The sequence below is a fragment of the Paracandidimonas lactea genome (assembly GCF_021653995.1).
GTDB lineage: Bacteria > Pseudomonadota > Gammaproteobacteria > Burkholderiales > Burkholderiaceae_B > Allopusillimonas > Allopusillimonas lactea.
The window spans coordinates 171,395-229,065 of the sequence record NZ_JAJJOZ010000005.1; the positions used below are offsets into that span (position 1 = coordinate 171,395).

The 57,671-nt window shown below is 60.6% G+C and carries 49 protein-coding genes and 2 tRNA genes (2 of these 51 running past the window's edge); 18 read left to right on the forward strand and 33 right to left on the reverse strand.

Going from position 1 to position 57,671, the window contains the following annotated elements; translation table 11 throughout:
- The 9 genes from LOL23_RS11020 to LOL23_RS11060 all read right to left on the reverse strand — a co-directional run.
- Nucleotides 1-90, reverse strand: the start of a protein-coding gene (locus LOL23_RS11020) for an arginyltransferase (RefSeq protein WP_160981391.1). The gene continues 687 nt to the left of window position 1, outside the view; 90 of the gene's 777 nt are visible here — the first part of the coding sequence; the start codon lies at nt 88-90; its stop codon lies beyond the left edge, outside the window.
- A gap of 36 nt (nt 91-126) precedes the next feature.
- Nucleotides 127-924, reverse strand: coding sequence for a leucyl/phenylalanyl-tRNA--protein transferase (gene aat, locus LOL23_RS11025; protein ID WP_160981389.1), 798 nt, complete (start codon nt 922-924; stop codon nt 127-129).
- 12 nt (nt 925-936) lie between these two features.
- Nucleotides 937-1,524 carry an NUDIX hydrolase gene (locus tag LOL23_RS11030; protein ID WP_160981387.1) on the reverse strand — a complete coding sequence of 196 codons (588 nt, stop codon included), beginning with the start codon at nt 1,522-1,524 and terminating at the stop codon, nt 937-939.
- A 31-nt stretch (nt 1,525-1,555) separates the two neighbouring features.
- A complete protein-coding gene (locus LOL23_RS11035) occupies nt 1,556-2,293 on the reverse strand; it encodes a DUF2946 family protein (RefSeq protein WP_160981385.1) in 738 nt (245 codons plus the stop codon).
- A 114-nt stretch (nt 2,294-2,407) separates the two neighbouring features.
- The gene (locus LOL23_RS11040) at nt 2,408-3,376 is read right to left on the reverse strand and encodes a Bug family tripartite tricarboxylate transporter substrate binding protein (protein WP_160981383.1); all 969 of its coding nucleotides are present in this window, start codon (nt 3,374-3,376) and stop codon (nt 2,408-2,410) included.
- Nucleotides 3,377-3,458: 82 nt separating this feature from the next.
- The gene (locus tag LOL23_RS11045) at nt 3,459-4,454 is read right to left on the reverse strand and encodes an NADPH:quinone oxidoreductase family protein (protein ID WP_237173589.1); all 996 of its coding nucleotides are present in this window, start codon (nt 4,452-4,454) and stop codon (nt 3,459-3,461) included.
- Nucleotides 4,451-5,203 carry a crotonase/enoyl-CoA hydratase family protein gene (locus LOL23_RS11050; RefSeq protein ID WP_237173590.1) on the reverse strand — a complete coding sequence of 251 codons (753 nt, stop codon included), beginning with the start codon at nt 5,201-5,203 and terminating at the stop codon, nt 4,451-4,453. Before LOL23_RS11050 ends, LOL23_RS11045 begins: the two co-directional genes overlap by 4 nt.
- On the reverse strand, nt 5,200-5,850 hold the full coding sequence (locus LOL23_RS11055) for a TetR-type transcription factor C-terminal domain-containing protein (RefSeq protein WP_237173591.1): 651 nt from the start codon (nt 5,848-5,850) through the stop codon (nt 5,200-5,202). Before LOL23_RS11055 ends, LOL23_RS11050 begins: the two co-directional genes overlap by 4 nt.
- A gap of 3 nt (nt 5,851-5,853) precedes the next feature.
- On the reverse strand, nt 5,854-7,020 hold the full coding sequence (locus tag LOL23_RS11060) for a CaiB/BaiF CoA transferase family protein (RefSeq protein ID WP_160981377.1): 1,167 nt from the start codon (nt 7,018-7,020) through the stop codon (nt 5,854-5,856).
- A gap of 121 nt (nt 7,021-7,141) precedes the next feature.
- On the opposite strand from LOL23_RS11060, the gene LOL23_RS11065 reads away from it, so the two are divergent.
- Nucleotides 7,142-8,326: a CaiB/BaiF CoA transferase family protein gene (locus LOL23_RS11065; RefSeq protein WP_160981375.1), complete on the forward strand. Its 1,185-nt coding sequence runs from the start codon at nt 7,142-7,144 to the stop codon at nt 8,324-8,326.
- A 31-nt stretch (nt 8,327-8,357) separates the two neighbouring features.
- Here the strand turns inward: LOL23_RS11065 and LOL23_RS11070 are convergent, their stop codons facing one another.
- The 3 genes from LOL23_RS11070 to LOL23_RS11080 all read right to left on the reverse strand — a co-directional run bounded on the left by LOL23_RS11070 (nt 8,358) and on the right by LOL23_RS11080 (nt 10,911).
- Nucleotides 8,358-9,038 (reverse strand): ABC transporter permease family protein, encoded by a 681-nt coding sequence (locus LOL23_RS11070; protein WP_160981373.1) that lies wholly within the window; start codon nt 9,036-9,038, stop codon nt 8,358-8,360.
- 103 nt (nt 9,039-9,141) lie between these two features.
- The gene (locus tag LOL23_RS11075; RefSeq protein WP_160981371.1) at nt 9,142-9,528 is read right to left on the reverse strand and encodes a DUF5368 domain-containing protein; all 387 of its coding nucleotides are present in this window, start codon (nt 9,526-9,528) and stop codon (nt 9,142-9,144) included.
- A gap of 12 nt (nt 9,529-9,540) precedes the next feature.
- Nucleotides 9,541-10,911, reverse strand: coding sequence for an NAD(P)/FAD-dependent oxidoreductase (locus LOL23_RS11080; RefSeq protein WP_237173592.1), 1,371 nt, complete (start codon nt 10,909-10,911; stop codon nt 9,541-9,543).
- Nucleotides 10,912-11,204: 293 nt separating this feature from the next.
- On the opposite strand from LOL23_RS11080, the gene LOL23_RS11085 reads away from it, so the two are divergent.
- Nucleotides 11,205-11,405 (forward strand): YgaP family membrane protein, encoded by a 201-nt coding sequence (locus tag LOL23_RS11085; RefSeq protein WP_160981367.1) that lies wholly within the window; start codon nt 11,205-11,207, stop codon nt 11,403-11,405.
- A 280-nt stretch (nt 11,406-11,685) separates the two neighbouring features.
- The gene (locus LOL23_RS11090; RefSeq protein WP_160981365.1) at nt 11,686-11,901 is read left to right on the forward strand and encodes a cold-shock protein; all 216 of its coding nucleotides are present in this window, start codon (nt 11,686-11,688) and stop codon (nt 11,899-11,901) included.
- Nucleotides 11,902-12,602: 701 nt separating this feature from the next.
- Here the strand turns inward: LOL23_RS11090 and LOL23_RS11095 are convergent.
- Nucleotides 12,603-12,676: transfer RNA gene (locus LOL23_RS11095), tRNA-Cys, on the reverse strand.
- Nucleotides 12,677-12,984: 308 nt separating this feature from the next.
- Nucleotides 12,985-13,863: a PhzF family phenazine biosynthesis protein gene (locus LOL23_RS11100; protein WP_160981363.1), complete on the reverse strand. Its 879-nt coding sequence runs from the start codon at nt 13,861-13,863 to the stop codon at nt 12,985-12,987.
- 270 nt (nt 13,864-14,133) lie between these two features.
- Here LOL23_RS11100 and LOL23_RS11105 point away from each other — a divergent pair, with 270 nt between their 5' ends.
- The 3 genes from LOL23_RS11105 to LOL23_RS11115 are packed head-to-tail and all read left to right on the forward strand — an operon-like array spanning nt 14,134 to nt 15,921.
- A complete protein-coding gene (locus LOL23_RS11105) occupies nt 14,134-14,511 on the forward strand; it encodes a COG4315 family predicted lipoprotein (RefSeq protein WP_160981361.1) in 378 nt (125 codons plus the stop codon).
- 26 nt (nt 14,512-14,537) lie between these two features.
- Nucleotides 14,538-15,080, forward strand: coding sequence for an RNA polymerase sigma factor (locus LOL23_RS11110; RefSeq protein WP_160981359.1), 543 nt, complete (start codon nt 14,538-14,540; stop codon nt 15,078-15,080).
- Between the two features lies 1 nt (nt 15,081).
- Complete coding sequence (locus tag LOL23_RS11115; protein ID WP_160981357.1) at nt 15,082-15,921, forward strand: anti-sigma factor family protein; 840 nt, start codon at nt 15,082-15,084, stop codon at nt 15,919-15,921.
- 22 nt (nt 15,922-15,943) lie between these two features.
- Here LOL23_RS11115 and LOL23_RS11120 read toward each other — a convergent pair whose 3' ends face one another.
- Both LOL23_RS11120 and LOL23_RS11125 read right to left on the reverse strand, forming a co-directional pair.
- The gene (locus LOL23_RS11120; protein ID WP_160981355.1) at nt 15,944-17,362 is read right to left on the reverse strand and encodes a M20 family metallopeptidase; all 1,419 of its coding nucleotides are present in this window, start codon (nt 17,360-17,362) and stop codon (nt 15,944-15,946) included.
- A gap of 2 nt (nt 17,363-17,364) precedes the next feature.
- Entirely contained in the window at nt 17,365-18,342 is a 978-nt protein-coding gene (locus LOL23_RS11125; RefSeq protein ID WP_160981353.1) for a Bug family tripartite tricarboxylate transporter substrate binding protein, read from the reverse strand.
- A gap of 264 nt (nt 18,343-18,606) precedes the next feature.
- Between LOL23_RS11125 and LOL23_RS11130 the strand changes: the two genes are divergently transcribed.
- From LOL23_RS11130 to LOL23_RS11140, 3 genes are read left to right on the forward strand one after another with little or no spacing between them, the layout of a single operon-like run.
- Nucleotides 18,607-19,569, forward strand: a complete 963-nt coding sequence (locus tag LOL23_RS11130) for a LysR family transcriptional regulator (RefSeq protein WP_237173593.1) — start codon at nt 18,607-18,609, stop codon at nt 19,567-19,569.
- A gap of 26 nt (nt 19,570-19,595) precedes the next feature.
- Nucleotides 19,596-20,756, forward strand: coding sequence for a magnesium transporter CorA family protein (locus LOL23_RS11135; protein WP_160981349.1), 1,161 nt, complete (start codon nt 19,596-19,598; stop codon nt 20,754-20,756).
- A gap of 58 nt (nt 20,757-20,814) precedes the next feature.
- Nucleotides 20,815-24,255 carry a hybrid sensor histidine kinase/response regulator gene (locus LOL23_RS11140; RefSeq protein WP_237173594.1) on the forward strand — a complete coding sequence of 1,147 codons (3,441 nt, stop codon included), beginning with the start codon at nt 20,815-20,817 and terminating at the stop codon, nt 24,253-24,255.
- A gap of 81 nt (nt 24,256-24,336) precedes the next feature.
- Here LOL23_RS11140 and LOL23_RS11145 read toward each other — a convergent pair whose 3' ends face one another.
- The 6 genes from LOL23_RS11145 to LOL23_RS11170 form a co-directional block, all read right to left on the reverse strand.
- Nucleotides 24,337-24,999 (reverse strand): response regulator transcription factor, encoded by a 663-nt coding sequence (locus LOL23_RS11145; protein WP_160981346.1) that lies wholly within the window; start codon nt 24,997-24,999, stop codon nt 24,337-24,339.
- A gap of 15 nt (nt 25,000-25,014) precedes the next feature.
- Entirely contained in the window at nt 25,015-26,976 is a 1,962-nt protein-coding gene (gene acs / locus LOL23_RS11150) for an acetate--CoA ligase (RefSeq protein WP_202411793.1), read from the reverse strand.
- 131 nt (nt 26,977-27,107) lie between these two features.
- Nucleotides 27,108-28,778, reverse strand: coding sequence for a cation acetate symporter (locus LOL23_RS11155; protein ID WP_160981344.1), 1,671 nt, complete (start codon nt 28,776-28,778; stop codon nt 27,108-27,110).
- Complete coding sequence (locus LOL23_RS11160; protein WP_160981342.1) at nt 28,775-29,095, reverse strand: DUF485 domain-containing protein; 321 nt, start codon at nt 29,093-29,095, stop codon at nt 28,775-28,777. The genes LOL23_RS11155 and LOL23_RS11160 overlap by 4 nt, the downstream gene beginning before the upstream one ends.
- Nucleotides 29,096-29,579: 484 nt before the next feature.
- Complete coding sequence (locus LOL23_RS11165) at nt 29,580-30,107, reverse strand: rhodanese family protein (RefSeq protein WP_160981340.1); 528 nt, start codon at nt 30,105-30,107, stop codon at nt 29,580-29,582.
- Nucleotides 30,108-30,387: 280 nt separating this feature from the next.
- On the reverse strand, nt 30,388-30,699 hold the full coding sequence (locus LOL23_RS11170; protein ID WP_160981338.1) for an ArsR/SmtB family transcription factor: 312 nt from the start codon (nt 30,697-30,699) through the stop codon (nt 30,388-30,390).
- Nucleotides 30,700-30,884: 185 nt separating this feature from the next.
- Here LOL23_RS11170 and asd point away from each other — a divergent pair, with 185 nt between their 5' ends.
- The gene (gene asd / locus LOL23_RS11175) at nt 30,885-31,745 is read left to right on the forward strand and encodes an archaetidylserine decarboxylase (RefSeq protein WP_160981336.1); all 861 of its coding nucleotides are present in this window, start codon (nt 30,885-30,887) and stop codon (nt 31,743-31,745) included.
- Nucleotides 31,746-31,808: 63 nt separating this feature from the next.
- On the opposite strand, the gene LOL23_RS11180 is transcribed toward asd, so the two are convergent.
- The 10 genes from LOL23_RS11180 to LOL23_RS11225 form a co-directional block, all read right to left on the reverse strand.
- The gene (locus LOL23_RS11180; RefSeq protein WP_255772750.1) at nt 31,809-32,879 is read right to left on the reverse strand and encodes a sigma-54 interaction domain-containing protein; all 1,071 of its coding nucleotides are present in this window, start codon (nt 32,877-32,879) and stop codon (nt 31,809-31,811) included.
- Nucleotides 32,837-33,349 (reverse strand): acetone carboxylase subunit gamma, encoded by a 513-nt coding sequence (locus LOL23_RS11185; protein ID WP_160981332.1) that lies wholly within the window; start codon nt 33,347-33,349, stop codon nt 32,837-32,839. The genes LOL23_RS11180 and LOL23_RS11185 overlap by 43 nt, the downstream gene beginning before the upstream one ends.
- 74 nt (nt 33,350-33,423) lie before the next feature.
- Entirely contained in the window at nt 33,424-35,751 is a 2,328-nt protein-coding gene (locus tag LOL23_RS11190) for a hydantoinase B/oxoprolinase family protein (RefSeq protein WP_160981330.1), read from the reverse strand.
- Nucleotides 35,752-35,936: 185 nt separating this feature from the next.
- Nucleotides 35,937-38,138: a hydantoinase/oxoprolinase family protein gene (locus tag LOL23_RS11195; RefSeq protein ID WP_160981328.1), complete on the reverse strand. Its 2,202-nt coding sequence runs from the start codon at nt 38,136-38,138 to the stop codon at nt 35,937-35,939.
- Between the two features lie 467 nt (nt 38,139-38,605).
- Nucleotides 38,606-40,429: an ABC transporter ATP-binding protein gene (locus LOL23_RS11200; protein WP_160981326.1), complete on the reverse strand. Its 1,824-nt coding sequence runs from the start codon at nt 40,427-40,429 to the stop codon at nt 38,606-38,608.
- A gap of 126 nt (nt 40,430-40,555) precedes the next feature.
- The gene (locus LOL23_RS11205; protein WP_237173596.1) at nt 40,556-41,569 is read right to left on the reverse strand and encodes an arsenic resistance protein; all 1,014 of its coding nucleotides are present in this window, start codon (nt 41,567-41,569) and stop codon (nt 40,556-40,558) included.
- A complete protein-coding gene (locus tag LOL23_RS11210) occupies nt 41,563-42,684 on the reverse strand; it encodes an NAD(P)/FAD-dependent oxidoreductase (protein ID WP_160981322.1) in 1,122 nt (373 codons plus the stop codon). The genes LOL23_RS11205 and LOL23_RS11210 overlap by 7 nt, the downstream gene beginning before the upstream one ends.
- Entirely contained in the window at nt 42,684-42,830 is a 147-nt protein-coding gene (gene ykgO, locus LOL23_RS11215; RefSeq protein WP_160981320.1) for a type B 50S ribosomal protein L36, read from the reverse strand. The genes LOL23_RS11210 and ykgO overlap by 1 nt, the downstream gene beginning before the upstream one ends.
- A gap of 458 nt (nt 42,831-43,288) precedes the next feature.
- A tRNA-Gly gene (locus tag LOL23_RS11220) sits at nt 43,289-43,364 on the reverse strand.
- A gap of 142 nt (nt 43,365-43,506) precedes the next feature.
- Nucleotides 43,507-44,241: a DUF4198 domain-containing protein gene (locus LOL23_RS11225; protein WP_160981318.1), complete on the reverse strand. Its 735-nt coding sequence runs from the start codon at nt 44,239-44,241 to the stop codon at nt 43,507-43,509.
- 208 nt (nt 44,242-44,449) lie between these two features.
- Here LOL23_RS11225 and LOL23_RS11230 point away from each other — a divergent pair, with 208 nt between their 5' ends.
- The 6 genes from LOL23_RS11230 (at nt 44,450) to LOL23_RS11255 (ending at nt 53,189) form a co-directional block, all read left to right on the forward strand.
- Nucleotides 44,450-46,195: a PHA/PHB synthase family protein gene (locus tag LOL23_RS11230; protein ID WP_237173597.1), complete on the forward strand. Its 1,746-nt coding sequence runs from the start codon at nt 44,450-44,452 to the stop codon at nt 46,193-46,195.
- 65 nt (nt 46,196-46,260) lie between these two features.
- Nucleotides 46,261-47,007: an acetoacetyl-CoA reductase gene (gene phbB, locus LOL23_RS11235; protein ID WP_160981314.1), complete on the forward strand. Its 747-nt coding sequence runs from the start codon at nt 46,261-46,263 to the stop codon at nt 47,005-47,007.
- A 245-nt stretch (nt 47,008-47,252) separates the two neighbouring features.
- Nucleotides 47,253-47,732 carry a VOC family protein gene (locus LOL23_RS11240; protein WP_160981312.1) on the forward strand — a complete coding sequence of 160 codons (480 nt, stop codon included), beginning with the start codon at nt 47,253-47,255 and terminating at the stop codon, nt 47,730-47,732.
- A 314-nt stretch (nt 47,733-48,046) separates the two neighbouring features.
- A complete protein-coding gene (gene dsrO / locus LOL23_RS11245) occupies nt 48,047-48,829 on the forward strand; it encodes a sulfate reduction electron transfer complex DsrMKJOP subunit DsrO (protein ID WP_160981310.1) in 783 nt (260 codons plus the stop codon).
- Between the two features lie 14 nt (nt 48,830-48,843).
- Nucleotides 48,844-49,893 carry an NrfD/PsrC family molybdoenzyme membrane anchor subunit gene (nrfD, locus tag LOL23_RS11250; RefSeq protein WP_160981308.1) on the forward strand — a complete coding sequence of 350 codons (1,050 nt, stop codon included), beginning with the start codon at nt 48,844-48,846 and terminating at the stop codon, nt 49,891-49,893.
- Nucleotides 49,894-50,009: 116 nt separating this feature from the next.
- Nucleotides 50,010-53,189, forward strand: coding sequence for a tetrathionate reductase subunit A (locus tag LOL23_RS11255; RefSeq protein WP_237173598.1), 3,180 nt, complete (start codon nt 50,010-50,012; stop codon nt 53,187-53,189).
- Nucleotides 53,190-53,266: 77 nt separating this feature from the next.
- Here the strand turns inward: LOL23_RS11255 and LOL23_RS11260 are convergent, their stop codons facing one another.
- On the reverse strand, nt 53,267-54,286 hold the full coding sequence (locus LOL23_RS11260) for an MBL fold metallo-hydrolase (protein WP_237173599.1): 1,020 nt from the start codon (nt 54,284-54,286) through the stop codon (nt 53,267-53,269).
- 356 nt (nt 54,287-54,642) lie between these two features.
- Between LOL23_RS11260 and LOL23_RS11265 the strand changes: the two genes are divergently transcribed.
- On the forward strand, nt 54,643-55,626 hold the full coding sequence (locus LOL23_RS11265) for a helix-turn-helix transcriptional regulator (protein ID WP_160981594.1): 984 nt from the start codon (nt 54,643-54,645) through the stop codon (nt 55,624-55,626).
- Between the two features lie 100 nt (nt 55,627-55,726).
- On the forward strand, nt 55,727-57,671 hold the 5' portion of the coding sequence (gene fauA, locus LOL23_RS11270; RefSeq protein ID WP_202411792.1) for a TonB-dependent alcaligin siderophore receptor FauA. It continues 254 nt past the right edge of the window; the window shows 1,945 of its 2,199 coding nt (coding positions 1-1,945); the start codon lies at nt 55,727-55,729; its stop codon lies off the right edge, out of view.

The window sequence follows — 57,671 nt, forward strand, 5'->3', positions numbered from 1 at the left end:
GCCGGGCAGATAGCTGCAGGGATAGATGGCTGTTGCGTAGAACTGCAGCGTGTGCAGGCCGGGTTCGGTCAGATGTGTCATGGCGGGCATGCGTGCGCAGATGCGTTCAGCCCATTATCCGGCCTTTCAGGCGGGCGGCGCAAGGGCGCCCGCGGTTGTCCCTTGCGCTTGCTCCACGGCTGGGGGCTTATGGGGTACCAGGGTGCCGTCGTGCAGCAACTGCCCCGCCGTCCAGTGCGGCGCGGGCAGGTCCACCGACGCCGCAAGGAGAGCCATAAACGCATCGCGCGACAGTGGACGGGCGCCCATCGTGGCCAGATGCCGGGTCTGTTGCTGGCAGTCTATGTGATGAATGTCGTTGGCCAGCAGAAAGCGCACAAGATAGGCTAGGGCCAGTTTGCTGGCATCGGTCGTACGTGCGAACATGGATTCGCCAAAGAAAAAACGCCCCATACAGATACCGTACAAGCCGCCGGCCAACTGGCCATCGATCCAGGTTTCCACGCTGTGCACCGCACCGGCTTCGGCCCAGACCAGGTACGCCTGCTTGACATAGGGTGAGATCCAGGTGCCGTGCTGGTCGCGCCGGTGGCCGGCACAGCCTGTCAGCACGTCCGGCAGGGCGGTGTCGGTCAGGATGCGGATGTGGGCATCTGGTTGGCGTTCGGTGCGGGCGATCTGGCGCAATCGCTTGGACAGGGAATGCGAGATGCGCAGGTTTTCACAGGCCAGCACCATGCGCGGGTCGGGGCTCCACCACAGCACCGGGTCATTTTCATTGAACCAGGGAAATATCCCGTGCCGATAAGCTTCGCGCAATCGTGCTACGGAGAGATCACCGCCTGCGGCAAGCAGCCCTTCAGGCAGGGCTTGGTGGACGGGTGGAAACGGAGTGTTGTCTTCGAGCCAGGTCAGGGTGCCCATGGCAGTGCCTTGTCACTTCGGGGGCGGATAGGGTATGTCGTAAAAATGAATGGGGAAGTTGCCAGTGCGCCGGTCGGCCACGTAGTGTTCGAGCGTGGTGACGATGGTCCGGAATGCGAGTTCGCCCCAGGGGATGTCATCGATGCTGAAAAAGGCCGCCTCAAGGCTTTCGGGGCCGGGGAAGAGCTCTTCGCTGAGCACGTTGGCCAGGTAGAAAAAGTGTACCTGCTCGGCGTGCGGCACATCAATTACGGTGTAGAGCGGGCCCAGCTCGATCTGGGCGCCGGCTTCTTCCTGGGTTTCGCGCATGGCGCCCTGGGCAGTGGTTTCGCCCAACTCCATAAAGCCGGCCGGTAGTGTCCATTTGTTGGCGCGTGGCTCGATTGCGCGGCGGCATAGCAGCACCTTATCGTTCCATACCGGCAGCACACCCACGACATTGCGCGGGTTTTGGTAATGCACCGCGCCGCAGTTCTCGCAGACATCGCGTTCGCGGTTGTCGTCTGGCGGAACGCGCCGGGTAAGCCGCGCCCCGCATTGGCTGCAGAACGTCTGCTTGCGGGGTGCCGGGAAATAGAAATTGGGTGCGTGCGATGTCATCCGCAGATTCTAACCAATGGCCCGAGGCATGTCAGGATGCCGGGGGGCGGGGATAGCGGACGAACCCGAGTTGCGCGGGCACATCGTCGGCCGGGCAGAAGTCCAGGGGCACCCGTACGGCGCCTTGCTTCGCGCCGCCTTGTGCGGTAAGCCCGGGCGCAGACGGGGGTACGTTGCGTGCTATGGCTGGGCATGCGGTGGGCTCGACGCCCGCGGCATCCTGCGACAGGATCATGATGCGTGTTGCGTGTGATGTGTCGCCGTCCAGCGTATCCAGCAGGGCTGCGCCGTCAGGCGTACGCAGCCGGTCGAGTACCGCTTCCAGGTCACGGCCTTCGATCAGCCCCGGGCCGGCGTCAGCGTCGGCATACAGGCGGCCATCGCTGGCCAGCAACCAGCGCCGGACCCGCCCCGCATCAAGGCCGTTCTGCGTACGCAGCGGCGGGGCGCCCCCGCTATTGCTGCCATGATTGCCGGCGGTGTGCAGGATGAAGGGAGCGGCGTCCAGCCGTACATAGACGCGTTGGGGGCCATTTTGGAAAAACCATTGTCCTTGGGCGTCACAGGCATAATTGCGGCTGATGAACTGCAGAATCGGCGGGCTGGTAATGGCCTCGCCCATCGGTATAGTGCCAGTGGCTGCGTCCGCGCGTAGCGCGTCGCCAAGTGGATGCAGGCGCCAGTGCCCGTGTTCATTCAGTGAGAGCCAGCCGTAAACGTCCGGCACATTTGGCCAGCGCGCCATGGCATCGAGTACGGTCTTGTCCATGATGTGTTGCCGCGCCGCCTTGTGGGGCGGCACGGCACGCAGTTGCATAGATACCAAGTATAGATGAGGTATCCGCAGGCGCGGCGCATAAGCGCGGGCGATCGGCGCGAAAGGTCAGAGTTGAGGGATATTGAACTGCTTGACCAGCCTGCGCTCCCGCTCGATTTCTTTCTTCTGGAACGCGTTCAGCTCCTGCCCGGTGCCGGTGAAGGTGCTGAAGTTGCGCTCAAGCAACCAAGCTTCGGTTTCTTTATCAGTGAAAATGGCGAGCAGTGCGTGTTCCAGCGTGCTGATGATCGGGGCGGGCGTGCCGGCAGGCGCGAATACTCCCCACCAGGCCACCTGGAAGAAGTCGGGATAGCCGAGTTCCTGTACTGTTGGCGTATCGGGTGCCGACGGCATGCGTTGGTCGGATGTGACGGCGAGCAGTTTTATCTTTCCTGCCTTTACCAGCGGCAGGCCCGCACTGTATTCGACGATGGCGAAATCGGTTTGGCCGCCGGCCAGATCGGAGATGGTAGGCGCGCTGCCCTTGTAATTGATGGCGTTGGCGTGCCCGCCAACGAGCGACATTAGCCACTCAGTGGCGATGTTGTAGGTTGCGCTGCCGCTCCCGTAGTTGAGCGTCGGCGGAGTCTGCTTGGCCGCCTCGAACAGCGCCTGGGCGCTGGAAAACTTGGATGTGGCAGGCACATAAACACCCATGGGCGAGAACGCCAGGCGGGCCACGGGCGCCAAGTCGGTTATTGGATCGTACGAGAGCTTCTTGTAGAGCGCGACGTTAGTGGTGACGGGGCCGTTGGCCGCCCAGAGCAGGGTATAGCCGTCGGGCTTGCTCCTGATGACGGCTTCTGCCGCAATGATTGCGTTGCCACCTGTCTTGTTTTCCACGATGACGGGCTGCCCGAGCTTGCTTTCCAGCTTGGCGGCGGCATAACGCGCAATAGTGTCCGTGCCCGAACCCGGAGGGTAGGGTACAACGAGCTTGAGCGGTTGTTTGGGATATGCCGCACTAGCTGATGGCATGCCGGCCAGCAGGCCGACGGAGGCTAGCAGTGTCGCACCTAAAATGCGTAGTTTCATGAGTTTGTCTCCTGTTCTCTTTGGTTTGATGCTCAGTGGGTTCTGAATCTTTTGAGGCTAGGGGTTCCGGCTGCTGTGCCGGTCAGGGCCGCAGCGCGATGCGGCCGATTACGTGGCGGCCGGCCAGCGCCGCCAAGGCCTCGCGAAAGTCCGCAAGCGGATAAACGGCGAATGTGCTGGGCTTGAGCCGGCCTTGCGCAGCCCAGCCCAGCAGTTCCGTGAAGGCTTCACGCACGCGCGCTTCGGTGCCCGGCAGCGGGCGCTGGCGGGCCCAGCCCATGTAGTACCCCCAATACAAACCGATCACGGTGATATTTTTGACCAGCACGATATTGGCGGGGATCTGGGGGATTTCGCCGCCTGCGAAGCCGATGGGGATAATGCGGCCGTCAGGGGCGATGCAGCGCAGCGATGTATTGAAGGTTGTGCCGCCGACCGGGTCGAAGATGACATCGGCGCCGCGTCCTCCGGTTGCTTCGAGCACAGCGGCGCGCCAATCTTGTGTACGGTAGTCGATGGCGATATCGGCGCCATGCTCGCTGGCGGCCTTGGCCTTGTCCGCGCCGCCAGCGGTAGCGATGACACGGGCGCCGAGAATCTTGCCAATCTCGATGGCCGCGAGGCCGCTGCCGCCAGCGGCGCCATGCACAAGCAGTGTTTCGCCGGGCTGGAGTGCGGCGCGCCAGATCAGGGCGGCGTACGCCGTGGCATAGATGGTGGGAAAATGCACCGCCGCATCAAAGTCAACCGCGTCGGGAAGCTTGAAGACAGTGCTTTCAGGTGCGACGACCTGTTCCGCGTAACCTCCGGTGCGTACGCCGGCAACGACGCGGTCTCCAGGGTTGACATGCCGTACCTGGGCACCGCACGCTAGTACAATGCCAGCCACTTCGGTACCCGGCGTGAAGGGCGGCTCCCAGCGGTTTTGGTGTTTGCCTTCGATCACCAGCAGGTTGGCAAAGCTGACGCCGCAGGATTTGACGTGTATGCATACGCCGTCGTCGCTGAGCGACGGCGTGCCAACCTCTCGCACGGCGGCGTGGTCAAGGCCGAATCCGGCGCAAACAACGGCTTTCATCGTATGCTCCCGTGCCGTCCGGCGCCCTGCGCAAAGCGTTGCGCGCCCGCCTGCGCCTCCCTTGCCTTGGCATCTTGAGCGAGGGCGGCTTCGCGGATGAGCGCCGCAGCCATTGGCATATCTTCCTGCTCGTAGGCCGACTGGCGATCCGACTGCATGGCGATAGGGGGAAAACCTGCGATGGTGTTGGCCAGTGCTTCCGCCTCGGCGCGTGCGCGGCCATCTGGAACGATCTGCGTGACAAGCCCATATGCCAGCGCTTCATCGGCGTTGACCGGGCGAGCCGCCAGCAGCATGTGCAGTGCGCGGCCCCGTCCGATGATGCGCGACAGGCGTACTGTTGTGCCGTCGCTCATGGGCACACCCCAGCGCCGGGACAATACGGCAAAAGAGGCGGACTGTTCGGCGATTCTGATATCGCACCATAAGGCAACGCCTAACCCACCCGCGCAGGCGTGGCCTGACACGGCGGCAATGACGGGTTTGGTCGCGGGGCGCGCCAGCGGCCCATCCGCACCTGCCCATGCTTCGTACTGCTCGCCAGTGGCCAACTCTTTCAAGTCGGCGCCTGCGCAGAATGCGCCTTCGGCGCCGCAAAGCACTGCCACGCGCGCGCTTTCGTCCTGTTCAAAATCGCGGAAGGCTTGGGCCAATAGCACGGTGGCTTCTTTGTCGAGCGCGTTCCTGACCTCTGGGCGGTTGATGATGATCGTGGTGACCGGCCCGTTTTTTTCAGTGATGATTTTCATGACTTGGGTGTTGTTCCAGGAAGAAGGGCGCTGACTGCAAACTCGGCGATGTCTTTTGCAATGGCTTCGCGATCCCGTCGGGTTTCGTGTTCGCGGGGGCGATACCAGCGAGAGGTCCAGTTCAGGGCGCCGAGCAGCGGCTTGACCGCGATGCGCGCGTTGCAGGGCCGGAACTCGCCCGCGGCGATGCCTTCCTCTAGCACGTGCAGATAGAGCTGCTCGTTGTCGTCCCGCATGGCCGTTATTTGCGCCATTTCCGCACGTTCGTTGTCGCTCATGCGGCCGCTGGTATGAAGCTGCGCGCCCAGCCCGGATACCCGCAGGTAATCGAGGTGTTCCATGATCAGCAGCGTGTGCGCGAACGCCATGGCATAGAGGCGTGTACGGGCGCTGCCTTCTCCCGTCGCAGCGGGTTCGATGGCTGCGCGGGTAAGCGCCATGGCGCGGCGCAGCACCTCATAGAACAGCACCGTCTTGTTGCGAAAGTGGTAATAGATGATGCCTTTGGTGGCCCCGTAGGCCTCGCTGATGTCGTCCAGCGACGTGGCGGCAAAGCCTTTGCGCATGAAGACTGACGCGGCGGAATCCAATATGCCCAGGCGCTTTTCTTCGCCCTCTGGGGTTCCTGACAGGCGTTTTCTGGCCACGTGTCAGTCTCCTTGGCCGTGGGAGACAGGGGACGATGCAGAAAATTCTTGGCGGATGGCTGCTGTGTGTTCGCCGATTCCGGGTACATGGCCAAGTTGGCGCGGATTGTCGCGGAACTGCGCCGGCGGCGCCACGATCCGTGCCTCACCGTGCACGGTCGAGACTGTGGCGCGGCGCAGGTGCGGGTGCTTGGACAGCCCACTGACGTCGTTCAAATGACTGAATGCGACGCCGGCGCGCATCATGCGCTCGCGCAGAACCTGTGCGCTGATGCCGGACAGTATGGTTGACAGCGTTTGGTCGAGTTTCTGCTTGTTCTGGACACGCAGGCCATTTGTGGCGTAGCGCGTGTCGGCCCCCAGCTCGGGGCGCTCCAGCACGTCGTTCGCAAACCTCAACCACTCACCGTCATTCTGGATGCCGATCAGCAGTGTGGCAGCCTGATCGGTCGCGCCGCCCACCTCGAACGCGCCATAAGGGGCGATGGTGGGGTGCGCCAGGCCGACACGCGGCCAGACGGTGCCCGCATAGTCATAATGCAGCAGTGGTACGGACATCCAGTCACTCATGGCGTCGAAGAGCGACACATGAATAGCGCTACCCTGGCCGGTGATGCCGCGCTGAATCAGCGCTTCAAGGATGGCCGCGTGCGCATACATGCCTGTACCGATATCGCAGGCCGAAACGCCGATTCGCCCCGGTGCCTCGGGGGTGCCGGTGACGGATGCGATGCCGGTTTCCGCCTGTACCAGCAGGTCGTAAGCGCGCATGGCGGCATAGGGGCCTTGTTCACCATAGCCGGTGATGTCGCAGGTAATGAGGCGGGGATGTTTTTCGCGCATCGCGCGCCAGCCGAAGCCCGCGCGTTCGGCCGCGCCCGGTCCCAGGTTTTGGATCAACACGTCGGCTTTGCCGATCAGGCGCTGCAGCAGCTCGGCATCATCGGGTTTGGTGTAATCCAGGACAATGGATTCCTTGCCGCGATTGAGCCAGACAAAGTAGGTGCTGTCGCCGTTTACCGCGGAATCGTAGCCGCGTGCAAAATCGCCCTGCGGCCGCTCTATCTTGATGACCCGTGCCCCGGCGTCTGCGAGGCGCGATGAGGCATAGGGGGCTGCGGCAGCTTGTTCGATTGCGACGACGAGTATGCCTTTCAGTGGCAATGTCATGTTTTTGTCCCCTGGAAAAGGCGCTGAACGCCTTTGACGTTGAGCGGTGATTTGGCATTTATTAATTAATAATACTACGTGGTATTATTTTGTCAACGAGCAAACGAATAGGAGGCGACGGGTGACGACAGGGGCATTGCAGGGGCTGCGCGTGGTGGATGTTTCCAACTTTGTTTTCGGGCCTGTGGCGACCCAGATGCTCGGTGACATGGGGGCGGACGTCATCAAGATCGAGCCGCCCGAAGGGGATCCGACCCGCGGCATAGGCGAGCGAAAATCGGGAAAAATGGGATCATTCTTTCTCAACCTGAACCGCAACAAGCGCAGCGTCGTGCTTGATCTCAAACAGCCCGATGCGCAGGCGGTACTTGATCGCCTGCTTGCGAGTGCCGATGTTTTTGTTCACAACATGCGATCCGGCGCCGCAGCCCGGCTGGGGCTGGACTATGCGCGCCTGGGGGCCAAGTATCCCAGGCTGGTACACGCATCGGCACAAGGTTTTGGCGCCGGGGGTCGGTACTTTGACCGGCCTGCCTACGACGATGTGATTCAAGGCTTATCGGGTATCGCCGGTTTGAACCAGCGCGCGCACGGCGTGCCTGCCTATGCGCCTATGTTGCTCACCGACAAGCTGTGCGGCGTCTTTCTTTATTCGGCTATCGTGACGGCGCTGTTGCATCGCGAGCGGTCGGGCAAGGGGCAGGAGGTGGTGGTACCTATGCTTGAATCCATGGTCGCCTTCAATATGCTCGAACACATGGCGGATGGTGTGTTCCCTGCACCCCCGGGCCAGGAGCCTGCGTTGGGGTATCCGCGTGCGTTCAGCCCAAACCATCGCCCTTTTGACACGCGCGACGGCGCAATATGCATTATTGCCAATACAGATGCGCAATGGCGCAGGCTGTTTGCGATGCTCAGTCTGGATGCGCTGGCGGACGATGCGCGGTTTGCCACCATCGGCAGCCGGATGACCAATCTGGATGCGCTCCATGCGCAGATGCAGCCACGCCTGATGACGGACACGACGGCCGCATGGCTCTCCAAGTGCGAACAGGCGGATATTCCCGCAGGGCCCATCAATGACCTGGAGGCTGTCTGGCACGACCCTCATCTCGCCGATTGTGGGTTTTTCAGGACGGTGGAGCATCGCACTGAAGGTGCGCTGCATATGCCGGATGTTGCGATGCGGCTGTCTGCATCTCCGGGCGGCATACGGCTGGCGCCGCCGCTACTGGGCGAGCATACCGCACAGGTGCTGCGCGAGCTGGGCTACTCCCAAGAAGACGCTGCGCGGTTCGCGTCGTAAACGCTGCGCAGGCCGGTTGTTGAAGAGGTGCTCAACGGCCGCGCGTGACACCAAAAGGAAGTGCGCGATTGCGCGCCTGTGTGCCGCCCAGGCGGCGTGCCAATGCATAGCCGAGTACCTGGCCTGTTTCGGCCAATACGAGCAAGGTTGCGGCAACCGTCAGCAGCACGAGCGGCCGAAATTCCTGATAGCCATGGTGAAAACCGAACCCTCCCAGCCCAGTGCCAGCCAATGCGCCTGCCAGGGCGGCGTAGCCGACCAGGCTGGCCAGTGTCAGCCCAAGGCCCACGGCAATGCCGGGTGCGGCTGTGCTGATGAGCGCGCGAGGGGTGCTAGGAATTTCGTTTGGCAGGCGCGCCCTGGCTTGGCGCAGTGCTGTCTCAGTCTGGCGGGCCATGAACGGCGCGGCGATCAGGACGAGCGGAAGCAGGGTCGCACTCAACGCCGTCACCGCATCAGCAAGCAGATGAGACAGTGGGATGGCTGTCGCCAGAATGATGATGGAAGGCGTTGCGCGCAATGCGTGCGCCACATAGGCGGCAAGCAGTATCACCCGCCAGGGCCGCTTCGCGGTTTCGTTGTGCCGGCTCGTCGCATACATTGCCCATCCCAAGGGAGCGCCCAGCAGCAAGCCGGCCAGCCCGGCGACAGACACCATCAGCAGCGTTTCACTGAAGGCGACGAAAAACAGTTCGGCAAAGAGGCGGGACATGGACTGCGCCTGGTTGTTGAAGTCCCGCAAATTGTAGAGAACAGCGCCGGATAGCCGAACTACCGATATTGCAGGTGGATATAGCCCGCTGTCATATCTCGCGTCATATCCGGCCTGGTATGGTGCGTGCCTGCGGCGCGCAACGCTGCCTCAGGCGAACCCACCAGCCGGCCAGTGTATAGAGAAGAACTGTTGATCCGATCAGCCCCACGCCAAAAACAGAGGCGATCAGCAGCCAGTCGATCGGCCCCCCTGCATCGGTAAAACCTGATGAAGACACGCGTGCCTTCAGAACGAGTGCAAGTATTCCGCCGATCACGCCCCCCGCCTGCGCGCGTACCAGCCTGCCCGACACAAACCGGCGCTCTGTCAACAGCAGTGCAACAAAGGCGGTCAGCCCCAGCACGATGATGGCGATCAGTATCCACAGCAATGGCCCCAACATCTCCTGGAATACCGCCAGAAGAATAAGCGGATCAAGTTCTTTCATGGTGGATCCTCGTTATGCGCGCCCGCGCAGCATGGCAAGATAGGTGGGCTTCAGCCCCATGGTTTTCATGACCCAGGTGACCCACAACTCCTCCAGCGGCGCAACAATGCCGGGAAACGAAGGGACCAGGTTGTTCTGGTAGTCGAACTCCACCAGCATGGCGCGCCCCAACCGGGTAATCAGGGGGCACGATGTGTAGCCGGTATAGACCAGGCTGGATTGTCGGCCCTGTATGTCGGCGATCAGATGATCTACCGCGACGGGCGCTTGCCACTTCACGCTGGCTGCTGTTTTGCCTTTGGGCACACCGGCAACATCCCCCACGCCGAATACATTGGGGTAGCGGAGGTGGCGCAGCGTGCCTTTGTCCACTTCCATCCAGCCTTGCTCCGCCCAAGCACCTTCGCGCCATGGCAATGGGCTGTTGCGCACAACTTTCGGCGCGCGCATCGGCGGGATTACGTGGATGAAGTCGTAGTCTTGTTCTTCCGCGCCGTCGGGCGTGCGGAAAGTGGCAATGCGCCTGCCGGGATCAATGGCCTGCAGCACGCGCTGATAGTTGACCTTGATATCCCGCGCCTGATAAAGCATGCGGACTTTCTCAGACACAATAGGCACGCTGAACAAGGCATTGTTGTGCGCGTTATAGACAACTTCCGCCTTGCTCCGCGCGCCTCGGCGGGTTAGATAGTCTTCTGTGATGAAGGTGTACTTCAGGGGCGCACCGGCGCATTTCATTTCGGTGTCCGGTCGCAGGAATACACCGCGGCCGCCTTTGCTGGCAAACGCCGACATGGCGCGCCATGTCGACGCAGCCGCTTCAGGGCCGTGGTAGATGCTGCCGATGCCGCCTTTTCCGATGAGGCTGGTGTCCATCCCTTGAATCTGGCTGTAGTCCAGCTCCATACCGGTGGCGACCACAAGATAATCGTAGGGAATGACTGTGCCGTTTTCCGTGACAACTTTGCTTGCCTCGGGATCGATTTCCGCGGCTTGCTCCTGAACCCACTCAACGCCTGAAGGGATATATTCGCGGGTCTGCGTTGCGACATAACTGACCGGTTTGATGCCAGCACCCACCAGGGTAAAGCCCGGTTGGTAAAGATGTGTTTTGCGGGCGTCCACCAGCGTGATTGCCGCGCCGTCCAGACGCTGCGCCAGTTGCGATGCGGTCGCCAGCCCCGCGGCACCGGCCCCGACGATCACGATGCGCGCCGGGGTCTTGATTTTGTCAACCGCGCCCCCGTGTGCCGGGCCGATCACCACTCCCAATGCGGTAGCGGCACCCAGCGTCAACAATGCCCGCCGGCGGCGATCGGGATGCTGTCCTGTCGGGCCGCCGGCATGTGCCGAGGCGTCCGTACGTTTTGATTCGGTCGTCATTTCGCCCTCCCGCCACTTTGAATATTACAAAAAGCTTCAATATTAGATTAATCTGAATTAATATAAACAAAGCTGATTTACATCAACGTTCGGTGCTAATGCCTGGCGTTTAATGCATGAACGTGGATAGCGCTTTGAGAACTGGACGTTGTTTGCGTTTTCTCCCACCTTTGTTGTTGTTCCGAGATTTCGGGGGAGGGGGCTGGCGTGGCCAGAGTAGCGGCCGCGGCGCTTGCGCGCGAGATATAACCTGTTTGCCGTCGAACCGGCACTTTATTCAAGTGGGAGTCGCTATGAAAACCAACATCGGTGGTATAGACCGCGCCTTGCGCATTATCGTTGGCCTAGTGCTGATCGGGCTGGCGGCCACCGGCACCGTCGGATGGTGGGGCTGGATCGGCGTCGTGCCCTTGTTTACGGGCTTCGCGGGTACGTGCCCGGCGTACAGTATTCTGGGTTTGAATACATGTCCGTTGAAAGCGCGCAAGCCCTGACAGACAACAACGCCGCCGAACGCACTCTGAAAGCCGCCCGATCGGGTGCGAAAGAATTGTCGTGTGTGGTTGAATTGTCGTATGTGGTTTTTTATAAAAAAATCAAATATTTACACAATTTAGATTGACCGCGCTCTTTATTAAGCCTACTCTAGTAACTGCAGGTAATTATTTAGGTAAGTTCATTTGGAACAGTTAGCACTTCAACGTGTGCCAATTTTTGCATTTTTACGCCTGGTGACCTGCTCGAGCACTTTGCTCACATCAACAGGAGTTAAAAATGAGTAGTCAAAAAGAGTTTGGCATCGTCAAATGGTTTAATAACGAAAAGGGTTTCGGGTTTATTTCGCCCGAATCTGGTGGTAAAGACGTTTTTGCGCATTACACCGAAATTATCGGCGACGGCCATAAAAGCCTGGAAGAAAACCAGCGCGTTTCGTTCGTTTCCGGCATGGGCGCCAAAGGCCCTCAAGCCAAGTCGATACAGGCTGTCTAAGGCTTAACGCCTGAAATAAAGCCCCCGTTTTGCGGTAGCACCTTGATAGGGTGTTTCCCAAAACGGGGGCTTTTTTGTTGGCTGCGGGCCCTGCAAACCTTATCAATAAGGAAGGTGCGGGAACCTCTGTTTTAGCAGTCGGACTATGTGCTTACGAACCTCCGCGTGTTTTCGATCACGGATATCTTCATCCGAGGGCGAAGGCGGGGCGGGCGGGTTGTCCATATTATTGGATGCGCACTGAAATCGCGGGGCTAAGCCGAGGTTGTGACGGCTTGATAGCATTAGAATCTCCGGAAGCTCTTGCAGGGCGCTGGTATCGGTTCTGCTAGATGGTATCGTCCCTGCCGATGAGAAGAGCTTTAAGCAGGTCTACTGCGCGAGGGGCATTAAGTATGCAGACGTGGCAATGGGCCACACTTCCACACAGTACTCGCTTTATCCCAATTATCCTAACGTTTAATTGAAAGCAAAGCGGGGTTTGGGTTCTCGTTTGGGCCGATATACTAAAACTGAAGCATTCGTCGGTGCTTGCGCTTATGGCATTCACAACGCGTACCGGCGGCACACGGCTTCAAGGCCAAGAACTCTGCCGAGAGTTCGTTGTGTAGGCAGACGAAAAAAGCCGCTTGATGGTGGGCCTGATCTGTGTTTTGCGAGGTGGGGAAATTTATTAAATTTCTGGAAACCCGCATGAATACTGGAGGCGCAACTCGGAATCGAACCGGGGTACACGGATTTGCAATCCGCTGCATAACCACTCTGCCATTGCGCCGCAGATGAGATAAGCCGATATGTACGCAGAGGTACACGAGCTTGTTGTGGTTGCGAGGGCATTGCCCTCAACAAAGAGCAAGATTCTACACTATTCCGCGTATCTATGCTGACAAACTTTGCAGCGGACGCAGCTTGCGCGGAGCGGCGAAGGCCCTGGCGGGCACGTGTGGTTGATCCGGGGCGAGGAGGGCGTGGGCCTGCTTGTGCGGCGGGTGCGGTCGAAGCAGCGGCAGCGGGATCGATTGGGTAAAAGTTCCGGAGCCCGCATGCGAAGGGAGTACGTGAGTATGTGTCGGGCACGGCTTGTCATGCTGTGTTGATATGGCCGTCTATGCAGGTGACTGCACTGCCGCCGACGCGTATGGTGCTGCCGTCGATATCGATCTCTATGTGCCCGTTGCGTTCCAGCGCGGCGCCCTGGGAGGCGATAATGGCGTTTCCGTAGTGGCGCAGGCCGGTGGTATGGATGAAGGCGCCCACGCAGCCGTTTCCGCTGCCACACACAGGGTCTTCGTTGACGCCCTGGCCAGGAGCGAATGACCTGACTTCGATATGGACGCGCGCGCCGGGTGGGTAGTCGCCGAAAAGGGTGACGCCGCTCGCGCCCACGGCCACGCAAAGAGCGTCGATGGCCCGGAAGTCGGGGCGGCAGGCCAGTACATCGGCGGCGGTATCCAGCCGGGCAACCAGCCAGCGCGGCCCGACATTGACAATGCGTGGCGCCGGCGTGCGCTGAACGGCATTTCCGAGTGCAGCATCGAGTTGGCTGATGTGTTCCAGGCCCAGCGATGTGAAGCTGGCCGCTGGCAGGTCGAAGGCGATGACGCGCCGCCCGCCATGACGGCGCCGGATGCTCAGCGCAACCAACCCGATGGCGCTTTGCTGAACCAGAATGCCGTCATGTTCGGTGACCAGGCCTGCCTCAAGCAGCGCATGTGCGGTGCCGATAGTGGGGTGCCCTGCAAAAGGCAGCTCGCCGCCGGGGCTAAAGATGCGAACGCCATAGTCGGCCTTCGGGTCGGCAGGCGGTATGACGAAGGTGGTCTCCGAAAGGTTGGTCCACCGCGCGATCTGCTGCATCCGAACTGAGTCGAGCCCGTCTGTGCCCAGGATCACGGCGACGGGGTTGCCACTGAACGGCATATGTGTGAAAACGTCCACTTGCTTGAAGGGTACGGTTGGCATGACATCACTCCTGGGGATGGATGCTCCAGAAACGGATGGCGACAGTATGTCACGAGGAACGACGGGGCTGGCACCGGTTAAACGGCGGTGATTACATCAGAATTCCCGCTGCCCGAAACCAGTCGCGTCCCGCCTCTCACGTTCGGGCATTCAGTATGCTGATCGGTGCAGTCGGGGTGTCAGGATGGTCATTAATGACGACCAGTTGGAATAAAACAGCGGGACAGTCCGTCTACCCTGATACTAACCACCCTCATGAGGAGATTTACCATGACAACTTCACGCGTTTTGATGTCCCTTCTGGCTGCGGCCGCCATGACGGCAGGCGCGGCCTACGCCCAGGCACCGGCACAGACTCACGACGGTGTGCTGGCCGACGCGAAAGGCATGACGCTGTACACCTTCGACAAAGACAAGGCGGGCAGCGGCACGAGTGCCTGCTATGATCAGTGCGCGACGAACTGGCCGCCTTTCAAGGCCGAGGCGGGCGCCGCGGTGCAGGGGGATTGGTCCACGATTATGCGCACGGATGGCACCAGCCAGTGGACATACAAGGGCATGCCGCTGTATCTGTTCAAGAACGACGCGAAACCAGGCGATAAAAAAGGCGACAACGTCAAGGATGTCTGGCACGTGGTCAAGCCCTGATTGCACATCACATCACGCGTTGAGCCATGTCTGACGAGATTGCCGCCCAGATCACCGCCTGCATCCCCAGCCTGCGCCGCTACGCGCGCGGGTTGACCGGCGATCGCGACCTGGCGGACGATCTCGTTCAGGACACGCTCGAGCGTGCTTGGAGCGGCTATAGCCGATGGCGCCGACGCGGGCCGCTGCGGGCCTGGATGTTCAGCATCATGCACAATCAGTTTATTGATCACGCGCGTGCCCGGCAGCGGCAAGTCGAGCTGGACACGGGTGGCGATCTGCCGGACGGTTGGGTACGGCCCACGCAGTCCGATGCGCTTGAATTGCGCGACCTCGACGCCTTGTTGATCAGGCTGGGGCCGGAGTTGCGTGCGGTGATTCTGCTGGTGGCGGTCGAGTCGTTCAGTTACAAGGAGGCGGCGCAGGTACTCGATGTACCGATTGGTACAGTAATGTCGCGCCTGTCGCGGGCGCGCCAGCGCCTGGCTGCGCTGATGGATGCCGAGCCCCAGGCGGGGGCTACCTTGGCAGCAGCAGCGCAAACCCACATGCTGCGTAGGGTCAAATGATATGAATGAGCGCTATTCCGGCTCTTATCCCGCTGACGAAGGCCCGGTTACCGAGGCCGACCTGCATGCCTATGTAGACGGCCAACTGGGTAGCGAACGCAGCGGCTTGGTAGAGGCTTACATTGCCACGCATGCGTCGGCGCGTACGCAGGTCGAAGCGTGGCGGCGGCAGAATCAACTGTTGCGCACAGCGCTGGACGACGTGCAGGACGAGCCCATCCCTCTGCGACTGTCGTTGGCGCGCAAGCCGGCACGCACATGGTGGCATGCACTGGCTGCCGGCTTGGTATGCACGGCAATTGGGGCGCTGGTTGCATGGCAGGCGCGCGGGGTCTGGGACGCTCAACAGGCAGTTGCCGTGGCCTCGGCGGTGGAGGGTGAACGGCTGGCCCAGCGCGCGGCTGTGGCGCACCAGGTGTTTGCCAGCGACATGGGCCGGCCGGTCGAAGTGAAGGCGGACCAGGAGCAGGCCATGGTGCGGTGGCTGTCCCGGCGCTTGGGTGAGCCGCTGCGCGTGCCTGTATTGGCCAGTGTGGGGTACACGCTGGTGGGCGGGCGGGTGCTGCCTGGCGAACAGGGCGCAGTGGCACAGCTCATGTATGGTGATAGCCAGGGCCAGCGCCTGACGCTCTACGTGACGCGTGAAGCGCGCGGCGGGCAAACGGCTTTCCGCTTTGCCCAGGAGGGGGCCGTGCGGGTGTTCTATTGGGTCGATGGGAAGCTCGGCTACGCGCTTTCAGGCGAAGTGGCGCGCGACGAGCTCTGGCGAGTGTGCGAAGAAGTGTACCGACAACTTGACATGGTGCAACTGCCGGCGCCGCCGGGGCCTGTGGCCGGCTGAAGCCGGCGGGCGAGGCGGTTGCTTAGGCCCGGCGCGGTTCGATGGTCGGCGGGATCGGGCATTTATAGGGCTGCCCGTTGCGTGCGTCTTGCAGTTCGGCCTTCGCGCGTGCAAGTGTCTCGGGCATGCCCATCAGCCTGTAGGCGGTGGCGGCCAGTGCTTTGGCGGCGTACAGCATGCCCTTGTGCGCAAAGCCCTGTTTCCCTTGCGACACCATCTGCCACGAATGGAAAGCTGTGCCGTAGGCATAACAGGCACCCCAGAACTGGGCCGTGGGCGCCACCCAGCTCACATCGCCCACATCGGTGGAGCCGAACATCACCCGGTCGTCGTCGCGCCTATACGACGCGACGCCCTGGAATAGCGGCTTGGGCTGGCGCAACACCTGCCCAAGATTGCTATTGGCCGACGCGATGTCGCTGTCGCTGATGACACCGAACAGGCCTTGGGCGGCCTGCTGCTCTGCTTCTGAATAGTGCGGCGCATCCAGCCCGCGCAGGGTTTCATCAAGTACGTCGTTGAGCGTGCGATTGGGCATATAGTTGGAACACGCCTTGTCGAAGATGATCTCGACCTTGCAGTCCGTCATCAGCGCCGCGCCTTGTGCCACGCGCTGTATGCGCGCATACAGGTCATCGACTTGCTCATTGCGCGGGGCGCGGATCAAATACAGCACCTCGGCGTCGGATTGCACTACGTTCGGCGACATGCCGCCGGTGTTGGTGACCGCATAGTGAAAGCGTGCGTCCGATGGCATGTGCTCGCGCAAGTAGTTGCAGCCGACGTTCATCAACTCGACGGCATCCAGGGCACTGCGGCCCAGGTGCGGAGCATTGGCGGCGTGGGCCGCAACACCCTTGAAGCGGAAGCTGGCTTGCAGGTTTGCCAGCGACGATTGCGTCCAGGTGCCGGTGTAGGACGCGGGGTGCCAGGTGAGAACCGCGTCGACATCGTCGAACAGGCCCGCCCGCGCCATATACGTTTTGCCTGAACCGCCCTCCTCAGCGGGGCAGCCATAGAAACGCACGCGCCCCGGCATACCTTGCGCCTGCAGCAGCGCTTTTACCGCCACCACCGCGGCATGCGCCGCAGTGCCTAGCAAGTGATGCCCGCAACCGTGGCCGTTGCCGTTTGGAATGTCGGTACTGGGGGTGCAGACCAGTGCACCGCTTTCCTGGCTCATGCCCGACAAGGCGTCATACTCGCCCAGGATACCGACCACCGGGCCGCCGTCGCCCGCTTCGGCGATAAAGGCAGTGGGCATGCCTGCTACGCCGCGCTGTACCCGAAAGCCTTCTGCCTCGAGCATGTCGGCGTGCATGGCGGCTGATTCGGTTTCCTGGAACCGCAATTCCGCCAGTTCCCATATCCGGTCGCTCAGGCTGGTGTAGCGCTCGCGCTGCGCGTCCAGCATCTGCGACAGTTCTTTGAGCTCATCCATGCCTACTCCGCCAGCGAGATGCCTGATTCTTTGATCGTTGCGCGAACGTTTGTCGAGGTATCGCTAATGCGGGTCGTAAATTGCTCAGGTGTGCTGGGCATAGGTGTCAAACCCATGTTTTCCATGGTTTTTTGCATTTCGGGCTTGGCCAGGGCGTCTTTCACCGCCTTGTTCAGGCGCGCAATGACCTCTGACGGCGTGCCTTGCGGCGCGACGAGGCCGAACCAGGTGATGGTGAGGCTGTTCAGATCTGGATAGCCGAGCTCTTTCATGGTCGGTACATTGGGTAGCTTGGGTAGACGCTCATGGGCGTAGACGGCCAGCGCTTTCAGTTTTCCAGCGGCTACCTGGCCGGCGGCCGAGGCGTATTGGTCGACGATCAGCGGTGTCTCGCCGCTGAGCGCCGCCGTAATGGCTGGGCCCATGCCACGATAGGGTACGTGCAGAATGTCAGTCTTGAACTTTGCATTGAAAGCGGCCAGGTTCAAGTGGCCCACGGAGCCAACGCCCGGCGAGCCCATGGAATATGCCTGCGGGTCTGCCTTGATGGCGGTGACCAGTTCGTCGAGCGTATTCGCTTTGACAGAGGGGTTGACCATCAACACAGCGGGTGATTCGGCCAGCAGCGAAATGGGCGCCAGTTTCGGCTCGTTGTTCTGACCGGGCTTGATCAGCGGGTTGACCACCAGTGTGCTTACGGTACCGACGCCAAGCGTATAGCCATCGGGCTTGGCGCGCTCCACCTGCTGCGTGCCAATCTGGCCACCGGCGCCTGCCGCGTTTTCCACGACAATCGTCTGGCCCAGTTCGGTGCGCAGCCCCTCGGCAACAGCGCGCGCGAGTAGATCGGTGGAACCGCCCGGCGCAAATGGCACAATCAGGCGAATAGGGTGGTCGGGATAGGCATCGGCAGCGTGGGCCGGTGTGCTGGCGACGGCGCATAGCGCAAACGCCGCGGCCAGGAAGGGGCGAGTGTTCATGTAGGCTCCTGGTGTAGGGTCTGAGAGTCAGGGACGAAGAGGGATACCCTTGCAAGGGCTGCCCGCACCTGGGTGGATGAGGGCGATGGGGTAATACTTGGTTGTTTATTATGAAGAATTTGACATTTATATTTCCAATAACTATATTGGCATTGGTATTCAAAATTCTTATATCTTGGCGGCACTGATGCGTTGCTCATCCCGTTCCCGCCGCGCGGCGAACAGGGCGCGGGCGCGAAGGCCGGCTGTCATCAGGAGAGGGGCATGGCGTCATCTCAGCATCATGTTCTGATGGCCCGCTTGCTTGCCAAGGGCCGGTTGCGGCACCTGCAGCTGATCGGCCTGGTGGCCGATATGGGCAGCATACAACATGCCGCAGCCCGCGTCGGCATGAGCCAACCCGCTGCCACTCACGCTATACGAGACATCGAAATGCTGATCGGGGCGCAGTTGTTCGAGCGCCACGCCCGCGGCATGCGTCTCACCCAGAAGGGCCAACTGGTTGCAGACTACGCCCGCAATATGCTGAGCTCGCTGTATTCGGTGACAGAGGGCTTGGCTTTGCTCAATGACGGCGCAGTTTCCCGTCTGCGGCTGGGGGCGATCCCCGCTGCTGCCAGCAGCCTGCTGGCTGTGCGCTTGCCAGATTTCATTGCGCGCAACCCCGGCATACACCTGAGTGTCGAGGAGGGGACACGGATGGCATTGCTGCCATCACTGATCAAGGGTGAGTTTGACATCCTCTTCTGCAGACCGCCTGATTCCCTGCCCCATGGCTTTTTATTTAAAGCCCTACTCAGCGATGAGTCGATCATTGTCAGTCGGCCGGGGCATCCGCTGTCGCGTGGGGAAGTGGACCATCGGCTCGAATCGCTCGCTGATTATCCCTGGATCCAGCCGCCCGACCATACCGCGGGCCGTGCGGTTTTCGACGCATTGTTCAGACGTCTGGGTGTGTCGCCGCGTGTTTATCCGTTCAGCGGCGCCAGCATGCCGCTTGCCGTCATGGTGGCCATCTTCGAAGCCGAGTCCGCGCTGTGCCTGATGCCGCGTAGCCTGGCTGGGGCGTTGATGCGCACAGGCCAGATCGGCGCGATTGCGCTGCCGGCTCAAGGTATGCTGCAGCCGCTGGGCGCGATTTACCCGTCCGACCGATTGGGCGCAGCGGGCAGGGCACTGCTTCATGCTTTGCAAAGCGGCGCTGAGCCCATACCTTTATCGCCATGATGCAATCCAAAACCAAGGAGCCTGGCATGAGCCGAACACGTGTTTTCCTGATCGAGGCCGACACTGCCTTGCGTGTGCTCGACGATATCCCCGCCCAGATCGGTGATGGCGCCTTTGTGTGGCTCGTATGTACACGAACGTATCTGGCAGAGAACGTTAATGCGCTGCAGGATCAGGTGCACGCGTTGACCGGCCGGCGCCTGCTGGATCTGCATATCTCGGATCTGTTGAACAACAACCTGCCATCGCACTTCGATTTCACGTCGAACTACGACCAACTTGTGTTTCGTGGATTGGCAGACGAAGAGCGGGAAAGCGGCCGATCATCGGAGACGGCTGTGCGGACGGCCGGCAAGCCTGCCAGACCAGGCCCTGCCGGCAAGGTGCCGTCCGCGAAGGTGCAGACGACACCTGTGGGTTTTGTGGTGTTCGACCAGTTGCTGTTGACAGTGCATACCGAAGATTTCAGCGTCATTGACGCTTATGAGGAACGCCTGAAAAGGCTGGAGGAAGAAGTGCCCTTGCGCGGCAACGGCAAAGGTGTGGCCTATGGGGCCGTGCGTCTGCCCGGTTCTCCGGCAGAGCTGATGCTGCATATGATCAGCATGATGGTAGACGGCTACCTGGATCTGCGTCGGGTAATGTCGCGCCGGCTGGATCATTGGCAGCAGAAGCTGCTGCGGCCTGACAGCCGGTTCGATGACTGGTCCGGCCTGCTCAAAGCGAGGCAGGCGCTGCATCATCTGTACGACTTGTGTGAAGACCAGCGCAATGCGTTGACGCAATGGATGGATATGCTGGCCGAGTGGCCGGTGGGGCAAAGCGAAGCGGCCCGCTATGCGCACGAGCTGCTGCTGGTGCGCAGCCGTGATATCCAGGAGCATATCGAGCGTGTGTCGCGCCATATCCGCGAACTGGAAAACAGTGCAGAAACGGCTGTGCAGATCCATTTCAATATCCAGAGCAACCGCACCAACGACGTGATGCGCACGCTCACGGCAATTACAGCAATATTTCTGCCGCTAAACCTCATCGCGGGCATTTTCGGCATGAATTTCGAGTTCATTCCTGGCTTGCGGACCGTATCGGGGTTCTGGTGGTCCTTGGGCATGATGGCGCTGATCGCTTTCGCGCTGCTGTTGTATTTCGCGCGCAAGCGCTATCTGACATCAAGCGATGGCGGATAGCGGACAATACACGGAAATCAGATAACGACGATTCGGCAAAGAACAAGGGGGAGCAACGATGCTGCCAGTGTGGCTGGTGGTGGTGTCTCTGGGTTATGCGGCATTATTGTTCGCCGTGGCCTGGGCGGGAGACAAATATCCACTTTATCCGCAGCGCACATGGCTGCGGCCGGCCGTCTACAGCCTGGCGCTGGCGGTGTACTGCTCGTCCTGGACATTCTACGGCGCTGTCGGCTCGGCGGCGCGCCAAGGCATCGGCTACCTGCCCATTTATCTGGGGCCGCTGCTGTTGCTTGTTTTTGGTTGGCGTATTCTCGAACGCCTTGCACTGGTCGCCCAGAGCCAGAATACTGTTTCCATCTCCGATTTCATCTCCGCGCGCTATGGCCGTTCGCAGCGGCTGGCGGCGCTGGTGTCAGTGATGGCGATCATTGCCGCCATCCCCTATCTTGCCCTGCAGTACAAGGCGGTGGCCATCAGCCTGGGCGTGCTGGGCGGTACCACGCAGGCGTCCAGCATCGTGGGCGACCCCGCCTTTTATGTTGCGGCGGTCATGGCGTTGTTTTCGATTCTGTTTGGCACCCGGCAGGTCGACGCCACCGAGCACCGGCCCGGTCTGATGCTGGCGGTGGCGTTCGAATCACTGGTCAAGCTACTGGCCTTGGTGGTGGTGGGGCTGTTTGCCGCGAGTTGGCTCGATGACCTTGGCGGCGGCGTCGTACGGGCTACGCAGGCGTTGATCGAAAACACTCCGCCGGTAGGGTTCGTGGGCCAGACGTTGCTGGCGTTCGCGGCCATGGTCTGTCTTCCGCGGCAGTTTCATGTAGCTGTCGTCGAGTGCGCCAATGTCAGCGACATCCGCCGCGCGCGCTGGCTGTTCGGCGGTTACCTGCTTATTGTCTGCGTGATGGTGCTGCCTATTGCCAGTGCAGGGGTTGCGCTGTTCGGCACGCATGGCGAGGTGGCGCCCGACAGCTTCGTGCTGGCGCTGCCGTTGATGCAGAACCAGACAGCGGTGGCCGTGATCGCCTATATCGGCGGTTTTTCTGCGGCGACCGGCATGGTCATCATTGCCAGCGTGGCACTGGCCACCATGGCAAGCAACGATCTCGTCATGCCGGTATTACTGCGCCGGCGGGGCGGCAAGGCGTTGCACGGTGACGTGGCCTCGACCGTACTGTGGATACGGCGAGGAGCGATCATTAGTCTTGCGGCATTGGCATATGGCTACAACCGGGCTATTTCGGGCGATGAGGCACTGGCGTCGTTCGGGTTGATGGCATTTGCCGCCATGGCACAGTTTGGCCCGGGCCTGATTGGCGGCCTGTATTGGCGTGGCGCGAGTAGGCAAGGCGTCGAAGCCGGCCTAATGATCGGCTTTGCAGTTTGGGTTTACACGTTGCTGCTGCCTACCTTTACCGAAGCCGGCTGGCTGGATCATACGTGGCTGGAGCACGGGCTGTTCGGGCTGTCGTGGCTCCGGCCGCGGCAGTTGTTCGGAGCGGAGGGCTGGGATCCCATCACACATGGCACGTTCTGGTCATTGTCTCTGAACACGGCGGCCATGATGCTGGTGTCGGCGCGTTGGCGCCCGAGCTTGGGCGAGCGCTTGCGCGCCGAACCGTTTCTCGAACCCTACGCCGCGAGGCGGAGCATGGAGGCAGGTCAATGGCGCGGCAGTGTGCGGGTAGCCGATCTGCTCGCACTGGCAAGCCGCGTCGTTGGTGAGCGCACCGCCCAGCAGGCATTTGAAGAGCGCGCTGCAGAGCAGGGCCATGCGTTGAGCGCCGATGCGCGCGCTGACACGGAATGGGTCAGGTTTACCGAACTGCTGCTGGCTGGGGCGGTGGGGGCGGCCTCAGCCCGCCTGCTGTTGGCGCGTGCGTTGGAAGGGTCTGGCATCGAGGTGGCGGCGGTTGCGGCTGTGCTCGATGAGGCGGGGCAAGCCTTGCGTTTCAATCGCGATATTCTATTGGCCACACTCGAGAACATTGACCAGGGTGTGAGTGTCGTGGATGCGCAAATGCGTCTGACCGCCTGGAACAGTCGCTATTGGAAGTTGTTCCAGTACCCGGTTGACATGCTCTATGTCGGCAGGCCGGTGGCCGACTTGATCCGCTTCAACGCTGAGCGTGGCGAACTCGGCCACGCGGGGCGGGTGGACGTAGAGCATGAAATCGACAAGCGCTTGAATTACATGCGTGCGGGCACGCCATATATTTCAGAGCGCACGCTGGGTACCGGGCAGGTCATTGCCCTGCGCGGCCATCCGTTGCCAGGCGGCGGCTACGTCACCAGCTACAGCGACGTCACGGAATACAAGCGTGTGGAGCAGGCGCTGCGCGATGTCAACGAAACGCTGGAGCAGCGTGTGGCCGATCGCACCCATGAGGCTGAGATGGCGCAGGCATCGCGCTCGCGCTTTCTCACTGCCATCAGCCACGATGTGCTGCAGCCTATCAATGCCGCCCGCCTGTTTGCGTCCGCGCTGCGCGAGTCCACCGACCCTACTGAGTATCCACATCTGGCCGAGCGCGTCGATACGTCGTTGCGTGCGGCAGAGGAACTGCTGGACGGCTTGCTGGATGTGTCGCGGCTGGACGGCGGCGCGCTGCAACCGTCGCTGACGGTATTTGACGCCGGCGTGCTGCTGCGCCAACTCGTTGAGCAATACATGCCCATGGCGCTGGGCCGAGGTCTGGTGCTGCGGCTGCATGCGCGTCCACTCTATGTGTATAGCGATCAGCGTCTGCTGGGGCGTGTGGTGCAGAACTTCTTGGCCAATGCGTTGCGTTACACCCGTTCCGGGCGTATTGTCCTGGCCGCGCGTGTCCGGGGCGACCACGTTGTGTTGCAGGTCTGGGATACGGGGCCTGGCATCCCGTCCAACCATCTGCGACAGATTTATGAGGAGTTTCAACGCTACGAGCAACCCTTCGATTGGGATGGCCGTGGCCTGGGCCTCGGGTTGTCGATTTGTCAGCGGATTTCTTCGCTGTTGGGGCATGCGTTGAGCGCGCGCTCGGTAGTGGGGCGAGGCAGCATGTTTGCGATCTCGGTGCCGCGCGCTGAGCCACCGGCCGTCATGGCAGCGCCGGCGCAGCGCGAACAGGCCGCGGGGCCCGCGCTGCAGGGCATGCGGGTACTGTGTGTGGATAACGACCCGGACATCCTGGCAGGTATGCGCACACTGTTATCGCGCTGGGGCGTCGAAACACTGTGCGCCGCCACGGTGGATGATGCGCTGGCCGCCATGCCCGCAGCACCGCACGTGCTGCTGGTCGATTATCACTTGCATGACCGGCTGGATGGCCTGGATGCGCTCGATGCGTTGCGCGAGCATTCACCGCGTGCGGCAGGTGCGCTATTGACCGCCGATGGCAGCGACAGCCTCAAGCAGGCTGCCCTTGCCCGCGGATATAGGGTGCTTACCAAGCCGCTGCGCCCCGCGTCGCTGCGGGCCTACTTGAGCGCTCACGCGCCGGCGCTGCCGTCTTGACGAGAGGGGAGGGCGGATGCCCCTGGTGGTGTGGATGGGGCCGGTGCGGCCGCGGCATTGCGGTGTGTCGGCCGCGGGCGTTCAGGCCTTGCGTAGCGGCGGTTCGTCTGGTACGCCCAGCCGCGAGGCGATCAGCACAGCCTGGGTGCGATTGGAGGCGCCCAACTTGCGCATGATTTGCGTCATATGGGCCTTGATAGTGGCTTCGGAAAGATTGAGGTCGTAGGCGATCTGCTTGTTGAGCTGGCCCGCGCAGACCATCTGGAGCACACGGAACTGCTGCGGTGTCAGCTCGCGCAGGCGGCCTGCCGCGGCCAGTTCGTCGGCATCCGCACCCGGGCATGATGCAGCGTCGATGCCCGAAGGCGTCCAGGTGTTGCCGTCCAGAATTTGCTGCAGTGCTTGGCCTAATACGCCAGCGTCGCACGATTTGGGGATGAAGCCCATGGCGCCGTGGTCCATGGCGCGACGCATGATGACCGGCTCTTCGTGTGCCGAGATGATAACGATGGGAAGCTCGGGATGGTGGGCTCGCAGATGTACAAGCGCACTGAACCCGCGCGCGCCGGGCATATCGAGATCGAGCAGCAGCAGATCGGCGCCGGGATGCGCTTCGACCAGGTCAGACAAACGGTGAAACGCGTCGGCTTCGTGGATCACGGCCTGCGCAAACGTGCGCGAGACCACCCCGCGCAGCGCTTCGCGAAACAGAGGGTGGTCGTCGGCAATCAGCAGTTCAGTCATCGGCCGCTGTAAGTCTCATGAAAACACGTGGCGTTCCTGCAGCAACTGCTCGACTACGGCCGGATCGGCCAATGTACTGATGTCGCCCAGTTGCTCGGGCTGGTTTTCGGCGATTTTACGCAAAATACGTCGCATGATCTTGCCTGACCGCGTCTTGGGCAGGGCCGGCGCCCACTGAAGGTGGTCGGGCGTGGCGATGGGCCCGATTTCTTTGCGGATATGCGCCAGTAGGTCCTTGCGCAAGTCTTCACTCGGCTGCACGCCGGCCACCAGGGTCACATACACATAAATACCCTGGCCCTTGAGGTCGTGCGCAAACCCGACAGCGGCGGCTTCGGCCACCTTGGGGTGCGACACCAGCGCGCTTTCGAGCTCTGCGGTGCCAATGCGGTGGCCGCTGACGTTGATCACATCGTCCACACGCCCGGTGATCCAGTAATAACCGTCCTCGTCGCGGCGGCAGCCGTCGCCCGTGAAGTAGGCGCCGGGGTAGGTGCGGAAGTAGGTGTCAATGAAGCGCGCATGATCTCCGTAAATGGTGCGCGCCTGCCCTGGCCAGGAGTCGGTGATAACTAGGTTGCCTTGGCCCTCACCCTCGATCATCCGGCCGTCGGCATCGACCAGTGCCGGACGCACACCGAAGAAGGGCACGGTTGCCGAACCCGGTTTGGTGTCGATAGCGCCCGGCAGCGGCGCGATTAGAATGCCGCCGGTTTCTGTTTGCCACCAGGTGTCGACAATGGGCAGCCGGCCTTCACCGACCACATCGTGGTACCAGCGCCAGGCTTCGGGGTTGATGGGTTCACCCACGGTGCCCAACAGGCGCAGTGACGCGCGCGACGTGGCGTGCACCGGGCCATCTCCCTCGCGCATCAGCGCGCGGATGGCCGTGGGGGCGGTGTAGAAGATGGTGACCTGATGGCGGTCGACCACGCGCCAGAAGCGCGAGGCGTCGGGGTAGCTGGGCACCCCTTCAAAAATGACGGTAGTGGCGCCGTTGGCCAGCGGGCCATACACAATATAGGTGTGGCCGGTAATCCAGCCCACATCGGCGGTGCACCAGAAAACGTCGTTCTCACGCAGATCGAAGATGGCTTGATGCGTATGGCTGGCATACACCAGATAGCCGCCTGTCGTGTGCACGACGCCCTTGGGCTTGCCTGTGCTGCCCGAGGTGTAGAGAATGAACAGTGGGTCTTCGGCATTCATGCGCTCGGGCTCGCACGTTTCAGGCTGGCTTTCCATGGCTTTGTCCAGCCACAGGTCGCGCCCTGTCTTCATGTCGATCGCGGCGCCGGTGTGTGGCAGCACGAAGACGGTTTCCACGCAGTCTGTGCCGGGCAGTTGGAGCGCGGCGTCGACATTCGCCTTGAGCGGCACAGGGCGCCCCCCGCGCAGGCCCTCGTCAGCCGTGATGACAACCTTGGCACCGCAGTCGCGGATGCGGTCGGCCAGCGAGGTGGGCGAGAAGCCGCCGAATACCACGTTGTGCACGGCGCCGATGCGCGCGCAGGCCAGCAGGGCTACAGCGGCCTCGGGCACCATGGGCAGGTAAATGCTGACGCGGTCGCCCTTGCCAACGCCCGCCATGCGCAAAGCGTTGCCCAGCTTGCAGACGCGCTGGTGCAGCGCGCGGTAGCTGAGGGTGCGCGGCGGCGCTTCGGGGCTGTCGGCCTCCCACACAATAGCGGCCTTGTCGCCGCGGGTTTCCAGGTGGCGGTCCAGGCAATTGACGCTAACGTTCAGTTCGCCGTCGGCGTACCAGCGGATGCGGAAGTCATCGGGGTCAAAGCTGACGTCGCGAATCTCGGTGGGTGCGCGATACCAGGTCAGCCGTTCTGCGGCCTGTTTCCAGAACGCCTCGGGATCATCCAGCGATGCCTGGTACAACTGCTCATAAGCTTGGCGGTCCAGGGTGTCGGGGCTTGCGTAGCCTGCGGGAACGGGGTAGCGGTCGTCGATCTGTGTGGTTGTCATGGTGAGAATGTCTCCTGTGACTGTGCGGTGTATCAGTGCGTTGGCGGTGTGCGGCGGTTGGCGTTCGAATGGTCAGCAGGCCGCGGTGCCACAGCCGCGGCAGGAGCGCCGCGGCATCGGTTTTTGCGCGATCAGTGCTGCAGTGCGGCCGATGCGCCCAGGCCGGTTTCGCTGCGCACCGTCAGGGCATCGAACGCCAGGCGCTCGCGTTCGGCCTGCTTGCTGCGATCCAGCGTCGAGAACAGCCAGATGGCAAAGAAAGCCAGCGGTATGGAGAAAATGCCTGGATTTGGGAAGGGCACGATAGGTGTTGAAAAGCCCAGCACATCAACCCAGACCGTTTTGCTCAGCACCACCCACAGCGTTGCCGTGGCCAGGCCGAGGAAGCCGCCTATCGTAGCGCCGCGCGTGGTGCAGCCCCGCCAGGAGATGGACAGCACAAGCACCGGGAAGTTGGCGCTGGCGGCGATGGCGAAGGCCAGGCCCACCATAAAGGCCACGTTCTGGTTCTCGAACAGGATGCCCAGCAGGATGGCCAGAATGCCCAGCATGATCGTGGACAGCCGCGAGATGCGCATCTGTTCACGCTCTGTGGCGCGGCCCCGGGCAATCACGTTGGCGTACAAGTCGTGCGAGATGGCTGCCGCACCCGCCAGGGCAAGGCCGGCCACGACGGCGACAATGGTGGCGAAGGTCACCGCAGCCAGGAAACCCAGCAGCAGGCTGCCGCCCACGGCATTGGATAGGTGCACTGCAACCATGTTGGTGCCGCCGATCAGGCCGTGAATCAAGTCGATCTTGCCGTCGGGGCCAGCCTGGAAGTACTCGGGGTGGCGCACCAGCAGAGCAACCGCACCGAAGCCGATGATGAAGGTGAGCAGGTAGAAGTAGCCAATGAAGCTGCTGGCATAGATCACGGACTTGCGGGCTTCTTTGGCGTTGGCGACCGTGAAGAAGCGCATCAGGATGTGTGGCAGCCCGGCGGTGCCGAAGGCCAGGCCGATGCCTAGTGACAGCGCATTGAGCGGGTTGCTGCTGACTTGCGAGCCGGGCGCGAGAATGTTGGCGCCAGTGGGGTGCACCCGTACAGCTTCGGCCAGCATTTCATTGGGGCTGAACTTGAACAGCGCCAGCACCAGGAAAGCCATGAGTGTGGCGCCGAACAGCATGAGCACGGCCTTGATGATCTGCACCCAGGTGGTGGCTGTCATCCCGCCGAAGGTGACGTAGATCATCATCAGCGAACCAACGATGATGACCGCCACGTTGTAATTGAGGCCGAACAGCAGCACGATGAGCTTGCCGGCGCCCACCATCTGCGCGATCAGGTACAACGCGATGATGAGCAGGGACGCGCTGGCGGCCAGGATACGCATGGGCGTTTGCCGCAGGCGGTATGACGTAACGTCGGCGAAGTTGTAGCGGCCCAGGTTGCGCAGACGCTCTGCAATGAGGAACATTACCACTGGCCAGCCGAACAGGAAGCCGATGGCGTAGATCATGCCGTCGAAGCCGCTGACGTAGACCATGCCGGCGATGCCCAGGAAGGACGCCGCCGAGAGATAATCGCCGGCAATGGCAAGGCCGTTCTGAAAGCCCGTGATGCCGCCGCCGGCTGTGTAGAAATCGGCCGTGGTGCGTGTGCGGCGCGCAGCCCAGTATGTAATACCCATGGTGCCTGCGATGAAGACCAGGAACATCACGATGGCGGGGAAATTGGCCTGCCCGGTGGCTGCGAAAGCGGGCGACGAGAAGCCGGCCAGCAGCGCGGCACCCGCCAGGAAAGAGCGTGCGCGGATCATTTCGCTTTCCTTACGATGGCTTCGAGTAGCGGATCGAAGGTTTTATTGGAAAGGTGCACGTAGGCGGCAACCAGGATGACGGCGCTGATGGTGACCAGCGTGCCGGTGGCAAGGCCGGTGCTGATGCTCATGCCTGGAGCGATGGGGCGAGCGAAGAGACCGGGGTCGAAGGCAAGTGTGAGGATGAACCCCGAATAGATGACAAGCGTAGTAAGAAAAAAGCCGAGGCTGGCGCGGTTGCGTGTTTTTACCAAGCGTTGGTATTCGGGCAAGCGCAATACGGCTTGCACGACGCGGTCGTGGTCGCTGGATGGCATGGTCTGTCTCCGGATTTATAGGGATTATCTGCCTTGCCGCCAGTGCCCCGGCATGGGCTGTGGCCGGGATATGCCTGCCGCTGTTTCGGAGGGAAGCGGAAACCGCGGAGCCGCTGTGCGACTGGAGGTGGCGAGACAAATATAGACCTGTGCCCTAGTGATGCATACGCGACTTTGGTCGAAGCCTGAAGCTGGCTCCTAGGGCGCTTACGCTGAATGTGCGGGTTTGTACGGAGACGTGCGGTGGCGATGACCGCGGGGATGGGAGAAGGGAGAAGGTTCGCGACCGGGCGAACGTCTGAACTTGGAACGCGCTTGTGGCGGGGGCGTACCAGACGCGGCCCGGCATTCCTGCCGAGCCGTATGTCGTTTACTGCACCATATACCGTTAACGAGGCGGTGTGCCGTTTATGGGGCCCGATTACACGGTCGTATACCGTTTACCGGGCCATATGCCGAAATGCCGCGTATCCGGCTATACGGTTTATCGGGCCAGGGAGCGCCGGTTCCACGGTGCCTTCATCAGCAGGCGCGCCATGCCGCAGAAGCCTGACAAGCCCGCAAGAATCAGCCCCCCACCGACAAAGGCGGGCACGGCCAGGAACCATGGCGACACCAGTACACCCAGCACCGTGCCGCCCAATGCCAGGCTGCCGGCGGCAATTTGCACTTGGCGTTGCAGTTCCATCGGCTGGGACGCGTCCTGCTCGATAGGCAAGCCGGCCTTCTTCCAGGCGTCCAGGCCGCCTTCGAGTACATAGGCCTCGCAGCCAGCCCGTGATGCGAGCGTTGCTGCGTTAAGGCGTGTACGGTTCCCGGATCGGCAATGAAAAATGACCGCAGTGGCGTCGGTGGAGCCCAACCCTTGGCGGGCCAAATCTTCCATGGGTAGATTGCGCGCCTGCGGGATATGCTCGCGCAGGAATTCATCGCGGCTGCGGATATCGACCAGTATGGCGCCCGCGGCCAGTCGTTGACGGGCGGCTTCAGGTGTAAGTGTGTTCACGTTCATGGCATGCATCCTTTTGCGCGGCCCCGTATTGTGCGTTTGTGTGCGGGTGGCGGCACCACCTACCCAAACCGCAGTCGTGATAACAGACAGACCGAGTTAAACCAATTACATTAGTTTAATCTAATATAATCGAAAAAGAAACAGCTAGCGAAAAATATCGCACGACCGTGGGTATCTCAGGAAGCAGGGTATCTCAGGACGGCGGGTATCTCAGGCCTGTGCTGAATCGGGTGCGTGCGCAGGCCGGGACTACGTGGGGGGAGTATGCGTCCCGGCAGCCTCAGGGACAGTAGATCTGTTTGAGTGTGGCAACCAGGATTTCGACATCGGGGTTGTCGATACGATAATGCAGGGTTTGCGCCTCGCGCCGATACGTGACCAAGCCTTCCTCGCGCATCTTGGCCAGATGCTGTGACAGCGCCGATTGGCTCAAGGGCACATGCTCGAGCAGGGCGCCCACAGTCATTTCTCTGTGCTCGATCAGCAGGCACAACACCAACAGGCGGTGCTCATTGCCGACCATGCGCAGCAGCGCGGCGGCCTTGGCCGCGCCTTGCTCGAGGAATTGGCGATCTTGCGTGCTTAACGGCATGTATGTGCAGGCGACGTGTCGATGCGCATGAGGGGCTCGTGGCGGCCTGGGTGCGCGGTTGCGATAAGGCATGAATCGCGGATAGTGTACTGCGATTGCGCCGATGGCTTCGCGCAGCATTGCCGATGCTCCCCAAGCCCCGCAAGAATGACTACAATTCCCAGCCAGTATCCAATAAGCCGCGCATGATTCTCATACAGTACATTCTTCCCAAACATTTGCTCACCCGGTGCGCCGGGCGGCTTGCCCGCTGGCGCGGGGGGCGCGTCACCACGACGATGGTGCGCGCATTCATCCGCCGATACGGGGTCGACATGAGCGAAGCGGCCAATTCAGATCCTGCCAGCTACGCCAGTTTCAATGACTTTTTTGGACGGGCCCTGCGCGCAGGTGCGCGGCCCATGGCGGCCACCGCGCTGGTGTGCCCGGTAGACGGCACGGTGAGCCAGGCGGGCCCAATCCACGATGGCCGCATCCTGCAGGCCAAGGGGCATACCTACAGCGCGGCAGAGCTGCTCGGCGGCGACGCAGCCCGCGCGGCACCTTTTCTCGGCGGGCGCTTTGCAACGCTGTATCTGTCTCCGCGCGACTACCATCGCATTCACATGCCCTGTGATGGCTCGCTGGTGTCCATGACCTACGTACCCGGCGATCTCTTTTCGGTCAATCCCGAAACTGTCGACGCCGTGCCGGGCCTGTTTGCGCGCAACGAACGCGTGGTCTGCATGTTCGAAGGCCCGTCGGGCCCATTTGCCCTTGTGCTGGTCGGCGCCACAATTGTCGGCAGCATGATCACCACCTGGCATGGTGTGGTCAACGGCCAACGCCCGGGCGGGCGAGGCTATGCGCCGCAAACCTGGCACTACAAGCAAGGCGAATGCGTGCTGTGCAAGGGCGAAGAAATGGGCCGCTTTCTGCTGGGCTCCACGGTGGTTCTGTTGTTTCCGCCAGGGGCGGAAGACGATATGGCCTTTCCTGAAGGCTGGGCCAAGCCCGGCCGCCAGGTGCGGCAGGGTGAGGCGATGTCGGCGGCGTTACCAGGCTGAGCCTGTCTTTGCTCAATACGCTGCGAGCCGCTTTCTGTGCCGCGGTTTCGATGGGTGAATTCTTCAGCGGCGTAAACCGTACACCCGCATCTTCGCGTATAGCGTGCTCTTGGCAATTCCCAACTGCTGCGCGGCCCGTGTCAGGTTCCCTTCGGCGGCTGCGATCGCTTGGCGTATTGAAGCAGCCTGCACCTGATCCAGGCTGAGAGGCGGCGTCTGGGTAGCGTGTGGATCGTTCGCGGCTTCGCAGCGCGCCTGTATCTCTGGCGGCAGCATGTCCATACGCAAGGGTGCGCCGTCGCTGGCCAGCACTGCGGCTTCCATCGCGTTGCGCAGCTCGCGTACGTTGCCCGGCCAATGGTAGGCCAGCAGGTTGGCCGCGATATCGTTCGGCAATGCTTCAATGCGTTGGCCCGCCTCGCGACGGAAATGTGCCAAAAAGTGGCGCGCCAGCAGCAGTATATCGTTGCCCCGCTCGCGCAACGCGGGTATGTGCAGGCGAGCCACGGCGATGCGATAGTACAGATCCATCCTGAAGTTGCCGGCAATCACTTCTTCCTGCAGATTGCGGTGGGTGGCTGCGACCAGCCGAAAGTCGACTCGTCGCGGTGTGGTCTCGCCCAGCCGCCATACTTCGCCCTGCTCCAGCACGCGCAACAGAAGCGCCTGCATGTCCAGTGGCATTTCGCCAATTTCATCCAGAAACAGGGTGCCGCCTTCAGCCGCTTCGATCTTGCCGGCCATTCCGCCTTTGCGTGCTCCAGTGAACGCGCCTTCCGCGTAGCCGAACAGCTCGCTGGCCAGCAGGTCGCGTGCCATGCCGCCGCAATTGAGCGCCACACAAGGACCTTTGCGATTGCCATGCAGGCTGCGCGCAAAGGCCTCCTTGCCGGTGCCGGTTTCGCCCAGCAAGAGCACCGGTGCGCTGGCTGGCGCAAAACGACGTGCTCGCGCAATCGTCTGGCGCATGCAAGGCGACGCATAGATGAGGTCACTCAGCGCATCACGAGGCGGCGCAGGCGCACGTGCTGGCCGTGGTACACAGGCAGTTTTGTCGACACCTGCCAGCTCCGGCGGCGTCGGATGCCGGTTCACGCGGGATTGCTGCGTTCCGGCATCGGTAGCTTTACCCATTCTTTGTAGAAGGTGTCGATATCCGGCTCGAAATCATGCAGGATCGGGTACCAGGGCGTGGGCGCCTCCACGTCATGCATGCAGCCACACTGAGGGCAGTAATATTCGCGATACACCTGCCATTCGGTGTCTGGCGACATAAGGCGTGGGTATACCTCATCCATGGCGTCGGGTGTGTCCCGCACATAGATCAGCGCCTTCATCTTCCAGTTTTCGCGATAATCGCCGTAACTGTGGCCGCAATCGCATCTGGTTTCCCATCTATGGGTTTCGGCGTCACTCACGATGTACAGATGCGGTCCCAGCGGTAGCACGATGGTGTCTCGCATGCCTGTTTTGGCCTGCAGCGCCCGCAGGTACATGGCAAAGCGCTCGCTGTCTTTGGGCATGGACAACATACGCAGGATGGTGTCCCAGTCCAGGGAGCCGGCCACCATATGATTGATTTGTTCCTGGGTATATACGCTCATTCGTGTGGGTCTCCTGAAAAAAGGGCACCGCGCGCCGCTGGTGGGCGACGCGGTGCGGCTCCGCCAGAGCAAGTTTATTCTTCCACCAAGGTCACGGTATGGACGTCGGGCAGGCGTGACAGATCCATACGGAACTTGGCGCCGTAGCTGGGTACGCCCAATTCGGCTTCGTCCAGTGTCCAGTCGTCGCCCAGGCCCCAGAATGCGCGGAAGCTGTCCCGGAACTTGGGCGACAGGTCGAAGCTTGTGGCGTACATATGTCGCACCTGCACTGAGGCGTCCTTGCGCACGATGCGTTCGCGTTCGCGTGCCATCCAAGTTTCTACAGGCATACCACGCGCGAGGCGCTCTTTGCGGATGCGCGCGCGGCATGCGGCGGTGGCTTTAGCATCCACGTGCCAGATGCCATGCTCGTCCTGTTTCGCAACGGCGCCATAGACTTTGGCGGCATATTCTTCCAGCAATATCTGGCCGTTCAAATCTTGTTCGATGGCGACGATTTCGCGATCCAGTGGGTCGCCAAAACCCGGACCGCCACGCAGATAGTTCAGGTAAAGGTCGTAGTTGTCGTAGCAGTCTTCGGTGGTCATACACTGTTGGTCGCGCTTTACAGTCGCGCTGGGCTCCAAATGGCGCTCATAGTTGGCGTCGTCGGGATTGCCATCACCGCCCAGCGGTAAGCTGTCGCCGCGAACGATGCGATCCTTGAGCCCGGTGTGGTGGGCTTCGAAGCGGTAGCCAGCAGCGGAGGGGTAACCGCCCATCAGGCCCCAATCGCTGTTCATATAACCATTGCCCATGAAGAACATGGTCCAGTCCTGCGCCTTCCACACCATGCGCAGCGATTCGAAACCTGAGCCTCCACGGTACTGGCCGTAGCCGGCCGAGTTTATCTTGATGTTTCGGCCAAGGTAGAGCAGGGGTTCCGCCATTTCCCAGATCTCAATGTCGCCCATGTCGCCTTCGGGGTTCCAGATTGCCGCTGCGTGGTTCAGGCCATCCTTTATGGCGCATGCGCCCGTACCGCAACTGGACGACTCGAAACTGTTCACGGCATGGATCTCGCCTTCCTGGTTGATGCCGCCGCCCTGCAGCCAGTTGCTGGTGTTGGCGTTGCCTGCGTTGACTTCTTCTAGATACCCGCGCGAGAAATACGCCTGGCTCAGCGCGCGCCACATCGTGGTCCATGCCGACACCAGGAAATGCCAGGCGTAAGCATGGCCGGTCCGCCGATCGTCAGGGTTGTTCCAGCAGCCCTTAGGCATGTGGAATTCCGTACCGTAGTAGGCGCCGTCGTTGATGCGTTGGGTGGGCACGAGCGTCTGCGTCATCATCACCCAAATACCGCTGGTGAAGGCCACTTGGTGAGCGTTGTAACTGTGCCAGCCCCAGCGGCTGGCGCCTTCGAAATCCAGCCGCCATGATCCATCCGCGCGGATCTCCATTTCAACTGGCGCGTGCATAATGGAGTCCAGCTTGGCGAACGCATTCGATGTCTGTACGTCGGGGTGGTTGTAAGGTACGTCCACGAACGCTGTTTTGCGGTACTTTCCGGGTAACGTCATGGCGCGCAAGCGAGTTTGCAGGCCGCGCCGACCCTCCTCGATTACTTCGTGGCTGAAGCGCTCATAGGCCTCTAAACCTTCTTCGGCTACTACTTCCTCCACCAACGCGCGAATCATGTGGCAGCCCGCTATGCGTGTCTTCTCGTCCAAAATCCAGTATTTCGGTGTGCGCACGGAACGCTGCGACTCGTGCAACCAGTCGCGGAAGGGTTGGTCGTCGGCGCCCGTCTTGCGGCAGGTAATCATGTAGCCGTCGCCAAAACGTTGCGTCTGCCCGGTGGACATGCTGCCTGGCGTCACGGCGCCGGTATCGATTACATGCGTCACGCCACCCACCCAGCCGATCAGACGGCCATCAATGAAAATGGGCACGATGGTGGCAATATCGCAGGGGTGTACATTGCCGATGGCGCAGTCGTTGTTGGTGAACATATCACCGGGTTCGATGCCGGGGTTGGTTTCCCAGTCGTTTTCGATCATGTACTTGATTGCCGCGCCCATGGTGCCCACATGGATGATGATGCCTGTGGAAGTGAGCACGCAGTCTCCCGCAGTGTTGTACAGCGTAAAGCACAGTTCGCCCTCCTGTTCAACGATGGGGCTGGCGGCAATTTTTTTTGCGGTTTCGCGTGCATGCACCAATCCGCCGCGCAATTTTGAAAACAGCTTCTCATAGCGTATGGGGTCTTTTTCTCGCAGAGTCAACGTCTCCAGGCCGTTGTAGTGACCGGTCTTGGCGGTGCGAGCCAGAATGCCATCCCGAAACTCCTTCAGGCTCTGGCCGTTGCCCAGAAGGTCGGCGCCGGATCGGCGGTTTTGTGCTGGCAATGCGCTCATTATGTGTCACCTCCTGTATGGTGCGATGTGCGTGTTTCTGGCCTGTGTAAGTGGCCATTGGTTTCCGCTATGTGTTTCCGATGGCGCCGCAGTGCCCTTGCATCGCATGTGTCACTTGTGGACGTCGCTCGGTGGGCTGCGCTTATGCGCATACCCCAGCGGTGTTTCCACACTGAGTATTCGGCTTACGCTGGCGATTCTTCTCGCTGCGCATCGCGCCGCGTTTCATGATGCAGCGAAGGATGAACTTCCCGCAGATGAAACAGCCGGTGCTTGTCCAGCGTGGTGGCAAACCCCGTTGGCACCACAAAGGTCGTGGCGTCCGATTCGATGATTGCTGGACCAACGATGTCATTGCCTGGTTTGAGTGCCTCCATGCGCCAGATCGTGGCGTTCGTCCAAGTATGGTGGCGGTAGAATCGGCGTGTGCCCGCGCGTGCTTCGTCGGGAGGAATAGGGCCGCTCTTGGGGTCTTCGGGCAGTACTGGTTTTTGGGTTGCCACAGTACCACGCATGATTACGCCAGTGACTGAAAACCCAAGCTCGGGTGAACGCGCGGCGCTCGCATATACGCGAGCATAGGTATCCTCAAAGGCTGCAACCATCGCGTCCCAGTCTTGTTCGTTATCCGCCTGCTGGATGGGAGAGAGTATCTCGAGGTCATTTAGCTGACCCATGTATTGCATGCGAAAGCCGGGGCGCAGTATTACATCGCTTGCGGCAAAGCCGTTGATGCCGAACTCCTCGATCACCTTGGCCGCCAACTCTTCCCAGCCCCGCTGTATAGCCTGTGCAGCGGCGCACCTATCTTCGGCCTGGCTGTGCCGAGGTACTGCCAGGTCTACCGATTTGTCGTAGCGGTATTCGAAATCAGCGCAGGCGCAGCCAAAGGCTGAGAATCCCGCAGCCCATGCCGGCACCACCACATCGCGAAAGCCCAAACCAGCGGTATAGCCATAGGTATGCACGGGTCCGGCGCCGCCGTAGCTGAAGCAGACAAAATCCGTGGGGCTGTACCCTTTGGCCGCCACGTTGGAGCGCAGATACTCGCGCAGCTGCAGATCCAGCAGTTCGATCACGCCTGCAGCGGCGCTCTCAACCGGTAGCCCCAGCGGGTCGGCAATCTGTTTCTTAATATGGTCGTGGGCCCGTTGCGGGTCAAGCTTGATCGCGCCGCCGAGGAAGTTGTCCGGATTCAAGTATCCCAGCACGACATGGCAGTCGGATACCGTTACAGTGTCCAGACCGCTTTCGGGCCAGCATGTGCCGACGCGATAGCCGGCCGAATCTGGCCCCAGCTTGATGGCGTTGCTGTACGGATCAATGCGTACGAAGGAACCGGCGCCCGCTCCGACGGAATCCATGGTCACCAGCGGCAGTGACAGCACGAGCCGCGCCATATGTGGATCCGCCGCGATGGCAAAGTTGCCTTTTGTGATTAGCGCCATATCGAAGGATGTGCCGCCAATGTCGCTGCAGGCGATATTCTCGTAGCCTAGCGCCTCGCCCAGCAGCTTGGCGCCGATCACTCCGCCGATCGGACCCGATACAATCGTGCGCGCCAATTCAGACGCTTTCCAAGAAATCGTGCCCCCATGCGTGGCCATCACGCGCAGGTCGAAATGCGCACCATGCTTTTTGAAAAGCCCGCTTACTTTGCCCAGCGTCTGGCGTGACGGCTCGGCGGCATAGGCCTCCAGAATCGTGGTGTTCATGCGGTGGCTTTCTTTTCGGGCAGGGTAGTAGTCGACCGAGGCAAACACAGGTATGTCCTGATTCAGCGAGGCAAGCTCACGCTTGACGATGTCTCGCACCAGCCTCTCGTTGTTGCCGTTCTTGTGTGACTGCAGTAGGCAGATCACAATCGCTTTCGCACCCGCCGCGACCAGTTCGCGCGCGGCCTTCCGTACCTGCGCCTCCCGTACCGGTATCACGATCTCGCCCTGCACATCGGTGCGTTCCGTGATGCCGCGTGTGCGCGTCAACGGTACAAGCGGCGCGTCATAGCGGTGGGTATTCAGATGGATGCGCTCTTCCAACGCATAACCCAGGTAGCTCTGCACTGCGCGGCCCATGCTGTGTACATGTTCAAAGCCCTCGTTGCACAATAGACCTACGTCCAACCCCTTCCGCTGCACCACCCGGTTCAGCATAGCCGTGCCGCTATAAACGCAGGTGATCAGCTCGGGGTACACCTCATCGATATTGCGACTCCAGTGCGCCAGGGCATCTTCCGACGAGTGCAACACGGCTAAAGACTCATCGTCTGGATTGCTTTGCGCTTTGCCGACAACAAAGCGTCCGTCACCACGAACGAAGAATGTATCCGTCATTGTTCCGCCGGCATCGATGCCCAATACCTGTACCGATGTGTGATCAGCTTGCATTGCGTCTCCTTCTTCCGGATGGGAATCTGTGTTCATAAGGCGTTACGCTTACATCTGCATGTGAGTTGGAAACGCAAAGCCCATGCCAGAATCCGGCATCCCGCACAGTGCAGGCAGTGCCAGAGACGGCAGGCAGCCGGAAAATAGTCGTTTTCAAGCCGTTGGTTTCTTGTTCTATGCCTGAAAGGTGTTAGTTTAAGGACCGCCAATGCCCACGTGACGCTGCGAGAAAGCGTACGAAATCCGAACGGTCGGCCGAAAATCGAACGCCTGCCGCACTATTTTGAAAGCAATGTTCGGGGCCTGGAGTGTGATTATTCTTGTTGGGACGGAGTACGACAGAGGCGTTCGCGAGCTCGTCCATTACAGAGATTGAACTCAGGATTGGCGGAGCCGCCTGACCAGGTGCTTGCCGCCAAGTTGATCTGGTTAGTTTAGCGTCTATCTGTAGCTTGATCTAGCCGGTATCAAGACAGAAACCCCCCGCTCTGGTGCTGCCACAGCCTGGCATAGATGCCGTTTTTTCGCAGCAGATCGGCATGGCTGCCTTCTTCGACAATGCGTCCGTCGTCCAGGACAATAAGGCGGTCCATCGCGGCGATGGTGGAGAGGCGATGGGCGATTGCAATGACGGTCTTGCCTTGCATCATTTTGTACAGGCTTTCCTGGATGGCGACCTCTACTTCCGAATCGAGCGCGCTGGTGGCTTCGTCCAGCAGCAGGATGGGCGCGTTCTTGAGCATGACCCGGGCAATGGCGATGCGCTGGCGCTGGCCGCCAGAGAGCTTGACGCCACGCTCGCCCACGAGCGTATCGTAGCCGCTGTGGCCCTGTGGATCGCTCAGCAGTTCAATGAAATCATGGGCCTGCGCGCTCATGGCCGCGGCCCTGATTTCCGCATCAGTGGCGTCGGGGCGCCCATACTGGATATTTTCACGAATCGACCGATGCAACAATGAGGTGTCCTGCGTCACCATGCCGATGGCAGCGCGCAGGCTGTCCTGGGTAACATTTGCGATATCCTGGCCGTCGATGCGTATGCAACCGCTGTCGACGTCATTGAAGCGCAGCAGCAGGCTGACTAGCGTAGACTTGCCTGCGCCGGAACGGCCAACCAGCCCGATTTTTTCGCCGGGCTGCACGGTTAGGCTCAGGCCGTCGAATACCTGGCGCTCGCCGTTGTAATTGAAGGCAATGCGGTCGAATTCCACCTTCCCCTGCGTGATCGCCAACACATGTGCGCCGGGCTTGTCCTGCACCTGGGCCGGCCGCGTCAGTGTGCCGATGCCATCCTGCACGGTACCGATATTTTCGAACAGCGATGTCATTTCCCACATGATCCACTGCGACATGCCATTGACCCGCAAGGCCATTGCCGTAACGGCGGCGACAGCGCCTGTGCCGACCTCGCCGCTGTGCCATAGCCATAGCGCATAGCCGCCAGCGCCGAAAATCAAGCTGGTGACCAAGGCTTGGTTAGTGATCTCGAATTGGCTGACCAGCCGCATCTGGCGATAGCCCGTATCCTTGAAGTCTTCCATTGCCGCGCGGGCGAAACCGGCCTCGCGTCGTGTATGCGAGAACAGCTTGACGGTGCCGATATTGGCATAGGCATCGGTGACGCGCCCTGTCATGGAGGAGCGCGCATCTGCCTGCTCCTGCCCGACCTTGCCTAAGCGTGGCACGAAATACCACATAGCCAATCCGTATAGCGCTATCCACGCAATAAAAGGCAACATCAGCCGCACATCGAAACCGCCTGCCAAGGCGATGATAGTGACGAAATAAACACCTATGCCGATCACAATCTCGGAGAAGGTCAGCAGTACGTCGCGCACCGCGAGCGCGGTCTGCATGACTTTGGTGGTGACGCGCCCCGCGAATTCGTCGGCGAAGAACGACAGGCTCTGGCGCAGCATGAGGCGATGGAAGTTCCAGCGCAGCCGCAGGGGGAGGTTGATGGCCAGTACTTGGTGCATCACCACCGTGCGCACACTCACCAGGGCGATGCTGGCTACCAGCACGATGCCGATACCCCACAGCACCCGGCGTTCGTGCGCAGAGGCGGCGCCGCCTATCTGCCAAGTCGCGAGCAGGTCTACAACTTGCCCCAGAAATGCGAACAGCCAGGCTTCATATACCGATACGGCAGCGCTGAACACCGCCAGTATCGTTAGGTAGCGCCGTGAACCAAGCGTGCAAAACCACAGAAAGGGCAGCAAGCCGCGCGGTGGCAGCCGAGGATCTTCATCAGGAAAGGGGGCGAGTAGGGATTCAATCCGGCTCAGCAAGCTAGCCTCCGAAGCGATGAATATTGGCTATCGGTGCCGCGGCCAACCCTCCCTGTACATCGGCGTTGAGCGAGATGGCGGCTTCCGATGAGTGATTATATTCAACGACCTGTTACGCCCTAAGTGTCAGGCAAGAGGGCGACCGGCCAGCCCGGCCGGCGGCTGAGACTTGTGCCGCCGCTGACCTAGCAGTACCCGCTGCAGCGCAGTCAGATGCGGGAACTCGACCAGCATGCCAATGATCAACGCGGCATAGATCAGCGGCTGGCCAGGAAGCGCGGCCATGGTCACCACCAGCATCAGGGGCGCATTGCGGGCGGCAATTGTCATTGTGAGTAGGGCGTGTTCGGGGTAGCTAAGCCCGGCCAGCCGGCTCAGGCCTTCGCCGAGCAAAAAGGTTGTGATAAAGAAAATGAACACCGCCAGCAGCACCCAGGCGAAGACGGAGCGGTGGTCGAGAATGACGGCGATGTTGGCTGCGAAAATCTCTGTAACCAGCAGCGCGATAACCCAGGGTATGGCTTGGTCTGCACGGTGCAGCACCTGAGCAAGCCGCGCCGTGCCCAGCAATTGGCCCAAGCAGTAATGGGCAGCGACGGCAACAGCGAAAGGCGCCAGAAACCAGTGCAACAACGTGTCGCCAATGATGCCGGCTTCAACCTGGACAAGACTGCTGGTGAAGAAGTAAAGGTAGAAGGGGTACAGCAGTAGTTGCGTTGCCATATTGATGGGAATCAGCGCCGTGCCCAGGGCGACATTCCCGCGGGCCAGGCGTGTGAAACCCAGAAACCAGTCTGTGCACGGCGCCATGAAATAAATCATCAGCCCGACCATGAACAGCGGCTGCGCAGGTAGTAGCACAGATGCAATGGCGTAACCAATGGCAGGGATGAACAGGAAGTTGGCGGCCAAGGCCAACGCGACAGTGGGCAGGCTGCCCCGCACTTGCGCAATTGCCTCGAACCGCACCCCGAAGAAGATCAGCCCGACCAGGGCCAGCAGGGTGCGATCCACCTGTTCGGCCAGCACCGCCCCGGCGGCGGGCCACAACTGGCCCAGGACGGCACCGACCAGTATGCTGCCGATGAGCAGCAGCGAAACCCATGAGGTATGGACAGCATTCTTGAGTGTGATCAGCATTCACAACCCTCGCAGCATTCAAGATTGCCAAACGGCCCCCAGGCGCCAGAGCCGGTTTTCAGTGCGCTTGTGTCCTTGTCCAGGCACAGCGCGATGCTTTCGGCGATCAGGTGAAAGCGTTGGCGAAATTTGTAGATGAAGCAGTAGATGCGGCTATCGTGACGCACCTGCGGACCGATAAGAAACAGGCCCGGCGTGACGGTGGACTCATCGGCTTCGGACAGCAGGACACGGCCGTCTTCGTCCCAGCCCCAGAGCGGGGCGATTTGCTGCGCACCTCCGCCTTTGACGAACCCTGTTCCGAGGATCGGTGGCTGCTTTTCGTCCCAGTATCGGCCGTCCCCCGCGTGTACGCGAAACCCGTCATTGTCATTTCGCGTCACGCCGATCACGTCCACGCCGAACAAGATGTCCAGTCGTCCGGTGTCCACCGCTTCGTAGAGCCGCTGGCGGCTGTATGGTGAGAGCGACAGGCTGGGGTCGTGCGGTGCTTGCGGATCCCACGTCGACTTGCGGGTGAGCAGCCGCACCTTGCGCCCAAGCCTGACCAGGTTTACGGCTGCGTCCACCCCGCTTTCGTAGCCGCCAATCACTGTGTAGCGGCGGGCCTTGAACGAGGCCCAGTCGGCCACTTGTGCATAATGCGGGCACCACTGCGCGCCTGGGAAAGGCGCCAGATCGGGAAACATGAACTCTCCGGTCGCCCATATCAGAAAGTCCGTATGCAGCTTGCTCTTGGGTGTGTCCAGGATGAAACCCTCGCCTGGCAGGGCTCTCACGGCCTCGACCTTGCAATTGCCAGCAATGGGCAATGCATGCCCCTGGGCGATGAAGGTGAGGTAATCGGCATATTGCCGGCCGCTGAGGTGCTCGGCCCCTGAGTGGATGGCTGGTGAACTGAGCTCGTTCACGGCGTTCAGGTCGGCAAGGCCAAAGGGGTTGCTGTGAAAGGAGGGGGTAATGAAACGGGTCTGGGCCGGCCAGCAACGGAAGGATTCGCCCACACGGCCGGCTTCCAGTACGCCGAATTTCAGCCCGGGCACCTTCTGAAGTGCCAGCGCCATGCCTATGCCAGCCGCGCCGGCGCCTACAACAGCGACATCAAGGCGGCGCATCAGGCGTTCCTGTTCTTGGCGCCACCCTGGCGGGCTTTGAACCGTGGGTTGGACTTGCAGATGACGTAAATACGACCGCGCCGGCGCACCACCTGGCAATCACGGTGGCGGGCTTTGGCGTCTTTCAGGGAAGAGAGGACTTTCAAGAGGGCTCCTTCATGAATACATTGGAAGAATCAACAGGATGGCGTCATGGTGGAGCCTTTATAGGAACGTGAAACGAAGCTTGCTTGCGCGAAGTGTTAACGAAGAGCAGGTATGTGCGATGAAGGGGTGGGCTCTCTTCGGCGCGATCATTGGGCAGTGAGCCGCGTGAGCGGCCCTATAACAGTTGCTTGGAATTAACCGCATAAAAAGCAATGTTATAACATAATATTATGGTCGCAAAAATGTGCAATGCCGATCATCATTTCGATAGGACGGGGTGCCGGTGATGTCCGCATCTGCGCGGTGAAACCGCGACGCGCCATCCGCCAGCGTATCCGCCCGCCTTGAGCGCAGCCCAAGAAGCGAGCACGAAATTCGATGGCTGAATGCGGCTTCCGATGGATGCGACCCAAAACAAAAAAGGCCCAAAACCGAAGTTTGGGCCTTTTTAAAATCTTGGAGCGGGAAACGAGTCTCGAACTCGCGACCTCAACCTTGGCAAGGTTGCGCTCTACCAACTGAGCTATTCCCGCGCAGCTGCTGATGCAAGGTTGCCGTAGCAGCGAAGAAAATAATTATAGCAGGTTTTTTTAGGCCATGTAAATGAACGGCCTTGCTGGCTGGATAGGCGCTAGGCGGGCCGCTCCTGGCGTGGCTGCGTGGGTCTTACCCCCGTTATTTGCGCTTGTTGGGCGCGAGGGCTGGGCCCGCAGGCAGCGTTGGCACACCGTCGGGCTTGTTGAAGGCCAACGTTGTCACGTACCTGATGCTGTCATAGTGCTGCGGCCCCTCTGAAGTGGAGCGCTCGCCGGGGGTGCTATCGGTATGGATGACCTCAAGTACATACTGCCCTTGCCATGGCAAGTCGAAGCGTACCAAGCCCTGCTTGTTTGTATGAGCTTGCTTGCCCCAGCCTGACTGCACCTGGATGTTCACTTTGGCATCGGCCAGCGGCTGCCCTTTGAGGGTGATGTGGAATTCGCCGGCGGTAGCGGTGGGCACGGCGTCAAGCGCCAGCTTTGCAGCATGCGCCCCGGTGCCCGAGACGTAGCGGGCGGCTGGCCAGTACCAGTTCACTACCTCTTTGCCATTGACCTTGGAAGTGTGCAACGGGAAGGCGGCGTCTTCGGCCACGATGCTGTCGCCGTTGGCCGGCCGGGCGGAAAGTGCAAAGCCGTCGGCAGTTTTGGTGACTGTAAGTGGTTTGGCCGCTTGACCGGACAGCAGCGTTGCGCTGGGGGCGCCAAACATGTCAAGCAAACCCGGCGAGGCTTCGCGCAGATTGTCGCCAAATTCGCCAAAGCGGATGATGGCCGGCCCGCTGGCGGGTGTTTCGACCCAGATCTGGTGCGCCTGCGCGCTGGAGGAAAGGAGGATTGCGGCGGCGAGTAGGCACAGGCGATGTTGCATGGAAAGCTCCTTCGGGATAAGAAAAAGAGGGCGGTTGGTGGCGCCCAGCGGCGATAGCTTATCGATAATGAGATCTATTATCAACCAAAACTTATTTGAAGTACGCATGCTTGCGGCAGCGCAACATTGGAGGTCGCACCGCGATGTATCATCAATGAGTGTCACCGTTGTTCCATTCAGCCGCTGATCGCGGAAAAGGAAATCAAGCATGTCAACGCAACCCGGTGTCCAAATCAATGCCGAACAGTTGGATTCCGCCGCCCGCGCATTCTGGGCGCGGAGGTTCTTGTCGCTGTCGCCTATTGCGCAGTGGCTGGCCCTGCTCGACTGGGCAGGCCACCTGGGCGCCAGCCCGGGCAAGCAATTGGCACTGGGGCAACTGGCCATCACGCAGTCGCAGCAATGGGCGCATTGCATGGGTCAAATGGCCGCTGATTGTTACGCGCAAGTGCCAGGCGCGGGCAATGCGTCCGAAGACCGGCGTTTCAAAGATCCGGCTTGGGACAGATGGCCATTCAATCAGCTCCGGCTCACTTTCCTGGCGCAAGAGCGTTGGTGGAAAGAAGCTACGCACGGCGTAAGCGGTGTCAGCCGGCACCACGAGCAGGTGGTTGCGTTTGGCATCAGGCAGTGGCTGGATATGTTCTCGCCTGGCAATTTCTTGCTCACCAACCCTGTCGTGCTGGACAGAACGCTGGCGGAAGGGGGCGCCAATCTGGCGCGGGGGCTGCAGCATCTGGTCCAAGACATCCAGCGCCGGGTGGCGGGCGATCCACCTGTCGGGGCCGAGAAGTTCGTGCCTGGCCGCGACGTGGCAGTCACGCCGGGCAAGGTCGTGTTCCGCAACCGGCTTATCGAGCTCATCCAGTACGCACCGACCACTGGCACGGTGCACCCCGAGCCGGTGTTGATCGTGCCGGCATGGATCATGAAGTATTACATCCTCGACTTGTCGCCGCATAACTCGCTGATTAAGTACCTGGTCGACAACGGCTATACCGTCTTTTGCATTTCCTGGAAAAACCCCGACGCGGAGGATCGCGACCTGGGGATGGACGACTACCTGGCGCTGGGCGTGTATGCCGCGCTCGAGGCCGTCAACACAATCGTGCCAGGCCGCAAAGTGCATGCCACCGGCTACTGTCTGGGTGGCACCTTGTTGTCCATTGCCGCGGCCGCCATGGCGCGCGATGATGACGAACGCCTGGCTTCGCTTACCCTGTTCGCTGCCCAGACGGATTTCAGCGAGCCCGGCGAACTGGCACTGTTCATCGACGAAAGCCAGATCACCTTGCTGGAAGCGCAGATGAATGAAGTCGGCTATCTGCGTTCTGACCAGATGGCCGGCGCTTTCCAGATGTTGCGCTCTTATGACTTGCTGTGGTCGCGGTTGGTCAATGTGTACATGCTGGGCGACCGCCGCCCCATGAACGACCTGATGGCATGGAACGCCGATGCCACGCGCATGCCGGCGGCCATGCATACGCAGTATTTGCGGCGGCTGTTTCTCAATAATGATCTCAGCAACAATCGCTATGTGTCCCAGGGCAGGCTGGTTTCGTTGACCAGCATCGATTGGCCCATTTTCTGTGTGGGCACGACAGCAGACCACGTTGCCCCTTGGCGCTCCGTGTACAAGCTGCATCACCTGTCGCCGGCCGAAATAACCTTTGTGCTGACCAGCGGCGGCCATAACGCCGGTATTGTCAGCGAGCCAGGCCGGGCAGGCCGCCAATACCAGATCACGACCCGCCCCGCGCGGGGCGATGCGCATAATTCTTCAGAGGAATGGCAGGCCGAGACCGCTGTCCAGCAAGGGTCGTGGTGGCCGGCGTGGCTCGATTGGCTTGGGGCTCGTTCGGGCTCCTCCGTCAAGCCGCCGCGCATGGGTGCCGCTGGCAAAGGCTACCGTGTGCTCTGCGATGCGCCCGGCGAGTACGTGCTGGCAAAGTAAGCTGCGACAGCCCGGCCGGGCTGCCCGCTCCACTGGTTTTTATCGCAACCCATAAGGAAACAAGGATGAGCATCACGCAACGTACCGCGCTTGTGACGGGCGGTAACCGCGGCCTGGGCGAAGCCACGGCGCGCGCTTTGTACGACGCCGGCCACGCCGTCATCATTACCCACATGGCGGGCAATACCGGCATGCAGGCTTGGCTCGAAAAGCAGGCGGAGCAGGGGTATACCTTCGCGTCCTATCCTGTGGATGTCGCCGACTACGCGTCCACGCAGGCGTTGGCCCAGGCACTGAAACATGACGGTAGGCAGGTCGATATCCTGGTCAACAACGCCGGCATCACGCGTGACGCCACCTTGCGTAAGCTGGACAAGGATAGCTGGGATGCCGTTCTGCGAACCAATCTGGATTCCATGTTCAACGTCACCAAGCCTTTCCTGGATGGCATGGTTGAACGCGGTTGGGGCCGCATTATCAATATTTCGTCTATCAATGGCAGCAAAGGCCAGTTCGGCCAGACCAACTATTCCGCCGCCAAAGCGGGTATTCATGGCTTCACCAAGGCGTTGGCGCAGGAAGTGGCGCGCAAAGGCATAACAGTCAATACCGTTTCGCCTGGCTATCTGGCCACGCAGATGGTCATGGCCGTACCTGAAGACGTACGCCAGAAAATCATCGCCGGCATTCCCGTCGGCCGCCTTGGCCAACCCCAGGAAATCGCTGCGCTTATTGCCTTCATTGCCAGTGATGCAGCCGCCTTCATGACGGGCAGCAACGTCGCCATGAATGGCGGGCAGCATATGTATTGACGCATAAGTGCTGTGTGTTCGCGTGGCATCTCGAGGCGCCGCGCGGGCATCCCCTACTGCGCTTTTCGCCTCCGCGAGGGGCCGCACGCTCCATATTTATGCATGCTGAGTCCGCCGCGCACTCAGGCATTGAGTTTGCCGCGTGCATGAGCGTCGCGTGCCTCCCGGTACATAAATTGCTGCGGCGATCCCAATAGACTTCATGGCTTGCGCTTGCGCATCCATGCCTATAGGGGAGAGCCGTGATGATGTGCAAAAACACCGTCTGCCTTTGGTACGACCGCAGCGCGCTGGAGGCCGCGACCTTCTATGCCGCCACCTTTCCGGACAGCGCCGTGACGGCTGTCCACCATGCGCCTGGCGATTATCCCTCGGGAAAGCAGGGCGATATCCTGACGGTTGAGTTCACCGTGATGGGCGTCCCTTGTCTGGGCTTGAATGGTGGCCCGAACGTCACGCACACTGAAGCCTTCTCCTTCCAGGTGGCCACCGACGACCAGGCCGAAACCGACCGCCTATGGGCCACCATTGTCGACAATGGTGGCGAAGAGGTCGCCTGCGGTTGGTGCCGGGACAAATGGGGCGTCTGTTGGCAGATCACTCCGCGCGCGCTCATGGATGCCATCACCGATCCGGATATTGCTGCCGCCAAACGCGCCTTCGCTGCCATGATGGGCATGGTGAAAATAGACATCGCGGCAATTGAGGATGCGCGGCGGGGGTGACGTTGCTGGCCATGCTTGGCGTTCACCGCACGTTTGCTGTAATTCGCCGGTCTGATTGAGCACTGTTATGCAGCAGCATGCATGGTCGCGAGGTGCTGGCGGACAGGCTTAATGCTTCGATGCAAAATAATCCCTTTGTTGGCTTGTCTTAATGCTTGGTTAATTTTCGTCGGCTAAAATGGTGCTGCTTACTATAAGCTATGCAGAGTAAAAAACCATTTTCTTTCAATGGTTTATGCGGTTGATGTAGGTCAATCCAGCAAGCGTCGAAAGCCCTGAAAATCCATTACAAGGCACATAAATGGATACTCAGAATGGCTGACACCGGCACCCCTCCCGCATCCCCGCTTCCGTCCAACACCAGGCGGCATTTCCTGCACGACCTCGTCACCTTGGCCACCAGTTTCGGCATCGCCAGCACGGCGCAGGCGGGGCTGCCAGGCAGCGCCACCTATCAGCCCGCGCGGCGCCCCGGCATGGCGGGCAAACGCTTTGGCATGCTGATCGATATGCGTAAATGCATAGGCTGCCAGGCCTGTACGGTCAGTTGCTCAGTCGAGAACCAGCCGCCCATCGGCCAGTTCCGCACCACCGTGCTGCAGTACGAAGTTGACAAGCCCGACAGCGCGCCTGCAATGGTTAGCCTCCCGCGCCTGTGCAATCACTGCGACAACCCGCCCTGCGTGCCAGTCTGCCCCGTGCAGGCCACCTTCCAACGCACGGACGGCATTGTATTGGTGGATAACGAACGCTGCGTGGGCTGCGGCTATTGCGTACAGGCCTGTCCCTATGATGCGCGTTTCATCAATCATGAAACGCAAACCGCAGATAAATGCACCTTCTGCGAGCACCGGCTCGAGGTGGGCCTGCTGCCCGCTTGCGTTGAAAGCTGCGTGGGCGGCGCACGGGTGATCGGCGACCTGAACGATCCGGGCAGCGAGATCAGTCGTCGCATCGCCGAGCACAAAGACGATATCAAAGTGCTCAAGCCTGCCATGAATACTCGGCCGCATGTGTTCTATATCGGCTTGCCCGACGAATTCGTCAATGGTGTCGACGGCCAGGCCACAGTGCGCCTGGTGGCCGAGCATCTGTGAAAGGGAGTGGCGCCATGCGCATCATTGAGCTTCTGACGCCCGCATACGAAGCGGCCTGGCTGCCTTGGGCGGTGCAATATTTCTTCTTGGCTGGCGTCGCAACCGGTGCGGCGCTCCTTGTATCGTTCTGTGTATGGGGGCGGGAAGGCAGTGCCCGCCAGCGCCTGCTGCCGGCTGTGGTATTTACGCTCGCGGTGAGCAGTGTCGCAGCGCCGGTATCACTGCTGGCCGATCTGCATCAGCCCGCACGCTTCTGGCATTTTTATGCCCACTTCACGCCTTGGTCGTGGATGTCAGTGGGGGCATTACTGCTGCCAGTGTTCGTGGGGCTGTCGCTGGCGATGTGCGTCAGTTGGTGGCTCGGCAAAAGAGGCTGGATGCGCCTGATTTCGCCGCTGCTTGTTGTGTCGGCCTTGACGATAACCCTTTATACCGGCGCAGAGATCATGGCCGTGCGCGCGCGTCCGCTGTGGCACACGCTGTGGGTGCCCGCCAATCTGGCATTGACGGGCTGGTTGGCGACGGTTGGAGTGGCCTTTGTACTTGAACGATTCCTACCGACCGTGCTGCGCCCTGGCGTACAGGCGCTGGAGTTGCTGCGCCGGCTAGGCTTGGCGCTGGCCAGCGCGCTTATTGTCGTTGCTTTGGCATGGGCGTTCACCGGTATCCGCGGCGGCAATCCGTCGTTCGATGCCGCGCTGAGGCTATGGCAGGCTTTCCCCGTCTGGCGTCTGGCGATGGCCGGTTCCGCAGTGTTCGGCGTGGCCATGCTGGGCGCACTGCTGGCTGGCCGTCCCCGCCTGAGTTCGGGCGGCTACATCTTGGCGTTGGGCGTGGGCTTGGCCGGCAGTGCCTGGGCTTTCCGCTGGACATTGTTCATGGGCGTACAAGGTGTGCCCAAGTATGGCGCGGGTCTGTATCTGTACAACATGCCGCTGGGCGGCGACGGCCTGCTTGGCATGCTGGGTATCGCGGGCCTTTGTGTTGCGTTGGTGGCCATGGCCAGTTGGGCCTTGGATGTTTTCCCCGCCCGCAAGGTATCCGTGGATACAGCCGCCGTATAGATCAGCATCGCTCACATTCATCATCGCTCCATCGAACGCCGGCAATCACGTGTGACGGTCAGGTATATGCCAGATCATTATCGTTACACGGTGCGCTAGTGCAGCAAGGTCAAATCATGACAGGCAAGACTAAGAAACTCACCACTCAATCCGCCAAGCCCGACGCATCGCGCCGCCGTATGCTGTTGCGGGGCGGCGCGGTCGCCGGCGGGCTGGCCGCCTTTGCTGCTGGTTATGGCGAAACCGTCGTCAAAGGTGCCAAGGGGTTGATTACAGGCTCGTCAGGCGAAGCAACCAAAAGTGCAACCCGCGGCAATTCGCTGACGCCCGAATTTCGCATCGATCCGTTGACAGGGCGGCTGGCGACGCAGCCGGGCCAAGTGGTCAGCCCGTCCAGTTGCCTGGGGTGCTGGACGCAGTGCGGCGTGCGCGTGCGCGTCGATACCGCCCACAACCAGATTATCCGTATTGCCGGCAATCCTTACCACCCGCTGGCCACCACTCACCCCGCATCCATGGAAACGCCCGTGCGCGAGGTCTACGCCATGCTGGGCGGCGAAAACGGTCTGGAAGGGCGTGCCACCAGTTGTGCGCGCGGCTCGGCTATGCTCGAACATCAGAAGGCGCCGCATCGGGTGCTGACGCCGCTTAAGCGTGTGGGGCCACGCGGAGGTGGGCAATGGGAAAGTATCTCGCTCGAGCAGCTTGTCCAGGAGGTATGCGAAGGTGGGGATCTCTTCGGCGAAGGCCATGTGGACGGCCTGCGCGCCATTCGAGATGTGAGCACCCTGATTGACCCCGAGAACCCGGAATACGGTCCGAAATCCAATCAGTTGCTGGTAACGGATGCCGCAAACGAAGGTCGCACGCCCCTTATAAATCGTTTTGCCAAGCAATCGTTTGGTACGGTCAATGTGTCCAATCATGGCTCTTATTGCGGCCAGACATATCGTGTGGGCACCGGTGCCGCGCTGGGCGATCTGGCGGGCATGCCGCACGGCAAGCCTGATTGGAAAAACTCGCGGTTTGGCCTGTTCATCGGAACCTCGCCCGCGCAATCGGGCAACCCCTTTCAACGCATGGGGCGTGAACTTGCCGAGGCCCGTTCGCGCGGCGAGAACACGTACAAATACGTTGTTGTTTCGCCCATGCTGCCCACATCGTCCAGCCATGCGGCGGGCGATAACAATCGTTGGTTGGCCGTCAAGCCGGGCAGTGACCTCGCATTGGCCATGGGCCTCATACGTTGGATCATCGATAACGAGCGCTACGATGCCAAGTACCTTGCCCAGCCTGGCCCGGCCGCGATGGCGGCCGCGGGCGAGGCATCCTGGAGCAATGCGACCCATCTGCTGATCAATGATCCAGCACATCCACGTTACGGTCAGTTTTTGCGGGGTGCGGATCTGGGCTTGCCCATGCCTGAGCCGGTCGACGACAAGACGCCTGCGGAAGATGTGTTCATCGTGCAAACGCAGGAGGGCCGTTTCGCGCCGCATACCATCGCCGAGTCAGCCGCATTGCTTGTTGAGCGCGACTTCATGCCGATCGCAACAGCGGGCGCGACGGCGCAGCCTGCGCCCATCCCCGTGTGTACGGCATTCGTGAAGCTGCGCGAAGAAGCGCGGCGCAAGACGCTGCCCGAATACGCGGCGCTGTGTGGTGTGCCGGTAACGGAAATCGAAGGCCTGGCACGCGAGTTCACCAGCCATGGCAAGCAGGCAGTGGCCAATTCGCACGGCGGCACCATGAACGGTGCCGGCTTTTACACGGCCTATGCCATAGCCATGCTCAACAATCTCATCGGCAACCTTAATGTGCGCGGTGGTTGGGTGATGGACGCCGGCCCCTTTGGCCCCTTCGGACCGGGGCCGCGCTACAACTTTGCGCAGTTCAAAGGGGCAGTAAAGCCCAAAGGCGTGTCGCTGTCCCGCACACGGTTCCCGTACGAGAAAAGCAGCGAGTACAAGCGCAAGAAGGCGGCGGGCCAGAACCCATACCCGGCCAAGGCGCCTTGGTATCCCGCGCCCGACGGCCTGTCCAGTGAAATGCTGGCTTCGGGCCTGGCTGGTTATCCCTACCCGGTCAAGGCGTGGATCAACCACATGAGCAATCCTATTTACGCGATCTGCGGCTTTGAAAATGCCTTGGCCGCTTCGCTCAAGGATCCAAAAAAACTGCCCCTGTTCATCTCGGTGGATCCGTTCATCAATGAAACTTCGGCACTGGCCGACTACATCGTGCCTGACACGGTAACCTACGAAAGCTGGGGCATAGGCGCGCCTTGGGCCGACGTGGTGGCCAAGAGCAGCACGGTACGCTGGCCCACAGTGGATGCCGCCACTGTCAAGACTGGGGATGGCAGGCCGGTGAGCCTGGAAACCTTTATCTTTGCCGTGGCCAAGCAATTGAGCCTACCCGGCTTCGGCAAGAACGCCATGAGCACAAAGAGCGGGGAGCCGCTTGATCTGGAGTGCGCCGAAGACTTCTACCTGCGAGGCATGTGCAACATCGCCTACCAGGCGGGAAAGCCCGTGCCCGAGGCAAGTGACGACGATATCGAGATAACTGGCCTGACCCGCTGGATGCCTGAGGTGCAAAAGCGCGTCAAGCCCGATGAGGTACGCCGCGTGGCTATGGTTATGAGCCGTGGCGGCCGCTTCGACAAGGTAGAGGACGCATGGCGCGGTGATCGCCTTAAGCTGCAGGCCAAGTTCCCCGCCACCTTCTGGCATGAAGGCCTGGCGGGCATGCGCCACGCAATGACCGGCGAGCGCTACAGCGGCTGTCCTACTTGGTATCCTACGCGGCTGGCGGATGGGCGGGCGATGCGAGATGTTTTCAATGAGCAGGACTGGCCGCTGAGCATGACCTCATACAAATCCAACCTGATGAGTTCCATGTCCATCGCCGCGTCGCGTCTGCGTCAAGTGCATCCGCACAACCCCATTAGCCTGAACAGGGACGATGCGACGAGGCTCGGTATTGTCAATGGCGATCGCATCGAGCTGGCGACGCCCGGCGGTGCCCTGCAAGGCGTGGCCTTGGTGCGGGCTGGCATTGCCCAGGGTGCTGTGGCCATTGAGCACGGCTACGGCCACACGCAGCTTGGCACTGTGTCTCACATGGTGGATGGCAAGCCCACGCCAGCCAACCCCCAGCACGGCCAAGGCGTAAACCTGAATACCCTGGGCTTTACCGACCCGACGCGGCCGGGCAGGGATAATGTCTGGATAGACTGGGTATCGGGAGCGGTGGTGAGGCAAGGGCTGCCTGTGCGCGTGCGCAAGGTGTGAGGGCGCGTAGCCGGCGGGGCGCGTATGAGCGAAACGTGTGTGCGGGCCCGCCTGGCGTGATGCCGGTCAAAAAGTGCTTATTGCGCCTGCAGGAGCTGGTTTTCAAGCGAAATATAGGTGTTATAGGCGTTCATCCGGTTTGCAAACTCAAACATCGGGGCGTGTTCGAACGCGCTCCAGTCCGCCTGCGCATAGGCTTCTTCGAACGACATCATGTCTTCCGCTGCGTTGCCCATTACCTGCCGCAGATGCGTCAGGTAATGGGTGAGGAACTGGATGTCCTCATACGGACGTGTAGAGTGCGGGCCATGCCCGGGGATGATTGCCACCAAGTCCATGCCCGGAAGCGTTTTCAATGATGCTAGCCAATGCCCGCTGTCGGCCTCGTTGCCAACATAGGGGATGCGCCCCCGGAAAATCAGGTCTCCGGCATACAGGGTTTTCTTCTCGCGTACATACACCGCGATATCTTCCGCCGTATGTGCGGGCCCAACATGCATGATATCCAAGGTGGTATCGCCGAATGTCAGCGTTCGCGGGCTATCGATCCATTCAGACGCCTCGACGATTCGTGTATTGCCGTCGATCCACGGGGCCATTTCTTCACGCGACGCCTGCAGCCGCTTTGCCGCAGTATCGGAAACCAGATAGTTTTTGCCTAGCTGATGCGCCATGATGGGGATATTCATATCCGCATAAACTTGCGCGCCATAGATGTGGTCGGCATGGTAATGCGTCAAGATGACTTGTATGACCTTCTTGGGCGTAATGCTGGCGATCTCATCCAGCAGGCGTCGAGCCAGCACGGGCGATCCGAGCGCATCGACGATCACTACACCTTCGGACGTGATGATGAAGCCCGCGTTGGAGATGAAATTTTGATTCTTCGCGGAGCCCAACTCAAAAAGCCCCTGCACATACCAGCAGCCCGGCGTAACCTCCTGTGGCTGCATGGCCGGCACGCCGGTGTTTTCGGGTGCGGTATTCTCCGACGCGAACGCCATGCTGCTTGAAAAACCCGTAAACAGCCCCGCGCCCGTCAGCCCAATACTTCGCTTCAGTATCTCGCGACGATCCGGGAAACAGGACAAACACATACGTTCAACCCCCTACGCATATTCCATGGCGTGCTATTCGCCTCAATAGTCTGAGAACGATGAGGCTCTTTAGACTTTAGACGTCTCGTTTTGTGGTTCCAGGTACAGATACCCTTCTTGCAGGCACTGCCTGGGGATTTGCAGTTGAATACTTGGTTTATACCTGAAGCAATTTGATATTGCACATTTGTATTCAGCGCCAACCACGCATGGTTCCATTTGCAAAATGATTGCCTTGACCTATCAAATGGTAATGTGTTCTATTCTCAATATTGTTGTTTATTGTTCGAACACATGATCAGATGGTGCAGATCCAGTCCTTGGCATGGATCAGCCGCTTCCTCTCTACACGCCTCATGGCAATATTCACGGTTTCCGACTTCGACCGGCTGGGAAGTCGTGCGGGGTTTCGCTATCGTCTGCCAAAATATGCTGGCCTAAACAAGGGCACGGAGAACCTTTGCATTGCGGAAGGGCGAATTCAGGAGCACGACATTCGGCCGGAGCTGAGGCTCGTGCTTTCGGACATCGTGACTCATCACCAGTATGAGGCGGCATCGGAGGCTGTCCCGCAGTTTACCGCCATCATCATGCTGCAAGGCCAAGCGCACGCCCAACTGGAAAGCCATGGCAACGTCAGTATGGTGGCGCAGAGCGGGGCAAGTATTTCCTACGGGGATGCTGTGAGCATGATAGGTGTGCATCCTGCGGGGCAGCGGCTGCGCAGTGTGAATCTCTCGCTCAGCAGTCCTGATTGCGTCGGTGACACGCAGCTCGGCGATACTCTTGCCAAAGTTATGTGTACGCCCGGAGTGCAGTTTCGGTGTTGGGCCGTGCAAACACATCTTTTACAAGCCATCGAACATATCATCGTCAGCCCTTGGCAAGGTGCCATGCAGCGTCTGTTGATTGAGGGCGTGGGCCTGCAAGTGCTGGCCCATGCGCTGGCTGGCTTATCCGAAGCCCCTTGCAGAGAGTCTCGCGCGTCGGCACGCGATCGGCAATTATTGGAGCGAGTGCGCGAACGTCTATATAGCGCGCCAGGTGAAGACCATACGCTGGCGGAACTCGCCGCATTGGCTTGCATGAGCCCCAGCACGCTGCGTGCGAAATTCCAGGCAACTTTCCACTGCTCGATTTTTGGTTGGCTGCGTGAGCGGAGGTTAGAAGTTGCTCGCGAGTATCTTGCGCAAGGGGGAAGCGTTCAGCAAGCCGCCCATTTTGTCGGGTACCGCCATGCCACTAACTTTGCCACGGCGTTCCGCGCGCGCTACGGTATCGCGCCCAGCGAGGCTGCGCAGACGCGACGATTCGATACTTCTCGCCGAACCAAGGCATAAGGATCGGCGTTTGGGATAGCGCTTTCACGTTTGATCAAACCTAGGCAATAACAACCGAACCAATAATTCTGTATCTATGTTGATGCAGAGATGTTTCGCTATGCCGCTTGCTTTGCCCCTTGTGATGTCGGTGCGCGCGCGCCCGCTATTTTTCTTAATTCATACTGCCGTATTCTTTGCCGCCATTGGTGGGTCAGTTCGTGCGCAGGAACGTTCCACATTGGTCCAGCCCGTGGAGCTTTCCACAATTACCGTCAGGCGGGCAAGCGAGCCGGGCCTGACGGAGACGTCCCGCGCCTATACGACAGACATTATGGACACAGCGACCGGGTTGCCGTTGTCGATACGCGATACGCCTCAGTCGGTCAGTGTGGTGACGCGGCAAATGATGGATGATCGCGGCATGCAGACAACGGCAGACGCGCTGCAAAGCGCACCTAGCGTTTCTGTCACGCGCAGCGACACCAATCGTTATGCGTTTTCGGCGCGTGGCTTCAGCATTGACAACTATCAGTTCGATGGCTGGACGCAGCCCGTGCTTTCGCCATGGGCGTTCGGTGAAAGCAATCTCGACCTGGCAGTATTCGATCGGGTGGAGATTGTGCGCGGCGCGACCGGCCTGATGACGGGCGCGGGCAATCCATCCGCTGCGGTCAACTATGTTCGCAAACGGCCGTTGCGCGGTTTTGCCGCATCAGCGGGCATTGATGCCGGCAGTTGGGATTTCGTACGAGGCTTTGCGGATATCTCCACTCTTATTACTCAAGATGGCCGTATACGTGGGAGACTCATTGGCGCGTATGCGAAAGCAAACAGTTATACAGAACTGCAAGACTCAACCGCCCGCACACTGTATGGTGTGATCACCGCCGACCTGGCTGTTGGCACCGTGCTGACGGGTGGCGTGGTCTATCAGTCAACGGCAAACGATGGTTTTGGCAGCGGTTTCCCGCTCTTCTACAGCGATGGAGTACGAACAGATTTCAAGCGTTCCATCTCCAACAACGCCAGTTGGTCGCGCATTGCGAACGATACGACTGCGGGTTTCCTGGACCTGACACATCACTTCGCAAATGCTTGGAAGCTTCGCCTGACCTACAATCAGTCTGTGACTGATGCTGTGTTGAAGCAAATATTTCGGGGTGGGTATCCGGATCGGCATACCGGCTTGGGCACGGCGAATTCCTTTGCTTACTACAAAGGGGATGTGCATCGTAAAGGCCTGAACCTGTCGTTCTCAGGGCCGTTCTCGCTGTTCGGACGCGAGCATTCTTTCACGGTGGGGTGGATGCGTGCGGAGGATCGCCTTTCATTGCCACGGTATAGAGCCTTGGCTCCTGTGCCAGATGCGGGCAGTTTTTATAACCCCGGCGCAACACCTGAGCCGAACTGGTCTCAAATGCCCTCACAGGCCGACGACCTGGATAACACACAGTCAGGTGGTTATGCAGTAGGCCGTTTTACAGTGATCGATAATTTGCAGCTGATCGTCGGGGGGCGGATCAGCACTTGGGAAACGGATCAAACTTTTTTTGGTGCCAAGCGGCAATATCGACATAAGCATGAGTTCGTCCCATACGCGGGCCTTGTGTTCGATCTGAATGACACTTATACCGCCTACGCCAGCTACACAGAGATATTCAAACCCCAGCATGCCCGCAACGAACACGCCACGATTTTGCCACCCATTAGTGGTAAAAGCTATGAACTGGGCATCAAGGCGGCCTGGTTTGGTGGCCGCCTTAACAGCGCGGCATCGCTGTTCCAGACACGCCAGGACAATCTGGCTGAAGCCACCGGCAATAACGTGATCGGTGCGCCGCCCAACACGCCTGCCTACCGTGCCGTGTCCGGCGCCAAGGTCGAAGGCGTAGAGGTGGAAATGGGCGGCGAACTATCCCCCGGCTGGAATGTGGCCAGCAGCTTCACCACATTTGTCGCTAAGGATACAAAGAGAAATCCGATCAATACCCATAAACCGCGCAGTTTGTTCAAACTTTACAGCACCTACCGGTTTCGGGGCGATTTCAACCGCCTGACCATCG

Coding starts and splice junctions, on each gene's coding strand:
- aat (WP_160981389.1), bottom strand. CDS start 924: ATGGGCACCCTGACCTGGCTCGAAGACAACACTCCGTTTCCACCCGTC.
- LOL23_RS11030 (WP_160981387.1), bottom strand. CDS start 1,524: ATGACATCGCACGCACCCAATTTCTATTTCCCGGCACCCCGCAAGCAG.
- LOL23_RS11035 (WP_160981385.1), bottom strand. CDS start 2,293: ATGGACAAGACCGTACTCGATGCCATGGCGCGCTGGCCAAATGTGCCG.
- LOL23_RS11040 (WP_160981383.1), bottom strand. CDS start 3,376: ATGAAACTACGCATTTTAGGTGCGACACTGCTAGCCTCCGTCGGCCTG.
- LOL23_RS11045 (WP_237173589.1), bottom strand. CDS start 4,454: ATGAAAGCCGTTGTTTGCGCCGGATTCGGCCTTGACCACGCCGCCGTG.
- LOL23_RS11050 (WP_237173590.1), bottom strand. CDS start 5,203: ATGAAAATCATCACTGAAAAAAACGGGCCGGTCACCACGATCATCATC.
- LOL23_RS11060 (WP_160981377.1), bottom strand. CDS start 7,020: ATGACATTGCCACTGAAAGGCATACTCGTCGTCGCAATCGAACAAGCT.
- LOL23_RS11070 (WP_160981373.1), bottom strand. CDS start 9,038: ATGTCCCGCCTCTTTGCCGAACTGTTTTTCGTCGCCTTCAGTGAAACG.
- LOL23_RS11075 (WP_160981371.1), bottom strand. CDS start 9,528: ATGAAAGAACTTGATCCGCTTATTCTTCTGGCGGTATTCCAGGAGATG.
- LOL23_RS11080 (WP_237173592.1), bottom strand. CDS start 10,911: ATGACGACCGAATCAAAACGTACGGACGCCTCGGCACATGCCGGCGGC.
- LOL23_RS11085 (WP_160981367.1), top strand. CDS start 11,205: ATGAAAACCAACATCGGTGGTATAGACCGCGCCTTGCGCATTATCGTT.
- LOL23_RS11090 (WP_160981365.1), top strand. CDS start 11,686: ATGAGTAGTCAAAAAGAGTTTGGCATCGTCAAATGGTTTAATAACGAA.
- LOL23_RS11100 (WP_160981363.1), bottom strand. CDS start 13,863: ATGCCAACCGTACCCTTCAAGCAAGTGGACGTTTTCACACATATGCCG.
- LOL23_RS11105 (WP_160981361.1), top strand. CDS start 14,134: ATGACAACTTCACGCGTTTTGATGTCCCTTCTGGCTGCGGCCGCCATG.
- LOL23_RS11110 (WP_160981359.1), top strand. CDS start 14,538: ATGTCTGACGAGATTGCCGCCCAGATCACCGCCTGCATCCCCAGCCTG.
- LOL23_RS11115 (WP_160981357.1), top strand. CDS start 15,082: ATGAATGAGCGCTATTCCGGCTCTTATCCCGCTGACGAAGGCCCGGTT.
- LOL23_RS11120 (WP_160981355.1), bottom strand. CDS start 17,362: ATGGATGAGCTCAAAGAACTGTCGCAGATGCTGGACGCGCAGCGCGAG.
- LOL23_RS11125 (WP_160981353.1), bottom strand. CDS start 18,342: ATGAACACTCGCCCCTTCCTGGCCGCGGCGTTTGCGCTATGCGCCGTC.
- LOL23_RS11130 (WP_237173593.1), top strand. CDS start 18,607: ATGGCGTCATCTCAGCATCATGTTCTGATGGCCCGCTTGCTTGCCAAG.
- LOL23_RS11135 (WP_160981349.1), top strand. CDS start 19,596: ATGAGCCGAACACGTGTTTTCCTGATCGAGGCCGACACTGCCTTGCGT.
- LOL23_RS11140 (WP_237173594.1), top strand. CDS start 20,815: ATGCTGCCAGTGTGGCTGGTGGTGGTGTCTCTGGGTTATGCGGCATTA.
- LOL23_RS11145 (WP_160981346.1), bottom strand. CDS start 24,999: ATGACTGAACTGCTGATTGCCGACGACCACCCTCTGTTTCGCGAAGCG.
- acs (WP_202411793.1), bottom strand. CDS start 26,976: ATGACAACCACACAGATCGACGACCGCTACCCCGTTCCCGCAGGCTAC.
- LOL23_RS11155 (WP_160981344.1), bottom strand. CDS start 28,778: ATGATCCGCGCACGCTCTTTCCTGGCGGGTGCCGCGCTGCTGGCCGGC.
- LOL23_RS11160 (WP_160981342.1), bottom strand. CDS start 29,095: ATGCCATCCAGCGACCACGACCGCGTCGTGCAAGCCGTATTGCGCTTG.
- LOL23_RS11165 (WP_160981340.1), bottom strand. CDS start 30,107: ATGAACGTGAACACACTTACACCTGAAGCCGCCCGTCAACGACTGGCC.
- LOL23_RS11170 (WP_160981338.1), bottom strand. CDS start 30,699: ATGCCGTTAAGCACGCAAGATCGCCAATTCCTCGAGCAAGGCGCGGCC.
- asd (WP_160981336.1), top strand. CDS start 30,885: ATGATTCTCATACAGTACATTCTTCCCAAACATTTGCTCACCCGGTGC.
- LOL23_RS11180 (WP_255772750.1), bottom strand. CDS start 32,879: ATGGGTAAAGCTACCGATGCCGGAACGCAGCAATCCCGCGTGAACCGG.
- LOL23_RS11185 (WP_160981332.1), bottom strand. CDS start 33,349: ATGAGCGTATATACCCAGGAACAAATCAATCATATGGTGGCCGGCTCC.
- LOL23_RS11190 (WP_160981330.1), bottom strand. CDS start 35,751: ATGAGCGCATTGCCAGCACAAAACCGCCGATCCGGCGCCGACCTTCTG.
- LOL23_RS11195 (WP_160981328.1), bottom strand. CDS start 38,138: ATGCAAGCTGATCACACATCGGTACAGGTATTGGGCATCGATGCCGGC.
- LOL23_RS11205 (WP_237173596.1), bottom strand. CDS start 41,569: ATGCTGATCACACTCAAGAATGCTGTCCATACCTCATGGGTTTCGCTG.
- LOL23_RS11210 (WP_160981322.1), bottom strand. CDS start 42,684: ATGCGCCGCCTTGATGTCGCTGTTGTAGGCGCCGGCGCGGCTGGCATA.
- LOL23_RS11225 (WP_160981318.1), bottom strand. CDS start 44,241: ATGCAACATCGCCTGTGCCTACTCGCCGCCGCAATCCTCCTTTCCTCC.
- LOL23_RS11230 (WP_237173597.1), top strand. CDS start 44,450: ATGTCAACGCAACCCGGTGTCCAAATCAATGCCGAACAGTTGGATTCC.
- phbB (WP_160981314.1), top strand. CDS start 46,261: ATGAGCATCACGCAACGTACCGCGCTTGTGACGGGCGGTAACCGCGGC.
- LOL23_RS11240 (WP_160981312.1), top strand. CDS start 47,253: ATGATGTGCAAAAACACCGTCTGCCTTTGGTACGACCGCAGCGCGCTG.
- dsrO (WP_160981310.1), top strand. CDS start 48,047: ATGGCTGACACCGGCACCCCTCCCGCATCCCCGCTTCCGTCCAACACC.
- nrfD (WP_160981308.1), top strand. CDS start 48,844: ATGCGCATCATTGAGCTTCTGACGCCCGCATACGAAGCGGCCTGGCTG.
- LOL23_RS11255 (WP_237173598.1), top strand. CDS start 50,010: ATGACAGGCAAGACTAAGAAACTCACCACTCAATCCGCCAAGCCCGAC.
- LOL23_RS11260 (WP_237173599.1), bottom strand. CDS start 54,286: ATGTGTTTGTCCTGTTTCCCGGATCGTCGCGAGATACTGAAGCGAAGT.
- LOL23_RS11265 (WP_160981594.1), top strand. CDS start 54,643: ATGGCAATATTCACGGTTTCCGACTTCGACCGGCTGGGAAGTCGTGCG.